Source organism: Polaromonas sp. YR568, assembly GCF_943369675.1.
In the GTDB taxonomy this organism is placed as follows: Bacteria; Pseudomonadota; Gammaproteobacteria; order Burkholderiales; family Burkholderiaceae_C; genus Polaromonas.
Map to the genome: position 1 here is coordinate 1 of NZ_CALROB020000021.1, position 56,084 is coordinate 56,084.

Annotated in this window: 50 protein-coding genes, 1 other RNA gene and 1 pseudogene (1 of these 52 running past the window's edge); 27 read left to right on the forward strand and 25 right to left on the reverse strand. The window is 66.3% G+C overall.

The genetic code is table 11. The features are described from left to right. The 7 genes from ACLV8F_RS12845 to ACLV8F_RS12875 form a co-directional block, all read left to right on the forward strand. Positions 1-3,413: beta strand repeat-containing protein (locus ACLV8F_RS12845; RefSeq protein ID WP_411884603.1), on the forward strand; the 3,413-nt coding region annotated here is incomplete at its 5' end. Positions 3,414-3,576: 163 nt separating this feature from the next. Continuing rightward, positions 3,577-4,611: an SPFH domain-containing protein gene (locus tag ACLV8F_RS12850; protein WP_411884604.1), complete on the forward strand. Its 1,035-nt coding sequence runs from the start codon at positions 3,577-3,579 to the stop codon at positions 4,609-4,611. Positions 4,612-4,649: 38 nt separating this feature from the next. Continuing rightward, entirely contained in the window at positions 4,650-6,167 is a 1,518-nt protein-coding gene (locus ACLV8F_RS12855; protein ID WP_411884605.1) for a DUF4178 domain-containing protein, read from the forward strand. Positions 6,168-6,221: 54 nt separating this feature from the next. Then, positions 6,222-6,443, forward strand: coding sequence for a DUF350 domain-containing protein (locus ACLV8F_RS12860; protein ID WP_411880148.1), 222 nt, complete (start codon positions 6,222-6,224; stop codon positions 6,441-6,443). A 59-nt stretch (positions 6,444-6,502) separates the two neighbouring features. Beyond that, positions 6,503-6,577: non-coding RNA, sX9 sRNA (locus ACLV8F_RS12865), on the forward strand. Between the two features lie 55 nt (positions 6,578-6,632). Next, positions 6,633-8,180 (forward strand): polyamine aminopropyltransferase, encoded by a 1,548-nt coding sequence (locus tag ACLV8F_RS12870; RefSeq protein ID WP_411884606.1) that lies wholly within the window; start codon positions 6,633-6,635, stop codon positions 8,178-8,180. A 121-nt stretch (positions 8,181-8,301) separates the two neighbouring features. Then, entirely contained in the window at positions 8,302-9,909 is a 1,608-nt protein-coding gene (locus tag ACLV8F_RS12875) for an NAD(P)-binding protein (RefSeq protein ID WP_411884607.1), read from the forward strand. Here ACLV8F_RS12875 and ACLV8F_RS12880 read toward each other — a convergent pair. The 8 genes from ACLV8F_RS12880 to speD all read right to left on the reverse strand — a co-directional run bounded on the left by ACLV8F_RS12880 (position 9,899) and on the right by speD (position 19,068). Continuing rightward, positions 9,899-11,137, reverse strand: coding sequence for an FAD-dependent oxidoreductase (locus tag ACLV8F_RS12880; protein ID WP_411884608.1), 1,239 nt, complete (start codon positions 11,135-11,137; stop codon positions 9,899-9,901). The genes ACLV8F_RS12875 and ACLV8F_RS12880 overlap by 11 nt on opposite strands. Beyond that, the gene (locus tag ACLV8F_RS12885; protein ID WP_411884609.1) at positions 11,134-12,288 is read right to left on the reverse strand and encodes an acyl-CoA dehydrogenase family protein; all 1,155 of its coding nucleotides are present in this window, start codon (positions 12,286-12,288) and stop codon (positions 11,134-11,136) included. Before ACLV8F_RS12885 ends, ACLV8F_RS12880 begins: the two co-directional genes overlap by 4 nt. Positions 12,289-12,406: 118 nt before the next feature. Further along, positions 12,407-12,961: an OsmC family protein gene (locus ACLV8F_RS12890; RefSeq protein ID WP_411884610.1), complete on the reverse strand. Its 555-nt coding sequence runs from the start codon at positions 12,959-12,961 to the stop codon at positions 12,407-12,409. A gap of 36 nt (positions 12,962-12,997) precedes the next feature. Then, positions 12,998-13,900 carry a sulfurtransferase gene (locus ACLV8F_RS12895; protein ID WP_411884611.1) on the reverse strand — a complete coding sequence of 301 codons (903 nt, stop codon included), beginning with the start codon at positions 13,898-13,900 and terminating at the stop codon, positions 12,998-13,000. Positions 13,901-14,091: 191 nt separating this feature from the next. Further along, positions 14,092-15,756, reverse strand: coding sequence for a sigma-54 interaction domain-containing protein (locus ACLV8F_RS12900; RefSeq protein ID WP_411884612.1), 1,665 nt, complete (start codon positions 15,754-15,756; stop codon positions 14,092-14,094). Between the two features lie 791 nt (positions 15,757-16,547). After that, positions 16,548-17,939 (reverse strand): aminopeptidase P N-terminal domain-containing protein, encoded by a 1,392-nt coding sequence (locus tag ACLV8F_RS12905; protein ID WP_411884613.1) that lies wholly within the window; start codon positions 17,937-17,939, stop codon positions 16,548-16,550. A gap of 23 nt (positions 17,940-17,962) precedes the next feature. Next, entirely contained in the window at positions 17,963-18,670 is a 708-nt protein-coding gene (gene murU / locus ACLV8F_RS12910) for an N-acetylmuramate alpha-1-phosphate uridylyltransferase MurU (protein WP_411884684.1), read from the reverse strand. 20 nt (positions 18,671-18,690) lie between these two features. Further along, positions 18,691-19,068, reverse strand: coding sequence for an adenosylmethionine decarboxylase (gene speD, locus ACLV8F_RS12915; RefSeq protein WP_411884614.1), 378 nt, complete (start codon positions 19,066-19,068; stop codon positions 18,691-18,693). Between the two features lie 132 nt (positions 19,069-19,200). On the opposite strand from speD, the gene tkt reads away from it, so the two are divergent. The 5 genes from tkt to dkgB all read left to right on the forward strand — a co-directional run bounded on the left by tkt (position 19,201) and on the right by dkgB (position 26,221). Continuing rightward, on the forward strand, positions 19,201-21,243 hold the full coding sequence (tkt, locus tag ACLV8F_RS12920) for a transketolase (RefSeq protein WP_411884615.1): 2,043 nt from the start codon (positions 19,201-19,203) through the stop codon (positions 21,241-21,243). A gap of 54 nt (positions 21,244-21,297) precedes the next feature. Beyond that, a complete protein-coding gene (gap, locus tag ACLV8F_RS12925) occupies positions 21,298-22,296 on the forward strand; it encodes a type I glyceraldehyde-3-phosphate dehydrogenase (RefSeq protein ID WP_411884616.1) in 999 nt (332 codons plus the stop codon). Positions 22,297-22,440: 144 nt separating this feature from the next. Continuing rightward, positions 22,441-23,757 carry a type II toxin-antitoxin system HipA family toxin YjjJ gene (gene yjjJ / locus ACLV8F_RS12930; protein ID WP_411884617.1) on the forward strand — a complete coding sequence of 439 codons (1,317 nt, stop codon included), beginning with the start codon at positions 22,441-22,443 and terminating at the stop codon, positions 23,755-23,757. A 169-nt stretch (positions 23,758-23,926) separates the two neighbouring features. Then, on the forward strand, positions 23,927-25,204 hold the full coding sequence (locus ACLV8F_RS12935) for an adenylate/guanylate cyclase domain-containing protein (RefSeq protein ID WP_411884618.1): 1,278 nt from the start codon (positions 23,927-23,929) through the stop codon (positions 25,202-25,204). A gap of 201 nt (positions 25,205-25,405) precedes the next feature. Next, entirely contained in the window at positions 25,406-26,221 is an 816-nt protein-coding gene (gene dkgB, locus ACLV8F_RS12940; protein ID WP_411884619.1) for a 2,5-didehydrogluconate reductase DkgB, read from the forward strand. A 12-nt stretch (positions 26,222-26,233) separates the two neighbouring features. Here the strand turns inward: dkgB and ACLV8F_RS12945 are convergent, their stop codons facing one another. The 9 genes from ACLV8F_RS12945 to ACLV8F_RS12985 all read right to left on the reverse strand — a co-directional run bounded on the left by ACLV8F_RS12945 (position 26,234) and on the right by ACLV8F_RS12985 (position 32,261). Beyond that, positions 26,234-26,680, reverse strand: a complete 447-nt coding sequence (locus ACLV8F_RS12945; RefSeq protein WP_411884620.1) for a hypothetical protein — start codon at positions 26,678-26,680, stop codon at positions 26,234-26,236. Between the two features lie 182 nt (positions 26,681-26,862). Continuing rightward, a complete protein-coding gene (locus ACLV8F_RS12950) occupies positions 26,863-27,930 on the reverse strand; it encodes a pirin family protein (RefSeq protein ID WP_411884621.1) in 1,068 nt (355 codons plus the stop codon). A gap of 96 nt (positions 27,931-28,026) precedes the next feature. Further along, positions 28,027-28,788, reverse strand: coding sequence for an ABC transporter permease (locus ACLV8F_RS12955; protein ID WP_411884622.1), 762 nt, complete (start codon positions 28,786-28,788; stop codon positions 28,027-28,029). Beyond that, positions 28,785-29,756 carry an ABC transporter ATP-binding protein gene (locus ACLV8F_RS12960; RefSeq protein WP_411884623.1) on the reverse strand — a complete coding sequence of 324 codons (972 nt, stop codon included), beginning with the start codon at positions 29,754-29,756 and terminating at the stop codon, positions 28,785-28,787. The genes ACLV8F_RS12955 and ACLV8F_RS12960 overlap by 4 nt, the downstream gene beginning before the upstream one ends. Before the next feature lie 160 nt (positions 29,757-29,916). Further along, positions 29,917-30,546, reverse strand: a complete 630-nt coding sequence (locus ACLV8F_RS12965; RefSeq protein ID WP_411884624.1) for a glutathione S-transferase family protein — start codon at positions 30,544-30,546, stop codon at positions 29,917-29,919. Between the two features lie 25 nt (positions 30,547-30,571). After that, entirely contained in the window at positions 30,572-30,919 is a 348-nt protein-coding gene (locus ACLV8F_RS12970; protein WP_411884625.1) for a YciI family protein, read from the reverse strand. Between the two features lie 11 nt (positions 30,920-30,930). Next, positions 30,931-31,362 (reverse strand): VOC family protein, encoded by a 432-nt coding sequence (locus tag ACLV8F_RS12975; protein ID WP_411884626.1) that lies wholly within the window; start codon positions 31,360-31,362, stop codon positions 30,931-30,933. Positions 31,363-31,401: 39 nt separating this feature from the next. After that, positions 31,402-31,812 carry a nuclear transport factor 2 family protein gene (locus tag ACLV8F_RS12980; protein WP_411884627.1) on the reverse strand — a complete coding sequence of 137 codons (411 nt, stop codon included), beginning with the start codon at positions 31,810-31,812 and terminating at the stop codon, positions 31,402-31,404. Positions 31,813-31,844: 32 nt separating this feature from the next. Continuing rightward, a complete protein-coding gene (locus ACLV8F_RS12985; RefSeq protein ID WP_411884628.1) occupies positions 31,845-32,261 on the reverse strand; it encodes a VOC family protein in 417 nt (138 codons plus the stop codon). Positions 32,262-32,426: 165 nt separating this feature from the next. Here ACLV8F_RS12985 and ACLV8F_RS12990 point away from each other — a divergent pair, with 165 nt between their 5' ends. Further along, complete coding sequence (locus ACLV8F_RS12990) at positions 32,427-33,095, forward strand: TetR/AcrR family transcriptional regulator (protein WP_411884629.1); 669 nt, start codon at positions 32,427-32,429, stop codon at positions 33,093-33,095. A gap of 13 nt (positions 33,096-33,108) precedes the next feature. On the opposite strand, the gene ACLV8F_RS12995 is transcribed toward ACLV8F_RS12990, so the two are convergent. Next, positions 33,109-34,026, reverse strand: coding sequence for a LysR family transcriptional regulator (locus ACLV8F_RS12995; protein ID WP_411884630.1), 918 nt, complete (start codon positions 34,024-34,026; stop codon positions 33,109-33,111). A 111-nt stretch (positions 34,027-34,137) separates the two neighbouring features. On the opposite strand from ACLV8F_RS12995, the gene ACLV8F_RS13000 reads away from it, so the two are divergent. From ACLV8F_RS13000 to ACLV8F_RS13010, 3 genes are all read left to right on the forward strand, one after another. After that, complete coding sequence (locus tag ACLV8F_RS13000; RefSeq protein WP_411884631.1) at positions 34,138-35,346, forward strand: MFS transporter; 1,209 nt, start codon at positions 34,138-34,140, stop codon at positions 35,344-35,346. 351 nt (positions 35,347-35,697) lie between these two features. Further along, positions 35,698-36,024 carry a helix-turn-helix domain-containing protein gene (locus ACLV8F_RS13005; RefSeq protein WP_411884632.1) on the forward strand — a complete coding sequence of 109 codons (327 nt, stop codon included), beginning with the start codon at positions 35,698-35,700 and terminating at the stop codon, positions 36,022-36,024. 3 nt (positions 36,025-36,027) lie between these two features. Next, the gene (locus ACLV8F_RS13010; protein ID WP_411884633.1) at positions 36,028-37,365 is read left to right on the forward strand and encodes a type II toxin-antitoxin system HipA family toxin; all 1,338 of its coding nucleotides are present in this window, start codon (positions 36,028-36,030) and stop codon (positions 37,363-37,365) included. A gap of 115 nt (positions 37,366-37,480) precedes the next feature. On the opposite strand, the gene ACLV8F_RS13015 is transcribed toward ACLV8F_RS13010, so the two are convergent. Next, positions 37,481-38,347 (reverse strand): oxidoreductase, encoded by an 867-nt coding sequence (locus ACLV8F_RS13015; RefSeq protein ID WP_411884634.1) that lies wholly within the window; start codon positions 38,345-38,347, stop codon positions 37,481-37,483. A 133-nt stretch (positions 38,348-38,480) separates the two neighbouring features. Between ACLV8F_RS13015 and ACLV8F_RS13020 the strand changes: the two genes are divergently transcribed. Next, positions 38,481-39,455 carry a LysR family transcriptional regulator gene (locus ACLV8F_RS13020; RefSeq protein WP_411884635.1) on the forward strand — a complete coding sequence of 325 codons (975 nt, stop codon included), beginning with the start codon at positions 38,481-38,483 and terminating at the stop codon, positions 39,453-39,455. Between the two features lie 41 nt (positions 39,456-39,496). On the opposite strand, the gene ACLV8F_RS13025 is transcribed toward ACLV8F_RS13020, so the two are convergent. Further along, positions 39,497-40,495, reverse strand: coding sequence for an alpha/beta fold hydrolase (locus ACLV8F_RS13025; protein WP_411884636.1), 999 nt, complete (start codon positions 40,493-40,495; stop codon positions 39,497-39,499). A gap of 343 nt (positions 40,496-40,838) precedes the next feature. Between ACLV8F_RS13025 and ACLV8F_RS13030 the strand changes: the two genes are divergently transcribed. Continuing rightward, positions 40,839-43,310 carry a glucose/quinate/shikimate family membrane-bound PQQ-dependent dehydrogenase gene (locus ACLV8F_RS13030; protein WP_411884637.1) on the forward strand — a complete coding sequence of 824 codons (2,472 nt, stop codon included), beginning with the start codon at positions 40,839-40,841 and terminating at the stop codon, positions 43,308-43,310. A 185-nt stretch (positions 43,311-43,495) separates the two neighbouring features. Here the strand turns inward: ACLV8F_RS13030 and ACLV8F_RS13035 are convergent, their stop codons facing one another. Beyond that, positions 43,496-44,392 carry a LysR substrate-binding domain-containing protein gene (locus ACLV8F_RS13035; protein ID WP_411884638.1) on the reverse strand — a complete coding sequence of 299 codons (897 nt, stop codon included), beginning with the start codon at positions 44,390-44,392 and terminating at the stop codon, positions 43,496-43,498. A 170-nt stretch (positions 44,393-44,562) separates the two neighbouring features. On the opposite strand from ACLV8F_RS13035, the gene ACLV8F_RS13040 reads away from it, so the two are divergent. The 5 genes and pseudogenes from ACLV8F_RS13040 to ACLV8F_RS13060 all read left to right on the forward strand — a co-directional run. Beyond that, a complete protein-coding gene (locus ACLV8F_RS13040; RefSeq protein WP_411884639.1) occupies positions 44,563-45,330 on the forward strand; it encodes a glucose 1-dehydrogenase in 768 nt (255 codons plus the stop codon). Between the two features lie 144 nt (positions 45,331-45,474). After that, the gene (locus ACLV8F_RS13045) at positions 45,475-46,374 is read left to right on the forward strand and encodes an SDR family oxidoreductase (protein WP_411884640.1); all 900 of its coding nucleotides are present in this window, start codon (positions 45,475-45,477) and stop codon (positions 46,372-46,374) included. 231 nt (positions 46,375-46,605) lie between these two features. Next, on the forward strand, positions 46,606-47,604 hold the full coding sequence (locus tag ACLV8F_RS13050) for a trypsin-like peptidase domain-containing protein (RefSeq protein ID WP_411884641.1): 999 nt from the start codon (positions 46,606-46,608) through the stop codon (positions 47,602-47,604). A gap of 132 nt (positions 47,605-47,736) precedes the next feature. Beyond that, a complete protein-coding gene (locus tag ACLV8F_RS13055) occupies positions 47,737-48,069 on the forward strand; it encodes a helix-turn-helix transcriptional regulator (RefSeq protein ID WP_411884642.1) in 333 nt (110 codons plus the stop codon). A 14-nt stretch (positions 48,070-48,083) separates the two neighbouring features. Then, positions 48,084-48,254, forward strand: a pseudogene (locus ACLV8F_RS13060) (carboxymuconolactone decarboxylase); the annotation flags it as partial. Here ACLV8F_RS13060 and ACLV8F_RS13065 read toward each other — a convergent pair. Next, entirely contained in the window at positions 48,251-49,180 is a 930-nt protein-coding gene (locus ACLV8F_RS13065) for a LysR family transcriptional regulator (protein WP_411884643.1), read from the reverse strand. The pseudogene ACLV8F_RS13060 and the gene ACLV8F_RS13065 sit on opposite strands and share 4 nt — an antisense overlap. A 143-nt stretch (positions 49,181-49,323) precedes the next feature. Here ACLV8F_RS13065 and ACLV8F_RS13070 point away from each other — a divergent pair, with 143 nt between their 5' ends. Together ACLV8F_RS13070 and ACLV8F_RS13075 are read left to right on the forward strand one after the other, a co-directional pair. Continuing rightward, entirely contained in the window at positions 49,324-50,331 is a 1,008-nt protein-coding gene (locus tag ACLV8F_RS13070; protein ID WP_411884644.1) for an aldo/keto reductase, read from the forward strand. A 171-nt stretch (positions 50,332-50,502) separates the two neighbouring features. Further along, positions 50,503-51,636 (forward strand): Fic family protein, encoded by a 1,134-nt coding sequence (locus ACLV8F_RS13075; protein ID WP_411884645.1) that lies wholly within the window; start codon positions 50,503-50,505, stop codon positions 51,634-51,636. Positions 51,637-51,762: 126 nt separating this feature from the next. On the opposite strand, the gene ACLV8F_RS13080 is transcribed toward ACLV8F_RS13075, so the two are convergent. Next, positions 51,763-52,329 carry a DUF1439 domain-containing protein gene (locus tag ACLV8F_RS13080; protein WP_411884646.1) on the reverse strand — a complete coding sequence of 189 codons (567 nt, stop codon included), beginning with the start codon at positions 52,327-52,329 and terminating at the stop codon, positions 51,763-51,765. A 121-nt stretch (positions 52,330-52,450) separates the two neighbouring features. Then, positions 52,451-53,428, reverse strand: a complete 978-nt coding sequence (locus tag ACLV8F_RS13085; protein WP_411884647.1) for a GlxA family transcriptional regulator — start codon at positions 53,426-53,428, stop codon at positions 52,451-52,453. Positions 53,429-53,561: 133 nt separating this feature from the next. Between ACLV8F_RS13085 and ACLV8F_RS13090 the strand changes: the two genes are divergently transcribed. After that, positions 53,562-54,560: an SLAC1 anion channel family protein gene (locus tag ACLV8F_RS13090; protein WP_411884648.1), complete on the forward strand. Its 999-nt coding sequence runs from the start codon at positions 53,562-53,564 to the stop codon at positions 54,558-54,560. Between the two features lie 13 nt (positions 54,561-54,573). Here ACLV8F_RS13090 and ACLV8F_RS13095 read toward each other — a convergent pair whose 3' ends face one another. Then, on the reverse strand, positions 54,574-55,755 hold the full coding sequence (locus ACLV8F_RS13095) for an NAD(P)/FAD-dependent oxidoreductase (RefSeq protein WP_411884649.1): 1,182 nt from the start codon (positions 55,753-55,755) through the stop codon (positions 54,574-54,576). Between the two features lie 203 nt (positions 55,756-55,958). Between ACLV8F_RS13095 and ACLV8F_RS13100 the strand changes: the two genes are divergently transcribed. Then, positions 55,959-56,084: the start of a hypothetical protein gene (locus ACLV8F_RS13100; protein ID WP_411884650.1), read on the forward strand. 363 nt of this gene lie beyond the right edge of the window; 126 of the gene's 489 nt are visible here — the first part of the coding sequence; its start codon is at positions 55,959-55,961; its stop codon lies off the right edge, out of view.

Below are 56,084 nucleotides of genomic sequence, written 5' to 3' on the forward strand. Positions count from 1 at the left end.
CCGTGGCGTCCGCGTTCGGCACCGGCGCGATCACGCTGGGCGACAGCAGCGGCAGCGCCAACGCGACGCTCAACGGCGGCGGCGCCGTGACGCACACCAACGCTATCAACGTGGCCGCGGGCAACACCGGCGTGGCCAGCATCACCTCCGGCGTGAACAGCACCTTTACCGGCGCGGTCACACTCAACAACCATGACCTGGTGGTCGCCGCGTCGGCCAACACCCTCACGCTGAGCGGCGGCGTCACCGGCACGGGCAACCTGTCCCTCAACAACAACGGTGCAACGGCCGGCGGCGTGACCCTTTCAGGCACCCCGACCACCGTGAACAACATTGGCACCATCACCAACAGCGGCACCGGCACCGGCGCGGCGGTGATCAGCAAGGTGATAGGCGCCAACGTCACCGGCGTGGTGCAAAACAGCGCCACCTCGCAGCTGACGCTGTCGGGCGCGAACACCTATGCCGGCGGAACGACCATCAAGGCCGGCACGGTGTCGGGCACCAACGCCGCGGCGTTCGGCACGGGCACGATCACGCTGGGCGACAGCAGCGGCAGCGCCAACACCACGCTCAACGGCGGCGTTGCCGCGACGTATGCCAATGCCATCAGCGTGGCGGCAGGAAATACCGGCGTGGCCGGCATCACCTCCAGCGCCAACAGCGTTTTTAGCGGCGCCGTCACCCTCAACAACCATGACCTGAAGCTGACCCGCGCCGGCACGAGCCTCACCCTGAGCGGCGGCGTCACCGGAACGGGCAACCTCTCACTCAACAACAACAGCACCACGGTCAGCGGCCTGACCCTGTCGGGCGCCGCCGTGAACAACAGCGGCACGATCACCAACAGCGGCACCGGAACGGGCGCGACCCTGATCAGCGCGGCGGTGGGCTCCAACGTCACGGCCATCACCGAAAACAGCACGACGTCGGCACTGAACGTGACCGGCGCGCTCACCGTCAACGGTGCGGGAACCACCCTGACCAACAGCAACGCCGGCGGTACCGCGGTACTCGCTGTTTCCGGCGGCGTGAACGGCACCGGTAACCTGGTGCTCAACAACAACAGCGTGGTCGCCAACGGCGTCACGCTGTCGGGCACGACGGTCAACAACACCGGCACCGTGACCAACAGCGGAACGGGCGCGGGCGGCAGCACCATCAGCAAGGTGATAGGCACCAGCGTCACGGGCGTCGTGCAGAACAGCGCCACGTCGCAATTGACACTGTCGGGCGCGAACACCTTCACCGGCGGAACCACCATCAAGGCCGGCACGGTGTCGGGCACCGCGGCAACTGCCTTCGGCACGGGCGCGATCACGCTGGGCGACAGCAGCGGCAGCGCCAATGCCACACTCAGCGGCGGTTCCACGCATACCAACGCGATCAACGTGGCCGCGGGCAACACCGGCGTGGCCAGCATCACTTCCAGCGCGAACAGCACCTTCAGCGGCGCGGTCACCCTCAACAGCCACGACTTGCGGGTTGCGCCGGCTGCCAGCAACCTCACCTTGAGCGGCGCGGTGACCGGTACCGGGAACCTGGCGCTCAACACCACGGGCGCCGGGACCATCACGCTGTCGGGCGCCGGAGCGGTGAACAACACCGGCACCGTAAGCAACAGCGGAACGGGCGCGGGCGGCAGCACCATCAGCAAGGTCATCGGCGCCAATGTGACGGGGGTCGCGCAGAACAGCGCCACCTCGCAGCTCACGCTGTCGGGCATGAACACCTACACGGGCGCCACCTCCGTCAACGCCGGCACGCTGAAGCTAGGCGCCGCCAACACGATAGGCGCCGCATCTGCCGTCAACGTCCTGGCCGGCGCCACGCTGGACCTCAACAGCTTCAGCGACACCGTCGCCTCGGTGTCGAGCGCGGGCCTGGTTGCCTTCGGCACAGGCAACACGCTGACCACCAGCGGCGCGCAGACCTATACAGGCCAGGTGACCGGAAACAACGTCACGCTGGCCAGCAGCGGCGGCGGCGCCATCACGGCCAGCAACGCGTCGAACAACTTCGCCGGCAACCTTTCCATCTCGACGTCCGGCGCGGCCAGCGTCGTCAACGCCGGTGCCCTGGCGCTCGGCACGGTGTCGGCAAGCAGCCTGACCGCGCGGGCGCTGGCAGGCAACCTCGTGCTCAACGGCAACATCAACGCAAGCGGCAGCGGCGACGCCATCGTGCTGACGACCAGCGGCAACTTCATCAACAACGCGGGCGCCGGGGCACTGTCAACGCCGTCCGGGCGCTGGCTGGTCTATTCAAGCAGTCCCGTCTCGGATGTCAAAGGCGGGCTGGTTGCAGCGTTCAAGCAGTACAACGCGACATATGGCAGCGCCCTCCTGGGCACAGGCAATGGCTTTGTCCATTCCGTGGCGCCGACCATTACCGCCGGGCTCATCGGCACGGTGGCCAAGGTTTATGACGGGAATACGAACGCCACATTGTCCGCCGCTAACTACAGCACCTCCGGCTGGATCGATGGGGACAACATCGTCCTTAATAACCCGGCCGCCGGCAGCTACGACAACAAGAACGCCGGCACAGGCAAGACGGTCAGCGTATCCGGCGTCACCGCCACCGCCTCCAACGGCGCCACCACGGTGTACGGTTACCAGGTGTCTGGCGGCGGCACCGTCGCCGGCAACATCGGCACCGTCACGCAACGCGCCCTCACGGTCAGTGCCACCGGAACCAACAAGGTCTACGACGGCAACACCAATGCCGGTGTCACGCTGGCCGACAACCGCCTGGTGGGTGACGTGCTCACCGCCAGCAACACGGCCGCGAATTTTGCCGACAAGAACGCCGGCACCGGCAAGACGGTCAACGTGGGCGGCATAGGCATCACCGGCGCCGACGCCGGCAACTACAGCGTCAACACCGCCACCACCACCACGGCCAATATCACGCCGGCCACCATCGCCAATGTCAGCGGCATCACCGCCGCCGACAAGATGCAGGACGGCACCACGGCCGCCACGCTGGCCTCAGGCGGCGCGGCGTTTGCGGGCCGCATAGGCGCGGACGTGTTGACGGTAGGCGGCGCGACCGGCAACTTCGACACGCCGGGCGTCGGCAAGGGCAAGGCCGTCGGCATCAGCGGCATCACGCTGTCCGGCGCGGACGCCGGCAACTACGTGCTGCTGAACAACACGGCCGCCGCCAGGGCCAGCATCACGGCGGCGCCGGCCAATATGGCCGAGCGTACCGGCGACAGCCGTATCGCCGCCGGCACGGCGCTGCCCGTGCTGGATCCTGAAGAGGTGCGCGAACGTGCCTTCCGCCGCGCGGCCGGCGTGCAGCGCACGCAGGCGCAACCCGGTGCGGCGGATGCGCCCCCCTTCAGCGTGGCGGGCTTTCCCGCTGCACCCGGCGCGCCCGGCGCGCCCGGCGCCACTGCGCCCTGAGCCGCCCGGCGCAGGCGCTGCGGGCAGGCCGGGGCCGATACGGGCCGCTTGACCGGTATTCGCCTGGGTCCTGTCTGTTTTTGCGGACAGGGCCTTCACCGGTCCGGGCGCCATTTCCGGCGGGTATCATGTGGCCGACAACTCACATCAAAGGGAGCGCGCCATGGCATTAATGGACTTCATCAAGAAACAGTTCATCGACATCATCCAGTGGACCGAGGCCGATGAGGGCACACTGGCCTGGCGTTTCCCGATGGCCGACATGGAGATCCAGTACGGCGCCTCGCTCACCGTGCGCGAGTCGCAGATGGCGGTCTTCGTCAACGAGGGCAAGGTCGCCGACGTGTTCGGCCCCGGCATGTACAAGCTGACCACGCAGACGATCCCGGTCCTGACCTACCTCAAGAACTGGGACAAGCTGTTTGAATCGCCCTTCAAGAGCGACGTCTATTTCTTCAGCACGCGCCAGCAGATCGACCAGAAGTGGGGCACGCCCCAGCCCATCACCATCCGCGACAAGGACTTCGGCGCCGTTCGCCTGCGCGCCTTCGGCAACTACAACTTCCGCGTCGCCGACCCCAAGCTCTTCCACACTGAAATTTCCGGCACGCGCGAGCGCTACACCACGGACGAGCTCGACGGCCAGCTGCGCGGCCTGGTGCTGCAGAACATCTCCAACGCCATCGCCTCCAGCGACATCGCCTTCCTGGACCTGGCCGCCAACCAGCTGGCCTTCGCGCAGGCGCTGGTGGCGCAGCTCACGCCGGAGTTCGCGAAGATTGGCCTGAAGCTCGAAGGCATGACGGTGCAGAACGTCTCGCTGCCCGAAGAACTGCAAAAAATCCTCGACCAGAAAATCGGCATGGGCATGGTCGGCAACGACATGGGCAAGTTCATGCAGTACCAGACGGCGCAGGCGATTCCCAAATTCGCCGAAGGCGCGGGCGGTGGCGGCGGCATTGCCGGCGACGCCATGGGCCTGGGCGCCGGTGTCGCGCTGGGCCAGGTGCTGGCGCAAAACCTGCAGCAAGGCCTGCAGGGCAACCCGGCCCAGGCCGCCGCCGCGGCGGCTGCCACCGTGAAGCCCGACGACGTCATGGCCACGCTCGAAAAATTGGGCGAACTCAAGGCCAAGGGCATCCTCACGCAGGAAGAGTTCGACGCCAAGAAGGCCGAGCTGCTCAAGAAACTCGTTTGATGCCGGTTCCGCCGCGCATCGTTCACTGACCGCCCATCTTGGCATCCGAGCCCCAGCAACGCGCCTACCGCGCGCCGTGTCCCGGCTGCGGCGCGCCCGTTGAATTTCGCAGCGCGCAGTCCACGCACGCGGTCTGCGCGTATTGCCAGAGCACGGTCGTGCGCGACGGCGACACGCTGTCGCGCATCGGCAAGATGGCCGAGCTGTTCAACGATTTCAGCCCGCTGCAGCTGCAGGCCTCGGGCGTCTGGCAAGGCCGCAAGTTCACGCTGGTCGGCCGGCTGCAATACCAGTACGCGCAGGGCACCTGGACCGAGTGGTACGCCGTGCTGGACGACGGCAAGACCGCCTTCCTGGCCGAAGACAACGGCGCCTATGTGTTCGGCCTGCCCACCAGCTTGCAGCGGGCCGTGCCGCCGGCCGAAAATTTTCGCGTGGGCGCCACCACCGCCATCAACGCCAAGCCTTTCAGCGTGGCGTCCAACGAGCGTGTCTCGCTGCTGTCGGCCCAGGGCGAGCTGCCGCGCCTGCCGGCGCTGGGCGCGCCTTTTGCGATGGTGGAGCTGCGCAGCGCCGACGGCGAGGTGCTCAGCATCGACTACGGCGCGGAGGCCGGCGGCGGCGCGCCCGCGCTGTCGCTGGGGCGGGCCGTGCTGCTGGAAGACCTCAAGCTCAGCGGCCTGAAGGACGAATCCGCCAAGAACGAAATCGGCAGGCAGTTCAGCTGCCCCAACTGCGGCGCGCCGGTCGAGGTCACGCTGGCCGGCAGCAAAAGCATCACCTGCCGTTCCTGCAACAGCATCATCGACCTCACGCAGGGCACGGGCGCCGCGCTCAAACACGCCATCCAGGACGAGCCCGTCAGCCCGCTGATCGCGCTGGGCAGCACGGGCCAGCTGTCGGGCGCGCAGTGGCAGGTGGTGGGCTTCCAGCACCGCATGGGCTACGAGCCCGACGATCCCGATGAGCACTTCGGCTGGGATGAGTACCTGCTCTTCAACCAGAAGCGCGGGTTTAGCTTCCTGGTCGATGCCGAAGACGGCTGGAGCATGGTCAAGCCCGTCACCGGCGCGCCCATCTTCAAGCCCGGCGAAAAAAGCGCCGTTTACCTCAAGACGAACTACCCGCTGCAAAGCAGTTACCGCGCCGAAACCAGTTATGTGGCCGGCGAGTTCTACTGGCAGGTCCAGCGCGGGCAAAAAACGTTCAACCGCGACTTCGCCAGCGGCAGCGCCCTGCTGTCGCAGGAAGAAGCGCCGAACGAGATCACCTGGTCCAGCGGCAGCAAGCTGGACGGCGAACTCGTCGCCAAGGCTTTCAAGCTCGACGGCAAGAAAGAACTGTTCAAGCGCGAAGACGCCAAACCGCTGAGCAGTTCGGCCGGCATGGGTTGCGGCACCATCATCGTGGTGGTGCTGCTGGTCCTGCTGTTTCTTTTCATGATCGGCCGCTGCTCAAGCTGCGACCCGAAGATCGAAAATTGTTCCTCGTCCAGCAGCTCGCGCAGTTCGGGCGGCTCGTTCGGAGGTTTTTCCGGCGGGGGCGGCCACAAGTGAACGCGGCCTCTTCTGGTTTCTATTCAACCTGGCAGACTTTTTCTGGAGACCATCATGGGACTTGAATGGCTTAAACCCGCCGCATTCCTCGGCTCAATACTGTTCGCGCTGATCGGCGTGATCATCTTCTGGCTGAGTTTTGTCATCATCGACAAGATGACGCCTTACGACCTGTGGCAGGAGATCGTCGAGAAGCAGAATATGGCGCTGGCGGTTGTCGTAGCCGCGATGGCGTTGGGCATCTGCGTGATAGTAGCCGCCGCCATCCACGGGTAGGTCCTTTCGGGGCTACTGCGCGGACCGGGGGCGGCGTTGGTCCGGTGCTCCGAATCCTCACGTACCTGAAGTACGTTCCGGTTCGTCCGCTCCGTCCGCCTTGCCCGCGGCCCGCTCGCTACGCCCTGGGCGCCGTCGTTTTGACTGGCTCGCTTCGCATCGCGTTTTACTTTCACCTTCGGTTTCGTTTTGAACACTGAGTCATCTATTCCCCCCACCCCGCGCCCTCTTGAGGTCGCGCTGCTGGCCAGCGTCTTTGTCGTGGCGGCCTGCGGGCTGGTGTATGAGCTCGCGGCGGGGGCGCTGGCGTCTTACCTGCTCGGTGATTCGGTGCTGCAGTTCTCGACCATCATCGGCAGCTACCTGTTTGCCATGGGCATAGGCTCCTGGCTGTCGCGGTTTTTCGAACGGCAGTTGCCGGCGCATTTTTTGCGGATTGAATTGATGGTGGCGCTGGTGGGCGGCGCCTTGCCGGCCGTGCTGTTCCTGGCGAATGCCTATGTGCCCGGTGCCTTCCGTTTTTTGCTGTACGCCATGGTGCTGCTGGTGGGCACGCTGGTGGGACTGGAGATTCCGCTGGTGATGCGCATCCTGCGGCGCAACGTGGCGCTCAAGGAGCTGGTCTCGCAGGTGCTGACCTTCGACTACCTGGGCGCGCTGGCGGTGTCGCTGGCGTTTCCGCTGGTGCTGGTGCCGCAGCTGGGGTTGATACGCACCGGCCTGCTGTTCGGCCTCATGAACGCGGCCGTCGCGGTATGGGCTTTGTGGCTGTTCCGGCATGAACTGCGGCACCTGAAGGCGCATGCCGTCGCCTGTTTTGGGGTTCTTGCCGCGCTGGGCGCCGGCTTTGCGGGCGCCAACCAGATCACGACGCTGGCCGAAGACCACTTCTACCAGGACCGTGTGGTCTTCACCGCCACCACGCCCTACCAGCGCATCGTGGTGACCAACGGCCGCGGCGGCCACCGGCTGTTCCTCAACGGCAACCTGCAGTTCGCCGAGCGCGACGAATACCGTTACCACGAAGCGCTGGTGCACCCGGTGATGAGCGCGCACGGCGCGCCGAAAAAAATCGCCGTGCTGGGCGGCGGCGACGGCATGGCGGTGCGTGAAATCCTCAAGTACCCCAGCGTCGAAAGCGTCACGCTGGTCGAACTGGACCCGGCCATGACAAACCTGTTCAGCCAGCAGCCGGACCTCAAACGCCTCAACGGCGACGCGCTGCTGTCGCCCAAGGTGCATGTGGTGAATGCCGACGCCTTCCAGTGGCTGGACAAAAGCGTGGATGTTTTCGACGTCATCGTTGTCGACTTCCCCGACCCGACCAACTTTTCCATCGGCAAGCTCTACACCAACTCGTTTTATGCGCTGCTGGACCGGCACCTGTCGGCCAGCGGTTACGCGGTGATCCAGACCACCTCGCCGCTGGTGGCGCGCCGCAGTTTCTGGACCGTGGTCAGCACGCTGGAGGCCGTGGGCCTGAAAGCCGCGCCCTACCACGCCAACGTGCCCAGCTTCGGCGAATGGGGCTTTGTGGTCGCCAGCCGCAGGCCCTTCAGCCCGACAACGCAAACAGGCAGCCTGCCGCCCGGCTTGCGCTTCCTGGATGCGCAAACCCTGCCGCTGCTGTTTGATTTCCCGCTCGACATGGCGCGCGTGCCGGCGCCCGTCAACCGGCTCTCCAACCAGGAGCTGGTGCACAGCTACGAGCAGGAGTGGGGCAAGGTGCTGCGTTGAAGCGGCGTTCAGGTCTTTACTCCCTCTCCCTCCGGGAGAGGGTGGGGGTGAGGGCTAGCGGCGTCACCATCGCCGGCAGCCCCCATCCCAGCCTTCCCCCAGTGGGGGAAGGAGCAAGACCATGAAGCGGCGCGATTTTCTGGCGGTGTCCGCGTTGCCGTTGCTGGGCTGCAAGGAGACCCGGCACATCGAAGGCGGCTTTATCGGCGTGAGCCATGAACGCGGCCACACCTTGCGTCCATCGGCCAAAGGCGAAACCCGCGCCTGGCCCGCCCCTTCCGTCACGCGGCGCACCCGCGTGCTGATCGCGGGCGGCGGTGTCGCCGGCCTGGCGGCGGCCCGCGCGCTGCGCCTGCGCGGCATGGACGATTTTGCGATGCTGGAGCTCGAAGACAGCGCCGGCGGCAACAGCCGCGCGGGCGCGGTCGGCGGCCTGCCTTGCCCGCTGGGCGCGCATTACCTGCCGGTGCCTGGAGACAGCGCGCGCGACGTGCAGGATTTGCTTGAAGAACTGTCGCTGCGCCGGCGTGTGGCCGGCCGCTGGGAATACGACGAGCGCCACCTGTGCCATAGCCCGCAGGAGCGCTTGTTCATCCATGGCCAATGGCAGGAAGGCCTGCTGCCCCTGCAGGACATGGACGTTGCGCTGTTGGCCGACTACCAGCGTTTTGCCCGCCTCGTGCAGCAGGCCTCGGCCGCCGCGCCTTTTTCCATTCCGCTTTCGGGCAGTGCACCGGCGCCGCACCGCGCGCTGGACGGCCTGACCTTTGCCGCCTGGCTGGACCGGCAGGAACTCACGCGCGCGCCGCTGCGCTGGTACCTCGACTACTGCTGCCGCGACGATTACGGCGCGGGCCTGGACACCGTCTCGGCCTGGGCCGGCATTCACTACTTCGCCAGCCGCCACGGCTTCCAGGCGCCGGGTGAGCCGCCTTCGGCCGACCGCGACGGCGGCGTGCTCACCTGGCCCGAAGGCAACGGCTGGCTGACGCGTCAGCTGGCCGCGCCGCTGGGCGAACGCCTGCATACCGGCCGCGTCGTGGTCCGCGTCGCCGCGGGCCGCCACGGCGTGGAAGTCGACGCCTTCAACGCGGCCACGCAGTCCGTGGAGCGCTGGCAGGCCGATCACTGCATCCTCGCCCTGCCGCTGTTCGTCGCCGCGCGTGTGGTGGAAAGCCCGCCCCCCGCGCTGCGCGAAGCCGCCGGCCAGCTGCGCTACGCGCCCTGGCTGGTCGCCAACCTGCACATTGATTCAGCCCTGCACGACAGGCCCGGCGCCGCGCCCAGCTGGGACAACGTGATCTACGGCGACGGCGCGGGGCTGGGTTATGTCGACGCGACGCACCAGAGCTTGCAGGCCGTGCCCGGTGCGACCGTGCTCACCTACTACCGCGCCTTCGGCATCGAAGCGGCCGGGCGCAAGGCCTTGTATGAGCAAGCCTGGACGCATTGGCGCGACAGCGTGCTGGCCGAACTCTCGGTGCCGCACCCCGACCTGCCCGGCAAGGTCACGCGCATGGAGGTCATGCGCTATGGCCATGCGATGAGCACGCCGGTGCCCGGCATCCGAAGCAGCGCGGCCCTGCAGGCGCTGCAAAAACCGTTGCCGGCGCCGTGGCAGCGGCTGCATTTCGCGCACGGCGATCTGTCGGGCTATTCGGTGTTTGAAGAGGCCTTTACCCACGGCCATTCACGCGCCGCGCGGCTGGCCGTGGCGCTCACAGCGTAAACGGCAAGGAGCCGGTCTTGATCCGCAACGGAACGCGCACCTGTTCATAGGGCTGGTCCGCCCGGCCGAGAATGCTGGCGGCCAGCGTCTGTGCCTGCCGCGCAATCGGCTCGATAAACCGGCTGACCTGCCCATCGACCGAGATGCAGTCGCCGAGCGCGTGTATGCCCTCGACGCTGGTGGCAAGGGATTGCGGCTGCACCGCGATGCCGTTGTTCCACGCCAGGCCGGCGCTCAGCGCGAGCCGGTTCGGTGTCTGCAGCCCGGCCGCGACGATGATGTGGTCGACGCGGAACACCTGGCCGCAGGCGGTGGTGATGCGTTTGAGCGTTCCCTCCTCCTTGTCGATGGCGACACTTTCGACCTGCACGCCGCCGGCAAAAGCCAGCGGCAAGCCGGCCCAGGCCTGGAGCAACTGGCCCGACTGTTCTTCGTCCAGGCATGAGGCGAGCGGCCGCTGCGCCACATCGAGCAAGGTGACCTGGTGGCCGGCCAGCGCGAGGTCGTTGGCGAGTTCGCAGCCGATCAGGCCCGCGCCGACGATCGCAATGCGGCGCGGCTGCCCTTCGCCCAGCGCCGCGCGAAAGGCGGTATAGGCCGACAGGTGGTTGATGTGCCAGCACAGCGCCGGCGGCAACTGCGGCAGGCGGCGTGCCTCGGCGCCATGCGCGAGCACCAGGTGGCGGTAGCGCAGCGCGCCGCGGTTCGTGCGCAGCTGGCGCGACTGCGGCAGGATGCGCAGGGCCTGGGTCTGCGCCAGCAGCCGCACGCCGAGCCGGCGCGCTGCGGCCGCGCCGCTTTCGCGGGCCAGGCCGGCCGGCGCCATCCGCCGCGCCATTGCGACCGACAGCATGGGCTTGTCGTAAACGTCGCCGCTGCAGCTTGTGACCAGCGTGATCGGCATCGCCGGGTCGCGCGCGCGCAGGCTTTGCGCCATCTGCCAGCCGGCGCGGCCGGCGCCGACGATGACGGTGCCGGCATCGCGGCGTGCCGATGAGGGTCGGGCCGAAGCGCCGCGCCGCGCGTCGCGCAGCGGCGCTTCTTCCATCACATAGGGTTCGAAGTCGGCCTTGCTCACGCCGCACAGCGGGCAGGCCCAGTCCTCGGGGATGTCGGCAAAGCGCGTGCCGGCAGCCAGGCCGCTGTCGGCGTCGCCTTTTTCCTCGTCATAGACCAGGCCGCAAGCCTTGCAAATGAAAAGATTCCACGCGGCGACCGGCATGCTCATTGCGGCTGCTCCTGGGCCGACAGGCGCGCAATCTCCTTGCGCAGGTGCTTGAGGGCCGGCGTGACGATGGCGACGAAGTGCGATTCGCGCACCCGGCGCTGCACGTCCGAGGTCATCAGGTAGCCGCGCGCGCCCTGGTGCAGCAAGGCCGACTGCGCGGCGCGCAGCGCGAGTTCGGAGGCATGCGCGCGCGCATCGAGCACGTCGACCAGGAACTCGCGTTCGGCGCCGAAGGGTGTCAGGGCCAGGCCCATGATGCGCGCCGTCAGGTCGTCGAGCTCCGCCTGGAGTTCGTCCGGCCGGTCTTCCAGGAATTCATTGACGTGGCCGAGCTGCCGCTCCACCTTCCACATCGAGTCGATCGCGCCTTGCGCCACGCCCAGGCCCATGCCGGTCTGCAGCAGGATGAAGGCGGCGCGTATGCGGCCTATGAAGGGCCGTACCGGGTCGGCGACCAGGTCCTGCTCGCCGACGAAATAATCGGTCAGCCGCACCGCCCAGGTGTTGGTGCCTTCCATCGCCGAAAACGACGGGCAGTTGCGCAGCTCCACGCCGGGCGCGTCGCAGTGCACGATGAACATGATTTCGCCGGCGGCCGCTTCCACGTCGGCCACCGCGCCGAAGTAGTGGTCGGGCCCGAGGTTGCTGACCCAGGGCAGCGTGCCGCTGACGCAATAGCCGCCCGCCACCTTGCGCGCATGCAGCAGCAAGGTCTCGATGCCGGCGAATGTTTTCATCGGGTTGGACATGCCGGTGGCGCCCAGCGTCTGGCCCTGGTTGTGCAGGGCCAGGCGCTCGCCCGTCAGCGCGGGGTTGCCGGATTGCTCCATGTACACACCGCACACCGCATGGCACCACACCATGAAACCGGTGGCGCCGCAGACGCGCGACACCTCGGTCATGGCGCGTATCGCCAGGCCGTAGTCCGCGGGCCTGGCCCCGTCGGCGATGTGCGCCTGCAGCGCGCCCAGCTCGCCCAGGCGCTGCAGGATGGACTTGGGGTAAATGCCGCGGCGGTCTATGTCGTCCGCCAGCTCGGCCAGCGGGCCGTCGGCCAGCGCGCGCACGGCGGCGACCAGTGCTTCTCCCGTGAGGGTGTCGCCGGTTTCCGCGATGGCGGGTGATGCCGCGGTGCGTTCAAGAACTTCCATTACAACTCCCGGTTTTTCTCCGACCGTTCGCCCTGAGCGTGTCGAAGGGTGCCGCAGTTCGGCAGGGCTTCGACAGGCTCAGCCCGAACGGCGGCCAATCATTGATTCACTGCCGGTTTCAGGCCAATGCGATGTCGAAGGGGATCGGGTTGCGCATGCTGTTGGCCACCGGTGAATAAAAGTTGGCGTGCTGCACGATCTCGTCCAGCACCTCGCGGCTGGCATCGCCCTCGATCAGCACTTTCACGCGAATGGCCTGGAAGCCCATGTCTTTGGCTTCCTTCATCGCGCCGCCGGCGCCCCAGGCGGCCGGGTTGCCGATGTCGCCTTCCAGGAAAATCTCCAGCTTCGAAAGCTTCACCTGCTTCCAGGTCGCCACCGCCGTGATACCGACGGCCAGGCAACCGCCCAGGCCCGACAGCACGATCTCGCCGGGCGCCGGCGCGGTGTTCTCGCCGAACAGGTGCAGCGGCTCGTCCACCACGACGCCTTCATGGTCGCCCACGTAGCTCAGGCTGCGGTACATGCCCTGCAGCACGGTGTGGACCTTGTTGGTGCCGCGCGAGGCGGGGTTGGCCCGCCCCTTGGCGGCAAAGGCGGCTAGGCCTTCGCTGTCTATGGGTTTCAGGTAGGCCTTGACGGTGGCGGGTGCGGATTCGGTGGCTACGGACATGGGGTTTCCTCGATAAAAAACAAAGACGGTGAAAGATCAGGCGGCCAGCGCCAGCGCGGGCATCTTCGCCTTCAGGACGGGTGCGCCGGTTTCAATCGGCAGCGCGTCGTCGCGCGACCATTCGTTCCACGAGCCGAAGTACATGCGCACGTCGCTGAAGCCCGCCTGCTTGAGCGCCAGGAAGCTGTTGGAGGCGCGCGCGCCCTTGAAGCAATACAGGTAGACGGTGTCGTCGGGGGCGATGCCGGCCGTCGCGCATTCGGCCTGCACCTCGAGCGGCGACTTGAAGACCGGGCCCTGCGCCGACGGCTTCATGAAGCGGTACCACTCAATCCATTTGGCACCCGGCAGGCGGCCCTTGCGCGGCGCGAAGTCCTTGCCGTAGGGCGATGAGCTTTCGCCGGTCCACTCGTCGATGTCGCGCACGTCGAGCAGCACGGCGTCCGTGCCCAGCGCGGCCGCCACGTCGTCCTTGGTCAGCATCACGTCGGCCATCGCCAGGTTCGCGGGGAAGGATGCGGCCGCGGGAGCGGCGGCCGTGGTGCTGACGGGCAGGCCCTTGGCCGTCCAGGCGGAGAAGCCGCCGTTGAGCACCTTGATCTTGGGGTAGCCCAGCCAGGTCAGCAGGTAATAGCCGCGGCAGGACTGGCCGTAGCCGCTGTTGAGCGCGTCCTCGTAAAACACGGCCGTCTCGGCGCCCGACAGGCCCACGGCGCCGAAGTGCTCGGCAAAGGTGGACTTCAGCGCGCTCAGGCCTTCGGCGGTGGACGTGGCGAGGAAGGTGAAGATCTCGCGCATGTTGACGGCGCCGGGCAGGTGGCCGGCGGCATAGGTGTCGGCATCGCGGGTGTCGATGATCACGACGGGCTCGGCGCCCATCATGGCGGAGAGTTGTTCGGGGGAAACGAGAACGCTGTCGATGGCGGAAGGTGTCGTCATGGCAATCTCCAGAAAGGGCACGGCACATGCCGTTCTTCTGTCATTGCAACGCGCGTGCCATGCCGCGCCATGAAGGAAGTAAAAACAGGAATCCGGAAGATGGAGCCGCTGAATGGGGCTTGACTGCTGCTTATTTGATAGCAAGCGTGGTTTTCAAGCGGCCGTCCGACAGCCTGCGACTGACACAATGTCTACAAATTGTCGCCATTGTGTAGGGCGATTTTTTTAAGCCGGTAGCTGAACTGCCGCACCGTCAGGCCCAGCGACTGCGCGGCCCGCGACTGGTTGCCGCCGTGGGCCAGCAGCGCCTGCCGGAGCTGCTCCGCCGGGTGCGATTGGGCCGCCTGGTAGTCGCGAACCAGGGGTGGGCCCGGCGCGTGCGCCGGCGCCGCTTCGGCGGCAGGCGCAGCGGCGTCCTCGCCCGGGAGAAAGCGCGCCATCTCGCCGCCCGACACCATGGCGCTGTCCGTCAGCAACACCAGCCGTTCTATCGTGTTGCCCAGTTCGCGGATGTTGCCGGGCCAGGGGTGCTGCTCCAGCCGCTGCAGCGCGGCCGGCGACAGGTTCACGTTGCGCTGGTTGGCCTGGTTGGTGCGGCTCAGGAAATGCAGGGCCAGCGCGCGTATGTCCTGCGCGCGCTCGCGCAGCGACGGCAGGCGTATCGGTATCACGTTGAGCCGGTAAAACAGGTCGCGCCGGAAGCCGCCGCGCTGCACGTCCTGCGCCAGGTCGCGGTTGGTGGCGGCCACCACGCGCACGGCCACCTTGATCTCGCGCTTGCCGCCCAGCCGCACGATGGTGCCCTCCTGCAGCGCGCGCAGCAGCTTGGCCTGCATCGCCAGCGGCATCTCGCCGATTTCGTCGAGGAAGATCGTGCCTTTGTCGGCCTGCTCGAACCAGCCCGCGCGCGCCGTTTGCGCGCCGGTGAAAGCGCCGCGCTCGTAGCCGAACAGCTCGGATTCAAACAGCGTGTCGGGAATCGCCGCGCAGTTGACCTTGATGAAAGGCTGGTCGCGCCGCTGGCTCGAGAGGTGCACCGCGCGCGCGAACAACTCCTTGCCGGTACCCGACTCGCCCAGCAGCAGCACGCTGGCCGTGGCTTCGGACACGCGCTCCAGCTCGCCCAGCGCCTGCAGCAGCGCCGGCGAGGTGCCGATGATGCCGTAGCGCGCCGCGGCAGTTTCCAGCGCGCGCGTGAGCAACTGGTTTCTGGCCTGCAGCGCCCGGGTTTTTTCGGCCACCAGCGCCTGCAGCTGCAGCAGCTGGCCGGCCAGCGTGGCCAGGATTTTCAGCACCGCGACGTCGTCGTTGAGCTGCCTGTCACGGCTGCGGATGCGGTGGCAGGCCAGCACGCCTATCACTTCGCGGTTTACTTCGATCGGCAGCGCAATAAAGGCGACCACCTCCTGCGGCAGCTGCGCCCGCGCCACGGAGCGCGCCAGGAACTGCGGCTCGGCGTCGATATCCTGCACGATGATGGGCTGCGCCGTCGCCAGCACCCGCCCGGTGATACCCTCGCCCGGGCCGTAACGGCCCCGCGCCATCTCGGCCTGGGTCAGGCCGTAGGCATAACGGATGGCGGACGCCGGCGCCGCGGCGCCCGCCGGCCGGTCGGCGGGCTTGCGCTCGGCCAGGCCCTCCAGCGCGATGTCCCCGACAAAGTCCGCCAGCACGATGCGCCCCCGGTTCAGGCCCAGCAGCTCCGACATCAGGTGCAGCATCTCCCGCATCACCACCTCGGGCGCCAGGCTTTTGCCCACCAGGCGCATGACCTCGCTCATGAGCAGCAGTTCCTGCGCGCGCCACGGCGGATCGGGGAAAGGTTTGCCCGCTGGGCGGGAGGTCGGGGAGGCCATGCTTGCAGGGTAGCAATAAACCGGCCAAGGGGTGGGGGGCCGGGTCTTGCGCCGGCGGGCGCGCTCCTCTCCTGTTCTCTTTGCTGAGGGCGGTTGGCCGGGGGTTGCCCGGCGGCAACTCACTTTTCTTTTGCTTCGCCAAAAGCAAAGTAAGCAAAAGAAAAGGCGACCCTGGTTGCTGCGTCCCTTCGCTTCGCTGCGGGCAGCCTGCGGTGCTCGGTCCAGCTGGGGTCAAAAACAACTCGCCTGCGGCTCAAACAAGTTTTTGCCCTGATCCGTCTGGCCCTCCGCTCCTCGGCGCATCCACAAGGGGTGGAAGCGGGGAGAAGAAATACCAAACAGCCGAAGAGAGAACCCCGAATACTGAAACCACAAGGACACGCCATGGCGTGTCCTTGTTTGTATTGGTCTTGGTTTCTTTGTCTTCTGTCCCCGCTCCCGATCCCGATTGCCCCTTGTGGATGCGCCGAGGAGCGCAGAGCCAAGCGGATCAGGGCTGGCGTTGTCTGAGCGGAGCGCAGCGTAGCGAGTTTAGCCAGACCCCGCTTGGCTCGAGCACCGCAGGTTGCCCCGGAGCGAAGCGCAGGGGACGCAGGAACCAGGGTCGCCTTTTCTTTGGTGACTTTGGTGTTCGCGTAACTTCGCTGCGCGAAGTGAGCGAACCCCGCGCGCACAGCGCGCCTTTTGGCGAACAAAAGAAAACCCGCTTTGCGGGTTTCGCCAAAGTTACTGGCCGCCGGGCCACTCCCGGCCAGCAGCACTCAGCAGAGGAGGCCGCCGGCGGGCCAGCCTCAACCCGCCATCAAACGCTCAATCTCATCCCCATCAACGGGCACACCCCGCGTCATCAACTCACACCCCTTCGCCGTCACCAAAGCATCATCCTCAATCCGGATGCCGATGTTCCAGAACTCCTTGGGCACGTTCTTGCCGGGCCGCACATAAATGCCGGGCTCTATCGTCAGCACCATGCCGGGCCGCAGGATGCGCGAAGGCTTGCGCATGATGGGCTGGCCCATGGCGTCCTTGTCGGGGCGGGGCTTGCTGCCGGGTTCGCTGTAGTCGCCGCAGTCGTGCACGTCCATGCCCATCCAGTGGCTGGTGCGGTGCATGTAGAACTGGCGGTAGGCGCCGGACTCGAGCACGTCGTCGACCTTGCCGTGTTTGGCCTTGGGCAGCAGGCCGGTGTCGAGCATGCCTTGCGCCAGCACGCGCAGGGCGGCCTCGTGCGGGTCGTTGAAGCGCTTGCCGGGTTTGGTCGCCTTCACCGCGGCGTATTGGGACTCGGTCACGATGTCGTACAGCCGGCGCTGGGCCGGCGTGAATTTGCCATCCGCCGGGAAGGTGCGCGTGATGTCGCTGGCATAGCCGTCCAGCTCACAGCCGGCGTCTATCAGGCACAGCTCGCCGGCTTTCAGTTCGGCGTCGCCGGCGCGGTAATGCAGCACGCAGGCATTGGCGCCGGCGGCCACGATGCTGGTGTAGGCCGGGAATTGCGAACCGTGGCGGCGGAACTCGTGCAGCAGTTCGGCCTCCAGGTGGTATTCGCGCAGGCCGCCCTTGACCGGGTTGCGCAGCATCGCGGCGGAGGTTTGCATCGCGCGCACGTGCGCGCCGGCGGAAATTTTTCCCGCGCGACGCAGGATGGCGATCTCGTGGCTGTCCTTGAAGAGGCGCATCTCGTCGAGCACGCAGCACAGGTCGTGCCGGCTTTGCGGGCATTCGTCGCCCAGGCGCACGCGGGCGCGCACTTTGTCCAGCCAGCCGTCCACGCGGGCGTCCAGGCCCTCATGCGTGGCAAACGGGAACCACACCGACTTCTGGTTGGCCAGCAGGGCCGGCATACGCGCGTCCAGCGCCTCGGTGCTGAAGGCGGCATCCACGCCCAGTTGCGCCGGCGCGGCCTTGGGGCCCAGGCGTATGCCGTCCCAGATCTCGCGTTCCAGGTCCTTGGGGCGGCAGAACAGCGTGGTCTTGCCGCTGGCGTCTATCGCCAGCCAGCTTTCGGGTTCGTCAAAGCCCGTCAGGTAATAGAAATAGCTGTCGTGCCGGTAGGGAAAGTCGCTGTCGCGGTTGCGCGGGTATTCGCGCGCGGTGGGCAGCAGGGCAATGCCGCCGCCGGCGGCTTTCAGCGCGCGGGCCACGGCGGCACGGCGTTTCTGGTAAATCGTGGTGGTGCTCATGGTGGGCGGCGCTTTTTCGCTTGTTAATTGGTGGTGGTGGACTGGTTCAACTCGTCCAGCCGGGCCGGCGTGCCCACGTCGGTCCAGGGCCCGGTGTACAGCTCGGCGCTGACCCGGCCATTGTCCATGGCGGCGCGCAACAGCGGCGCCAGTGGGGCCTTCACGCCTTCGGGGTTGCCGAAGGCCATTCCGTCGAAAAACTCGCGGCGGTACAGGCCTATGGTGCTGTAGGTGAATTTGGGTTGCGCACTGTCCTTGGGCAGGTTGAGCGCCAGGCCGTCCGGCCCCAGGCCAAAGTCGCCGTGGGGGTTGTGCGCCGGGTTGGGCACCAGCCAGAGGTGTGCCAGCTTGCCGCCGGCGATGAAGCGATTCACGGCGGCCTGGGTGAATTCAAAACCCGGCACAAACACGTCGCCTGCCAATACCCAGAACACCTCGCCCAGCAGCGGTAACGCGCGCGCGATGCCACCGGCGGTTTCCAGCGCACCGCCGAAATCGACGCCTTCGTGTGAATAGGCAATCGACAGCGGCGTGCGGCTTTGTTGCCGGAAGTGGTTTTCCACCTGCTCGCCGAGCCAGGCGGTGTTGATGACGAGCTCGTTAAATCCGCCGCGCGTCAGCGCCTCGGCATGCCAATCAATGAGGGGTTTGCCGCGCACCGCCAGCATCGGTTTGGGCGTGCTGTCGGTCAGTGGCCGCATGCGCTCGCCGCGGCCGGCGGCCATGACCATGGCTTTGGTGGCGGGCTCGCTCACTGCGTGTCCCCCCGCTCCAGCGAGCGCTGCTCGGTCCATTCGGGGTTGAAGCGCCGTACCAGCGCATCCATCAGGCCGCGCGCCCGGGCCGAGTGGTCGGCGCCGAAGTTGCAGACGTAAACATCCAGTGTCACGGCCTTTTGCTCGGGCCAGGTGTGGATGCACACATGCGATTCGGCCAGCAGCACCGTGGCCGTGATGCCGCCCGGGCCGTGCACCGTGTCGGGAAAGGTGTGGAACAGCTGGTTGACGGCCTGCAGGCCGGCCGACCGCACGGTCTCGACGCACCAGCCGCCCAGGCGGGCGGCGTCGGTGAGCCAGGCGGGATCGCAGCGGCATTTGTAAAGGTCGGCGGTCAGGTGTAGGCCTTGCATCCCCCGACTTTAGACGATGCGCGGTCCCGATCCGGCCGTAACCCGGTTCCATATCCCGCCAAATTCCCGGGCCGGGGCCAGACGGTAAAATACCGGGTTACCCCTGATCTTTCCCCCTCCGGAGCAGCCTACATGGCAAACACGCAAATGATGGCGAATGCGATACGCGCACTCGCAATGGACGCCGTTCAACAAGCCAACTCCGGACATCCCGGCGCCCCCATGGGCATGGCCGACATGGCGGTCGCCCTCTGGGGCAGCCACCTCAAGCACAGCCCGCACAACCCCAACTGGTTCGACCGCGACCGTTTTGTGCTCTCCAACGGCCACGGCTCCATGCTGATTTACGCCGTGCTGCACCTGACCGGCTACAAGTTGCCGATCGGCGAACTGAAAAACTTCCGCCAGCTGCACAGCAAGACCCCCGGCCATCCCGAATACGGCTACACCCCCGGCGTTGAAACCACCACCGGCCCGCTGGGCCAGGGCCTGACCAATGCCGTCGGCATGGCGCTGGCTGAAAAGCTGCTCGCCAAGGAATTCAACCGCGAAGGCCACACCGTCGTCGACCACAACACCTATGTCTTCATGGGCGACGGCTGCCTGATGGAAGGCATCAGCCACGAGGCCGCGGCCCTGGCCGGCGCCTGGAAGCTCAACAAGCTGGTCGCGCTGTATGACGACAACGGCATCTCCATCGACGGCCAGGTCGCGCCCTGGTTCATCGACAACACCGCCGTGCGTTTTGCCGCCTACGGCTGGAACGTGCTGGGCCCCATCGACGGCCACGACGCCGAGCTGGTCTCGCAGGCCATCGAAGGCGCGAAAAAGTCCAACGACAAGCCCACGCTGATCATCTGCAAGACGCACATCGGCAAAGGCTCGCCGAATCGCGCCAACACCGCCAAGGCCCACGGCGAGCCGCTGGGCGCCGAGGAAATCAAGCTCACGCGCGAGGCCCTGAACTGGCCCTACGCGCCGTTTGAGGTGCCGAAAGAAACCTACGACGCCTGGGACGCCAAGGCCAAGGGCCTGGCCGCTGAAGCCGCCTGGGACGCAAAATTCGCCGCCTACAAGGCCGCCCACCCCGAACTCGCTGCCGAACTGAGCCGCCGCATGAAGGGCGAGCTGCCCAAGTCCTTCGCGCAACTGGCCGTCGACACCGTCATCGGCGCGCACACCAAGGCAGAGACTGTCGCTTCGCGCAAGGCCTCGCAGCTTGCGCTCGAAGCCTTCACCGCCGGCCTGCCCGAGCTGCTGGGCGGCTCGGCCGATTTGACCGGCTCCAACCTGACCAACACCAAGTCCACGCCCAGCCTGCGTTTTGACATGAACGGCGAAGTCGTGCTGACGGCCAACGCCGAGGGCGTGAGCTCCATAGGCCGCCACATCAACTACGGCGTGCGTGAATTCGGCATGGCCGCCATCATGAACGGCATCGCGCTGCACGGTGGTTACATCCCTTACGGCGGCACCTTCCTGACCTTCAGCGACTACAGCCGCAACGCCATCCGCATGGCCGCGCTGATGAAGCTGCGCGTGGTGCACGTCTTCACCCACGACTCCATCGGCCTCGGTGAAGACGGCCCGACGCACCAGTCCATCGAGCACGCCGCCAGCCTGCGCCTGATCCCCAACCTGGACGTCTGGCGTCCGGGCGACACGGCTGAAACGGCCGTCGCCTGGGCCGTGGCCCTGGAAAACAAGAACAAGCCGACGGCGCTGCTCTTGAGCCGCCAGAACCTGCCTTACTCGCCGAAGAATGACCTCGGCAACATCAGCCGCGGCGCCTATGTGCTGGCCGAGCCGGCGGAAGTGGGCCTCAACAAGAAAGCCCAGGCCGTCATCATCGCCACCGGCTCCGAAGTGCAGCTGGCGCTCAAGGCGCAGGAACTGCTGGCCGCCCACAAGATCGCCGTGCGTGTGGTCTCCATGCCCAGCACCACCACCTTCGACAAACAGAAGACCGCCTACAAGTCCGAAGTGCTGCCCGAAGGCATCCCCCGCATCGCGGTGGAAATGGGCGTGACCGATGGCTGGTGGAAATACGGCTGCGCGGCCGTCGTCGGCATCGACAGCTACGGCGAGTCGGCCCCGGCGCCGGTGCTGTTCAAACATTTCGGCTTCACGGCCGAGAACGTCGCCGACACCGTGCGCAAGGTGTTGCGCAAATAAGCGCGGCACGGCCCGACCGGTTCAACCAATTTCAACTTCCAGGAGCAACAGCAGATGACTATCAAACTTGGCATTAATGGTTTTGGCCGCATCGGCCGCAACGTGTTCCGCTCGGCGATCAAGAGCTTCGGCGACATCGAAATCGTCGGCATCAACGACCTGCTCGAGCCCGACTACCTGGCCTACATGCTGAAGTACGACTCGGTGCACGGCCGCTTCGAAGGCGAGGTGTCCGTCGAGGGCAACACCCTCATCGTCAACGGCAAGAAGATTCGGCTGACGCAGGAACGCGACCCCGCCAACCTCAAGTGGGGCGACATCGGCGCCACCGTGGTGCTGGAGTCCACCGGCCTCTTCCTCGACAAAGCCTCCGGCGAGAAGCACCTGGCCGCCGGCGCCAAAAAAGTCATCTTCTCGGCGCCGTCCAAAGATGACACCCCGATGTTCGTCTTCGGCGTCAACGACAAGACCTACAAGGGCGAGGCCATCATCTCCAACGCCAGCTGCACCACCAACTGCCTGGCGCCCATCGCCAAGGTGCTGAACGACAAGTGGGGCATCAAGCGCGGCCTGATGACCACCGTGCACGCCGCCACCGCCACGCAGAAAACCGTGGACGGCCCGAGCAACAAGGACTGGCGCGGCGGCCGCGGCATCCTGGAAAACATCATTCCTTCCAGCACCGGCGCGGCCAAGGCCGTGGGCGTGGTGATCCCCGAGCTCAACAAGAAGCTGACCGGCATGTCCTTCCGCGTGCCGACCTCCGACGTGTCGGTGGTCGACCTGACCTGCGAACTCAACAAGGAAGCCACGCTGAAAGAAATCTGCGCCGAGATGAAGGCGCAAAGCGAAGGCGCGCTCAAGGGCATCCTGGGCTACACCGAAGACAAGGTGGTCGCCACCGACTTCCGCGGCGAGACCTGCACCAGCGTGTTTGACGCCGACGCCAGCATCGCGCTGGACGGCACCTTCATCAAGGTGGTGGCCTGGTACGACAACGAATGGGGCTACTCCAACAAGTGCCTGGAAATGGTGCGGGTCGTTTCGAAGTAATTCACCGCAGTTCCCATCCAAAAAAGCGCCTCCGGGCGCTTTTTTTATGTCCCGTATCTATTCATGCGAATTTCAGATTTTTGGAGTTTTCCCTATAATTGGATTAAAAATATCTATTCAGATATTCATTCATAAATTCATTCAATGGCCACTCGCTCCAACACCGTCGACCTGGTCCTCAGTGCGCTGCGCTCGCAAGGCGGCGTCGCCACCAGCGCTGAACTGCAGGTCCAACTCGGCCTGAGCCAGCCCACGGTTTCGCGCGCGCTGGCGCCCTTGGTCGCGTCGGGGGAGGTGCGCATCCTGGGCGCCGCGCGATCCAGGCGCTATTTGCTGCCGCGTCCCGTCGAAGGCGTGGGCCGCGAGGTGCCCATCATGCGTGTCGATACGGCTGGCGTCGTCACGCCTTTGGGCCGTATGCTGCCCTTGCCGGGCGGGCGCTTCTGGGTGGATGAAGTCGATGGCCTGAGCAAGCTGCATGACGACCTGCCCTGGTTCTTGAACGACATGCGGCCGCAGGGATTCATGGGACGCACGTTTGCGGCAGCCCATCCCGAGCTGCAACTGGCGGCCGACCCGCGCCGCTGGAGCGCCGACGACGCCTTGAAGGCGATGGCGGTGTATGGCGACGACCTGCCGGGCAACCTCATTGTGGGTGAGCAGGCTTTTGAGCGGTATCACGGCCTGGCGCAACGCGCCTCGCGTGTCGATTCATGGCGCGACTATCCCGCCCTGGCGGAGGCCGCCATGCAGGGCAGCCTGCCGGGCTCTTCCGCCGGCGGCGAGCAGCCCAAGTTCTGCACCATCAGCGGCGAGCGCCATGTGCTGGTGAAGTTTTCACCCGCCGGAGACTCGCCGGCCAGCCAGCGTTCGCGCGACCTGCTGGTGTGCGAGCATTTGGCCCTGCAGGCTCTGGGGCAGGCCGGCCATCCGGCGGCTGCGACGCAGATCTTTCTGGCTGGCGGCCGTATCTTCCTGGAGTCCGAGCGCTTTGACCGCACGGCCAGGGGCCGTGTCGGCATGGTGTCGCTGGAAGTTTATGACTCTGAATATGTGGGCAAAGTCGACAACTGGGCCGCGACGGCCAATCGCATGGCCGAGAGCCGCCTGCTGACGCCGGCCGACGCCGCGCAGTTGCGCTTCCTGGAGGCTTTTGGCCTCCTCATCGCCAACACCGATCGCCATTACGGCAACATCTCCCTGCTGCTCAAGGACGATGACTGGTTCCTGTCGCCGACCTATGACATGCTGCCCATGCTGTATGCGCCCATCAATGGCGAGGTGGTCGAGCAGGACTTCGCCAGGCGTCCCTTGCAACCCACCACCGCCACGCTGGGCGAATGGGCGCAGGCCAAAGACCTGGCCATGGCATTCTGGGGTATCGCCGCGGCGCACGCCCTGATCTCCGAAGGCTTCAAGGCCATTGCCGCCAAAAACCTGCAGACCCTGCAAGCGCTTTAAGTCGGCTGCTGGCCGCAGCCTCCATCCGGAAGCGCCTCCGGGCGCTTTTTTTTCGGCTGTCGCACATCAAAAGACCGCAGGCGGTCAATGTTCATTGACCCACAGCCGGCCGGCCCGTATGGTCGCCCGATGCCGCGCCCATGCCGCGCGGCGCAAGGGGAGGAACATCATGGCGCTGCAGCCGTTTCGGGAGTGGCTCGTCCAGAAAAGCTGGGCGCACGGGGTCTACTACAGCAAGGCGGTGGCCTGCCTTTTGCCGCCGGCCGCGCTTGCCGCGGACGCGCCGTATTTCAACGTCGCACCGCAGGACTGGCCGCCGGGCTTCGCCGGCCTGCTGGCCTGGCAGCTCACGGCGGAGCTGTTTTTCATTGCCGTCGCGCTGGCGGACCGCTGGCTGCCGCGGCTCAGGCGCAGCGAGGCGGCGCTCAATGCGGCCTGCGCGGGCGCAATGGTGCTGGCCACCTGGGTCGGCGCGGTCCACGGCCGGATGTGGGGCGACCTGGCCATCTATGCCGCCGGCGCGACCTTTGTCGCGGCCGTCATGTGCACGCCCAGCCCGGTGCGCCGGCCGCTGTATCTACTGAGTTTTGGGGTGCTGGGCCTGGCCGCCGGCCTGCGCGCGAGCGAGGGCACGGAGCTGCTGGCCGCGCTGGTCAACCCGTTTTGTGTGGTGGTGCTGTGCATCGAACTCGACAAATTCATGTATGCGCGCAATGCCGAGCTTTATGCCGAAATGCAGCGCGCGGAGAGCGAACGCGCGCGCGCCGACAAAGTGCTGTACAACGTGCTGCCGGCCTCCATCGCCGATGAGCTCAAGCGCGAGGACCGGGTCAACGCGGTGAAGTTCGACAACATGGGTGTGCTGTTCGCCGACATCGCCGGCTTCACGAGCTTTTCGCGCGCCCTGCCGCCCGACGCGCTGGTCCTGGTGCTGAACCAGATCTTCTCGGCCTTCGACGCCCTGGTCGAACAATACGGCCTGGAAAAGATCAAGACCATAGGCGACGCCTACATGGTCGTCGCACACCACCGACTCGACGCGCTGGGCCAGCTGGCGCTCGACATGGGCGATGCCATGCGGCGCTACAACAGCGGCAACGGCACGGCGCTGGCCATGCGCATCGGCATCCACGCCGGGCCCGCGGTGGCGGGGGTGATCGGCGTCAAGCGCTTCCTGTACGACGTCTGGGGCGACACCGTCAACGTGGCCAGCCGCATGGAGTCCAGCGGCGAGCCCGGCGCCGTCCACGTCAGCGAAGCGGTGTACCTGCAGACGCGCCAGCATTTCTCTTTTGCCGCGCGCGAGCCCATCCACATCAAGGGGCGGGGCCGCATGTCCACTTACTGGCTGCTGGGGCGCGCGGGCGCAGACGCGGCTCAGGCCGGCCGCCCCGCCATGAAGCCCGGGAAAGCCGTGATGCGCGAGGACAGCGCGGTGTCGCGGTAGCCGGCTACGTTGATCGCCCGGTGCACTTCCGCCGGACAGGCGGTGCTTGCATTCGGTGCTCCGGCCCTTACCTGTTAGAGCGGTCGCCTCGACGCCCGTGAGGGCTTTGCGCCGCGCGCGGCGGGCAATAGCCCGGTCGTTGCACACTGACGCCTCTCATCCCCGGTTTCACCCCTTCACACAAGAAAAAAGGACATCACCATGAGCACCCCGACCAGCATCCCCGCCTTCGGCGTCGGCACTTTTCGCCTCAAGGACCAGGTCGTCATCGACTCCGTCAAGAACGCGCTGGCCCTCGGCTACCGCACCATAGACACCGCGCAGATCTACGGCAACGAGGCCCAGGTCGGCCAGGCCATCGCCGAGAGCGGCGTGCCGCGCAGCGAGCTGTTCATCACCACCAAGATCTGGACCGACAACTTCGCGGCCGACAAGGTGATCCCCAGCCTCAAGGAAAGCCTGCGCAAGCTGGGCACCGACCGCGTTGACCTCACGCTGATCCACTGGCCGGCGCCCAAGCAACCCGTGCCGCTGGTCGACACCCTGGGCGCGCTGATGGAGGCCAAGGCCCTGGGCCTCACGCGCAAGATCGGCGTGTCCAACTTCAACATCGACTACCTCACGCGCGCCGTCGAGGCCGTGGGCGCGGCCAACATCGCCACCAACCAGATCGAGCTGAGCCCTTACCTGCAGAACCGCAAGATCGTCGATTTCGCGCGCAGCCAGGGCATCCACATCACCTCCTACATGACACTGGCCTACGGCAAGGTGCTGCAGGACCCGGTGCTGCTGGAGATCGCCGCGCGCCACCAGGCCACCACCGCGCAGGTCGCGCTGGCCTGGGCGATGCAGCTCGGTTATGCGGTGATCCCGTCGTCGACGAAACGCGCCAACCTGGAAAGCAACCTGAAGGCGCAAACGCTGCGCCTCACGGAAGCCGACATGGCCGCCATCGCCGCGCTGGAGCGCAACGACCGCCTGGTCGACCCGGACAGCCTGGCGCCCAAGTGGGATTGAGCGTTTAAGGGTTTAAGCGCGAAGGAGTTCGGCCGGCAAGGCCTGGCCGGGCCGTTCGTCGTCCCAGGCCATCGCGCTCATCTTCCAGCCTTCGGGCGTCTTGATGAACTGCGTCGAGATCACGCCGCGCGCTTCGAAGTCCTTGCCGTTCTGGGTGCCGGCTTTGCCATAGGCGCTGTAGCGGTGCGCGATGTTGCCGAAGATGTGTGTGGTCTCCGACAGCTCCCATTCCTTGAAGCGTGTCAGCGCGCCGCTGTCCACCAGCGCCTGGCGCGGTGCGATGAATTCGGCGACGGTCGATATCTCGGGCGTGGACGCCGTGTTCTTGATCAGCAGGCCGGCGGCAATGAACAGGCCGTGGATGTTTTGGTAGGGCGGCGTCGCGCCGGGCTCGAAGGACACGGCCTCGAAAAAAGCCGCGGCCAGCGCGTCGAGTTCGTGTTTGCTGTCTATCGTCATCATGCGTCCTTGATGGATGTACTCGCTCTTACTCCCTCCCCTGCTGGGGGAGGGCGGGGGTGGGGGCCAGCGGCTTTCAAAAAATCCCCAGCGAAACTTCAAGCGCCGCCAGCCCCCATCCCCCTTCGACAAGCTCAGGACAGGCCAAGCTTCCCCCAGCGGGGGAAGGAGAAACCCGGTCCTTAGTCCTGCTTCTCCCCGGAGGAAAAATGCCCGCCCGGATAACGCGCAAAACGCGCCGGCTCGCGGCCGTGCACGGGCGCGTCGTCCGCGAAGGACCAGCCGCCGAACTGCGTGCGCTGGTAGTCGGCCAGGGTTTGCGCGATCTCGGCCTGGGTGTTCATCACAAACGGGCCGTACTGCACCACCGGCTCGCCGATGGGCTTGCCCTGCAGCAGCAGAAACTCCGCTTCCTCGCCGCCGGTATTGACCAGTTCCACGGCCGCACCGGCCCGCAGCGTGATGGCCGCATGGCCCGTAACGGGCTGGCCGGCCACGGTGATCGACGTGCCCTTGAAAAAATACAGCTGGCGCTGCGTGCCGCTGCCCGTTGCGGCGGGCAGTGTGTAATGCGCGCCCGGCGTCATGCGAATGGTCCAGATCGCCACGTTGGCTTCGGCCTGCGCGGCCCACGAATCTGGCGGCGGCGCCAGCGGGGCTGCCCCAGCATCGCCAAGGCGCCCGGCGATGATGGCGACCTCGGTGGTGCCGCCCGCGTCGTCCGTCACCACCCGGCGCGGGATGTCCTGCGACCAGAACATGGTGAAGTGCGGGGCGGCCATCTTGCCGGCGGCCGGCAGGTTCAGCCAGATCTGGAACAGCTCCAGCGGGTTGGGCTTGGCCGTGTCCAGCAGCGGGAACATCTCGGAATGCACCACGCCCTGGCCGGCGGTGAGCCACTGCACGTCGCCGCGGCCGAAGCGCGCCGTCGCGCCCAGTGAATCGGAATGGTCGATCAGGCCTTTGCGCACGATGGTCACCGTTTCAAAGCCGCGGTGCGGGTGCGCCGGAAAACCCGGCACCGTGCTGCCGTGGTACATGTTCCAGCCGTCCTTGCGCGCGAAGTCCTGGCCGATGTTGCGCCCGGCCAGCGAGGCGTCGGGCCCCATCTGCGCATTGGCTTTGGGGTAGGCGTCGTCGTGGTAGACGCAGAACAGGAAGGGGTCCAGCGTCGCCCAGGGAAAGCCGAGCGGCTTGACCTGAAGGACGGCGGGATTCGTGGCGGAACTGGCGGCGAGGTCGGCAGGCATGAAGAGGCCTTTCTGGCGTGAAACGTTCAAACAACACAGATGCGCCTGAACGCGGCGCTTTCAAGCTGCGGCGCCCGCGCCGTCCTCAGGCCGTCTTCAGGCCTTGAGCTTCCAGCCCGTGCGGAAGATCCACCACACCGCGCCCAGGCACAGCGCCAGGAAGGCCAGGATGGCCGCCACGCTGACGCCCACGTTGACATCGGCCACACCGTAGAAGCTCCAGCGGAAGCCGCTGATCAGGTAGACCACCGGGTTGAACAGGGCGATCTTTTGCCACAGCGGCGGCAGCATGTTGATGGAATAAAACGCGCCGCCCAGGAAGGTCAGCGGCGTCACCACCATCATCGGCACGACCTGCAGCTTCTGGAAGTTGTCGGCCCACAGCCCGATGATGAAACCGAAGAGGCTGAAGGTCAGCGCCGTCAGCAGCAGGAAGCACAGCATCCAGAAAGGGTGGGCAATGCTGTAAGGCACGAAGAGGCGCGCCGTCGCCAGGATCAAGAGGCCCAGCAACACGGACTTGCTCGCCGCCGCGCCCACATACCCCATCACCACTTCCATGGACGACACCGGCGAGGACAGCAGTTCGTAAATCGTTCCCGACCATTTCGGCATGTAGATGCCGAAGGCGGCGTTGGAGATGCTTTCGTTGAGCAGCGACAGCATCACCAGGCCGGGGATGATGAAAGCGCCGTAACCGATGCCGTCGATGTCGCCCATGCGCGAGCCGATGGCCGCGCCGAACACCACGAAGTACAGCGAGGTCGAGATCACCGGCGAGGCGATGGATTGCATCAGCGTGCGGAAAGTGCGCGCCATTTCAAAGCGGTAGATCGCGCGGACGGCGTGCCAGTTCATGCGGCCTCCTTCGTGGGGGTGGTGGCGGGTGTGGCGGGAGTGCCGGCATGCACCAGGCTCACGAAGATGTCTTCAAGCGAACTCTCGCTCGAGTGCAGGTCCTTGAAGTCGATGCCGAGTTCGGCCAGTTGTTTGAGCAAGGCGGCGATGCCGGTCTCCTCGGTCTGCGTGTCGAAGGTGTAGACCAGGGTGTGGCCCTCCTTGGCCAGCTCCAGCGGCAGCCCCGCCAGCGCCGGCGGAATGCTGTGCAGCGGCGTTTGCAATTGCAGGCTCAGTTGTTTCTTGCCCAGCTTGCGCATCAGCACCGTCTTGTCTTCCACCAGAATCAGCTCGCCCTTGTTGATCACGCCTATGCGGTCGGCCATTTCCTCGGCTTCCTCGATGTAGTGCGTGGTCAGGATGATGGTGACGCCGCTGCCCTGCAGGTCCCGCACCATTTGCCACATGCCCTTGCGCAGCTCGACGTCGACGCCCGCGCTGGGTTCATCGAGGAACAGGATGGCGGGTTCGTGCGACAGCGCCTTGGCAATCAGCACCCGGCGCTTCATGCCGCCCGACAGCGTCATGATCTTGCTGTCCTTCTTGTCCCACAGCGAAAGGTCGCGCAGCACTTTCTCGATGTAGGCCGGGTTGGGCGGCTTGCCGAACAGGCCCCGGCTGAAGGTCACGGTGGACCACACGGTTTCGAAGGCATCGGTCGACAGCTCCTGCGGCACCAGGCCTATCTTGGCGCGGGCCGCGCGGTAGTCGCGCACGGTGTCGTGCCCGTCGGCGGTCACCGTGCCCGAACTCGGGTTGACGATGCCGCAGACGATGCTGATCAAGGTGGTCTTGCCCGCGCCGTTGGGGCCGAGCAGCGCGAATATCTCGCCGCGCCGGATGTCCAGGTCGACTGACTTGAGCGCCTGAAAGCCCGAGGCGTAGGTTTTGCTGAGTTGCTGGATGGAAATGATGGGATTGGCTTGCACGCGGCATCCTGGTGTGAAGTGGGCGCCCGAAGAAGAGGCCCGAATCATTCTATCGAGCGCGGGTGAAAAGCCGGGGACAAAGGGCTTTCAGGGTTTTGTCGCCCTTTCCTCTCGCGGTAGCGGCCGGTTCATGGAACGCAGCCTCTATCCCGGCGGCGGCTTACGCGGCCCCGGCGGCCTGCAATGTGGGAAAGGGCTCGCGCCAGGCCGGCAATTCATTGAGCTGCGCATGCCAGCGCCGGATTTCGGGAAAGGCCTGCAGCGGCAGCCCGGTCTGGCCGGCATAGGGCAGCGTGATCGCCACCGCGAAATCGGCCACGCTGAGCCCATCACCCAGCAGGTAGCGCCGCCCTGTCAGGTGGCCTTCCAGCACGCCGGCGTAACGCTCGAAGTCCGGTGTCACCCGGGCAATCTCGACCGGGTCGGCCTCGCGCCGCAGGAAGCGCGGCTTGATGACGTGCTCGAAATAAAAAGTGCTGGCGGGCGGCGCGAACTCGGTGGCGTCCCACATCAGCCAGCGCATCACCTCGATGCGGCGCTCGTCCCGCGGCCAGAGGTCCGAGCCGGCTTTTTCCGCCAGGTGGCACATGATGGCGTTGGACTCCCACAGCACCAGGCCGCCATCGACCAGCACCGGCACCTTGGCGTTCGGGTTCATCGCGCGGTATTGCGGCGTGCGGTGCTCGCCCTTGGCCAGATCGACCCAGATGAACTCCACAGGCGAGTTCAGGTGACGTGCCAAGGCGCAGACTTTTCGCGGGTTCAGCGTGTCCGAGTAATACAGCTTCATGTCTTGCCTCTCGATTCTTGGGTCCTTATGCCGCCATGCGCGGCAAGTCCGACCACACCGGACGCACTTCAATCGTCGCCGCGCGGGCCATCGGGTGGCTGGCCGCCACGTCAATGGCTTCGTGGGGGCTTGCGCATTCAATCAGCCCGTAGGCGGCCATTTTTTCGCGGCTCTGTGAAAAAGGTCCCTTGCCCACAAGCCGTTTGCCGCCGCGCACCCGCACCGTTGTCGCTTCGGCGGGCGGGCGCAGCGGGTTGCCGTGCTTGAGGATGCCGCGTCCTTCCATGTCGCGGACCCAGGCGCCTATCTCGGCGACCAGCGCCGGCGTGGGCGCGAACGCCGCGTCGTGGCAGATGATCAGCAGGTACTGCATGGGGTGCCGCCTCAAGGCATGGGCAGCGGCTTGATCACCATCCACGACACGCCGAAGCGGTCGGCCACCATGCCGAAGGACGAGGCGTAAAAGGTTTTCGTCAGGGGCATTTCCACCTTGCCGCCGTCGGCCAGCGCGTCGAAGAGGCGTTTGGCCTCGGCGTCGCTGGCGGCGGTGAGCGACAGCGAAAAGCCCTTGAACTCCGGCTTGCCGCCGCCCATGCCGTCCGAAGCCATCACGTCCGTCTCGCCGATCTTGAAGCTGGCGTGCATGATGTTCTCGGGGGGAATCGGGGCGCCGCCGGGGCCGCAACCGTCGCCCATGGGTTCGGGGTTGTCCTTGAAGCGCATCATCATCGTGACTTCGGCGCCCAGCGCCTTGCGGTAGAAATTGATGGCTTCTTCGCAGCGGCCGTTGAAAAAGAGGTAAGACTGGACCAGCATGGGGAACTCCTTGGGTTGAAAAAAGTTGGGATGGGAAGGTCAGCGCGGAAACAATGCGGCGGTGGCGGGCCAGGCGGCCCGTCGCGCGGCAAGAGCTGGAACAGGCGTTGCCGGCCGCGTGTCGCGGCCGAAGTAGACCTGTACTTCCATGAGCTTGCCGCCTTCAAAACGCCACCATTCGGTGTTGCGGAATTTTTTGCCCGTGGTGCTCTCGGCCTCGTAGCGTACGAAAGCTTCGCCGCCCTGGTCAAAAACCTTTTCCACCGTGAAGCGGCGCAGCGTGCGGCTGTTGGGCCAGCAGCGCGCGAAGTAGGCGGCGCGGTTGATGCGGTCGTCGAGCGGGCTGCTGAAAGTGAAGCGCTCGTCCAGCAGGTCCTCAAGGACTTGCCGGTCCCGCGTCTCGTACGCCGAAAAGTAGCGGCACACCAGCGTGGCGATGGGGCTGTTCATGGCGGCGGCTTTTCTTGCGGCGCTGGCCGGCTTCAGGCGCCTTGTTGGGCGGCGTGGGCCTCAAGGTTCATGAAGGCCAGCTCCCAGAGGTGGCCGTCCAGGTCTTCAAAGCCGTGCTGGTACATAAAGCCCAGGTCCTGCGCCGGGCGGGGGGTGGTGGCGCCGGCGGCCACGGCCTTGCGCACCATCTCGTCGATGTCCTGGCTGCTGTCCGCCGACAGGCAGATCAACACCTCGGTGCTCTTGCGCGCGTCGCTGACCGGCTTGGGCGTAAAGGTCTTGAAGTAATCCTCCACCAGCAACATCACAAAATTTTCCTCGCTCACGATCATGCAGGTGGCGTTCTCGTCGGTGAACTGCGGGTTGAACTTGAAGCCCAGCGCAGTGAAAAACTTCACCGACTTGCCCAGGTCTTTCACGGGCAGGTTCACGAACATCTTGGTCGTCATCGGTCTCTCCTTGAGGGATTCAATTGAATGAGCGGGGGATTTCAGGCCCCTGTCGCAGGCCTTTCAGGAGGCTTGTGCGGTGGGGCAATCAGCAGTATTGTGTACACCGTCCACAAAAGAATAACAAAGACAATGGACGCTGTCCACATAAATACGTAACAAGCCATGTCCAGCGTGCCTCCGTCCCCGCCACCCCGCAGCACTTACCGCCACGGGGACCTGCGGCGCGCCCTGCTGGAAGCCGGCGTAGAGCTGGCCCGCGCGGGCGGGCCCGAGGCCGTGGTGCTGCGCGAAGCCACGCGCCGCGCGGGCGTGGCGCCGAATGCCGCCTACCGCCACTTCGACAACCGCCAGGCGCTGCTCTATGCCGTGCGCTCCGCCGCGCTGGCGGCCGTGGCGCGCGCCATGGAGGCCGAACTGGCCGCATTGCCGCAGGATTTGCCGCCGGCCGAATTCGCCCGCGCCAATGTGCGCGCGGTGGGTGCCGGCTATTTGCGCTTCGCGCAGGCTGAAACAGGACTTTTCCGCACGGCCTTCGGCCCCTCCGACGACATGCAGCAAAGAACCCAGGGCGCGCCGGGCGACCCGGAGCGCAAGGGCCAAAGCGGGCTGGACCCGTTTGAGCTGCTGGGCGCCGCGCTCGACAAGATGGTGACGGCCGGCGTGCTGCCGCCCGAGCGCCGGCCCGGCGCCGAGTTCCTCGCCTGGTCGGCGGTGCATGGCCTGGCCATGCTGGTCATCGCCGGCCCGCTGGGCCCGCTCATAGGCCCGCAGATGCAGCAGATCGGCCAGCACCTGCTGGACATGGTCGAGAAGGGGCTGAGCGGCAAGTAGCGCTCATATATATCTAGCGCGGCGCCAGCCCCATGCCGGTGGGCAGGCCCTCATGCAGCGCCTCCACAAAGCGGCGCAGCTTGGCCGGGTAAAAACTCGAATAGGGATAGATCAGCCAGACCGGCAGCGGCGCCGCGCACCACTGGGGCGCCAGGTGCAGCAGCCGGCCCTGCGCCACATCGTCGCCCACCAGCCAGGTCGAGGCAATGCTGGCGCCCAGGCCCAGCAGCGTGGCATTGCGCAGCGCAAACAGGCTGTCGGTGCCCAGCCGCGGCTTGATGGGAAAGCGCTGCTCCTCGCCTTCGTGGTGGACCAGCGTCACCTCGTTGCGGTAGAAGGTCTGCAGCGCCAGCCAGGGCAGCGCCTGCAATTCGGCCGGCTGCAGCGGCAGCGGCCTGCCCTGCATCAGCGAAGGCGCGGCCACCACGATGCGCCGGATCTCGGCGATCTTCACGGCCACCAGCGAAGCGTCTTCCACCACACCCACGTGCACCGCGCAGTCGATGCCGTGGGCGATGAAATCCGGCGTGCCGTCGTGCAGCAGCCATTCGACCGAGACGCGTTCATGGCGCTTCAGGTAGTCGATCAGCGGCCCGACCAGCCGCTGCTGGCCCAGCGCGTGCGGCACCACCACGCGCAGCGTGCCTTCGGGCACTTCCTGGGTGCCGCGCAGCTCGGCTTCAAAGGCGTCCCAATTGCCCAGCAACTCCTTGGCCCCGGCAAAACAGCGCTCGCCGTCTTCAGTGAGCTTCATCGCATGGGTGGAGCGCTGCAGCAGCTTCAGGCCCAGCGAGCGCTCCAGCGCCTGCAGGCGCCGGCTCACCGTGGGCTGCGTGGCGTTCATCTGTGCGGCGGCGGCCGACAGGCTGCCCGCCTCCACGATGCGGACAAAGGTCTGCATCAGCTCGATCCGGTCCGGGGCGGTTTTCATGGGCGTCTTTCGGTATGCGCTTGGCGTATGACCATTGTGCCCAATAGCCGCCTTCCCGGCGCAAAATCCAGCCTGCATACTCACATCCTGCCTCAAACACGGATTTATGCCATGACTTCTACTACCAATACGCATGACCACGCCCCGCCCGGCCTGCCCTTTTCCCTGATCCTCCTGCTCGCCACCGGCGCCGGCCTGTCGGTCGCCGCGCTCTATTACGCCCAGCCCATGCTGGCCCTGCTGGCCACCGAGTTCAAGGCCACACCGGCCGCCATCGGCCTGGTGCCCACGCTGACCATGCTCGGCTACGCGCTCGGGATCGGCCTGCTCGCGCCGCTGGGCGACCGCTATGACCGCCGCAGCATCATCCTCGGCAAGGCCGTCGCCTTGGTGCTGGCGTTGCTGGTTGCCGCCGCCGCCCCCTCGGTCACGGTGCTCGCGCTGGCCGGCATTGCCATCGGCTTGTCCGCCACGCTGGCACAAGACATCGTGCCGGCCGCCGCCACACTCGCGCCCGAAGCCCGGCGCGGCAAAACCGTGGGCACGGTGATGACCGGCCTGCTGCTGGGCATCCTGCTGTCGCGTGTGGTGGCCGGCGTGGTGGCCGACCAGTTCGGCTGGCGCAGCATGTTTGTGGCCGCGGCCATCAGCATCGCGCTGCTGGGCGTGGCCGTGTGGCGGCGCCTGCCGCGTTTTGTGCCGACCACGCAGCTGCCTTACCTGGCGCTGCTGGGTTCGCTCGCCACGCTGTGGAAGCAACACGGCGCGCTGCGCCGCGCGGCCATCGCGCAAGGCCTGATCAGCATCGGCTTCAGTGCCTTCTGGTGCACGCTGGCCATCATGCTGCACGGCGAGCCCTTCAAGCTGGGCAGCACCGCGGCCGGCGCCTTCGGCCTGGCCGGCGCCGCCGGCGCACTGGCCGCGCCGCTGGCCGGCCGCATCGCCGACAGCCGCGGCCCCGAGATCGTCACGCGCCTGGGCGCCGCGCTCGTTGCCGCTGCTTTCATCGCCATGGCTTTAGGCCCCGACCAGTTGTGGCTCATCGTCGTCGGCGCCGTGGTTTTCGACCTGGGCGCGCAGGCCACGCTGATCGCGCACCAGACCATCGTCTACAGCATAGAGCCGGCCGCTCGCAGCCGCCTCAACGCCGTGCTCTTTATCGGTATGTTCACCGGCATGGCCAGCGGCGCCTGGCTGGGCAGCGTGGTGCTGGCGCAGTACGGCTGGCAGGGTGTGTGTGCGATGTCCGCGGTGACCGGTGCGGCCGCGCTGGCGGTGCGCATGTGGCCCGCCAAAAAATACGCGGCCTGCGCGGCCTGATCACTGAAGTTAAAGCGCCGGCGCAAAAAGCCCCGTCATGAGACGAGGCGGTGAAGTCTTGAGTAAACCGTCTTGTTTTCAATCTGCGTAAATCTGCGTCATCTGCGGATAAAGAGATTCATCCGCAGATGACTCAGATGACGCAGACTTCCGCAGATAAAAGACAATGAAGCGGCTTGAAGCTACCTGCATATTTATCCTAAATCGGATAGTTAAGTTGGATAAACGATACAATTATCCATTTTTGGATATATATCCTAGTATTCAATAGCGCTTAGGGATTAATCATTAATATCCATTAGTGAATTTTTATGGCGCTAATATCTCCTAAATATCCTAAAATGAAACCTTATGAGTCAAGGGCCCATCACTGAAGAGCTAATGGTCGAACTGGGTGAGCAGCTGCGCGCCCAGCGCCTGCGCATCAACCTCACCCTGGACGATGTGGCCAGGAAGACCGGGCTGTCCATCAATGCGGTGCGGCGGCTGGAAAGCGGTGAGGGTTCGACGCTTGCATCCTTTGTGTCTGTTTTGAAGGCCCTTAATAGAGCAAGCTGGCTCCAAACGCTTCAGCCTCCTGTGACGATCAACCCCCTGGATATGCTCAAACAGCGCGAGCCCCGCAAACGCGCTTTCAAAACCCGCGCGCCTTTGAAGTCCCTCCAGGCTAAGGAATAGCCCGTGGCAACGAAAACGCGAACCAGGCCGGCAAGCCATAAAGCAGTCGATGTCGTGGAGGTCTCGGCATGGGGCAAGCGCGTGGGCGCCGTGGCCCGGGAGCCGACGAAAAACTACTACGCCTTCCAATACGATCCCGCCTGGATTCGCGGCGGCATTGAGCTGGCCCCTGTCGCGATGCCCTTGAAGCAGGCGGACGAGCCTTTTCTTTTTACCGACCTGCCGCAAGCCACCTTCAAGCGCCTGCCCGCCCTGCTTGCCGACGCCCTGCCCGACGACTTCGGCAACGCGCTCATCGATGCGTGGATGGCCGAGCGGGGCATCGGCAAGGAAGAGGTGACGGCTCTGGACCGTCTGGCCTACATGGGAAAGCGCGGCATGGGCGCGCTCACCTTCGGCCCCATGCGCGGGCCCGCCCCCTCGAAATCCACGGCCGTCGAAATGGGCACATTGGTCGACGCCGCGCGCAAGGCTGTGCAGGGAGATTTCGACGGCGACGATCATGCCAAAACAGCGCTCAAACAGATCATCCAGGTCGGCACCTCCGCCGGTGGCGCGCGGGCCAAGGCCACCATCGCATGGAACCCGGCAACCCAGGAAGTTCGCACCGGGCAGTTCGAGATCCCCGAAGGGTTTGATGCCTGGCTGCTCAAGTTCGACGGCATGGGCACCGACAGCCAGCTGGGCCCGTCCAGAAGCTACGGGCGCATCGAATACGCGTACCACCTGATGGCCGTTGCCGCGGGCGTTGACATGTCGGAGTGCCGCTTGCTGCGCGAAAACGGCCGGGCCCACTTCATGACCAGGCGCTTTGACCGGACGGGCAACGGCCGGCACCACATGCAGACGCTGTGCGCGATCTCCCACCTCGACTACAAGCAGGTGGGCACACACAGCTACAACCAGCTGTTGCAGGCCGCGCAGTCCCTGGGGCTGGGCCGCGCGGCGATGGCGCAAATCCTGCGGCGCATGGTCCTGAATGTGCTGGGCGTCAACAACGACGACCACACGAAGAATTTTTCCTTCCTGCTGCGTGAGGGCGGGCGGTGGGAACTGGCGCCCGCCTACGACATCACGCATGCCTACCGGGCGGACAGCGAATGGGTCGCGCGGCACCAGATGGCCATCAACGGAAAGTTCGACAACATCACCCGTGCCGACGTGCGGGAGGTGGCTGAGCGATTCGACCTTCTGGCGGAAATGCCGGATGCGATCGCCCGGGTGAGCGACGCCGTCGCGAGGTGGAGATCCTTTGCCCTCGATGCCGAAGTCGATCCTGGCGAGGCCGGCGGCATTGAAAGCGACATGGCTGGGCGGGCGAAGATTTTCGCCAACCGTTGAGGCCTGCATCAATCACGGCCAATCCAGGCACCGTTCGCCCTGAGCTTGTCGAAGGGCTTCGACAGGCTCAGCCCGAACGGTGTGGGGTCTTAAGTCCGTGGCGACACAAGACGGCTCAGGCCGCCAGCGCTTCCTTCGGGAAATCCGTCGAAGCGGCCAGCGCCTTCCAGCCCTTGAGTTCGCTTTCCACAAAGGTGTGCTTGTCGGCAATCACCTGCAGCGTGTCGCTGCCCAGCGGCAGGCGCAGCGGCGGCGTGGCGGAGTCCACCAGCGCCAGCATGGCCTGCGCCAGGCGCAGCGGGTCGCCCGGCTGGTTGTGGTTGATCTGCACGGCGGCCGCGCGCACCCGGCCGGCGCTGGCGGCGTAGTCGTCCAGGATGCGCGGCGACACCGACAGCGAGTTGCCGTCCAGGAAGTCGGTGCGGAAGTAGCCCGGCTCCACCACCGTCACATGGATGCCCAGCGGCGCGAGTTCGCCGTGCAGCGCTTCGGTGAGGCCCTCTACTGCGAACTTGGTCGAGCAGTACACGCCAAAGCCCGGGCCCGACTGGTAGCCGCCCAGCGACGAAATGTTGACCACATGGCCGCTGCGGCGCGCGCGCATGGCGGGCAGCACGGCGCGCGTCACGTTCAACAGGCCGAACACATTGGTTTCATACAGGCGCCGCACCTCGTCGGCCGTGGCTTCTTCCACCGCGCCCAGCAGGCCGTAGCCCGCGTTGTTGACCAGCACGTCGATGCGGCCGAAGCGCGCCAGCGCGGCCTGCACCGCCGTGGCGGCCTGGGCCTCGTCCGTCACGTCCAGCGGCAGGGCCAGCAGCGCGTCGCCGGCGGGGAAACGCTTCTGCACCGAAGCCGCGTCGCGCGAGGTCGCCACCACCGCGTCGCCCTGCGCCAGCGCCGCCTCGGCGATGCGCGCGCCTATGCCGCGTGCCGCGCCGGTGATCATCCAGACACGTTTGAAATCCGTCTTTGCATTCATGGTCAAGTCCTTCAAAAAAATGTTGCTGAGGAGGGCAATGTAGGATTTCGATTGAACGTTGAATAGCTGGCAGTCACTGGCTTCATAATCAAGTAAATCGTGACAATCCCGCGACTGCCCCAAGGAGAACCCCATGGCCCTCAACGAACTGCGCGCCGTCGCCACCTTCGTCAAGGCGGCCGAACTCGGCAGCCTGCGCCAGGCCGCCGCCGCCCAGGCCATCACGCCGCAGGCCGCCAGCCAGGCGCTGGTGCAGCTGGAGCGCCACCTCGGTGTGCGCCTGTTCCACCGCACCACACGCAGCCTGAGCCTGACCGAAGAGGGCGTGCAGTTCCTGGAAGCCGCGCAGCCGGGCCTGGCCACGCTGCAGCGTGCCCTGCACGGCGCGCGCCGCGGCCGTGAAGAGATCGCCGGGCCGCTGCGCATCGTGGCGGCGCGCTCCATCATGCTGGAGGTGCTGTGGCCCGTGCTGGAAGAGTATTGCCGCCGCTACCCGCAGGTAGAGCCCGACATCCACATGGACGACCGCGTCGGCAACTGGGTCGAGGACCGCGTTGACGTCGGCTTTCGCGCCGGCCCGCCGCCCGAGGGCGGCGTCATCTCGCGGCGCCTGCTGCCGCTGCAGCTCATCGTCTGCGCCTCGCCCGCTTACATCGCGCAGCACGGCGCGCCGAAAACGATTGACGAACTCGCCCACCACCGCTGCAGCGGTTTTCGCCACGCCGGCACCGGCAAGGCCATGCCCTGGGAGTTCAAGGTCGGCGAAGAAGTCGTGGGCCGTCCCATCGCTTCGTCTTTCCTCACCAACGACGTGGACCTCGAAGCCCGCGCCGTCGTCGCCGGCCAGGCCGTGGGCCAGCTGATAGGCGTGACCGCCGCGCCGCTGGTGCGCGCCGGCCTGCTGGTGCCGCTGCTGACACAACACGTCACCGAGCACCTGGGCCTGCACGTCTATTACGGCAGCCGCAACGCGCAACCGGCGCGGGCCCGCGCCTTTATCGACCTGGCCGTCGAGCGCCTGGTGGGCAACACGCGGTTCTTCCTGGAGCCGCACGAACTCAAGCTCGCAAAACCCAAAGCCAGGCGAACGCGGCCGGCGGCAAAATAAAAAGCCGCGCAGTGCGCGGCCTTGGCTTCAAGCGGTTCAGTTCAGCCCAGGAACTGCAACAGCTCAGGAATCACCTGGTCGGGCGCCTCTTCCATCAGCCAGTGGCCCGATCCCTTGACGACCACGCCCTTGACGTCGTTGGCCACCAGCTTGCCCTGGTCGATCAGGAAGGTGCCGCCGGCTTTTTCGCCCGACAGCACCAGCATGGGCATGGTGAGTTTGGTGGCGCCCAGCGCGGCGAAGTCGGCCGCGTCTTTTTCGAAATTCTTGAAGTACTCAAAGCCCGCGCGCATGCCGCCCTCCTGCGCATAGGCCGCGGCGTAGATGCGCCTGTCGGCTTCGGGCAGCGAGTGTTTGGCGTCGGCCGCGAAGTCGTTCCAGAAGTGTTCGAAGTAGGTGCGTTCGCGGCCCTTGACGAGTGCCAGCGGCGTCTTGCCGTGGAAATGGAAATGCCACAGGTCGCGCAGCAGCCACACATGGGTCCAGTCGCCGATGCCGGGCAGGAAGGCGTCCATCAGCACCACGCGGCTGGTTTCGGTGGGGAATTGCGCGGCGTAGGCATAGGCCACCATCAGGCCGATGTCGTGGCCCACGATGGCGACGCTGTTGATGCCCAGCGACTTCACGAGTTCGTGGATGTCGACGGCCATGTTTTTCTTGTCGTAGCCGCCTTCAGGCTTGGCCGATCCGCCGGCGCCGCGCAGGTCGGGAACGATGACCGTGTGGGTCTTGGCCAGCAGCGGCATCAGCGGGTTCCACATATGGCTGGTTTCCGCATAGCCGTGCAGCAGCACCACGGCCGGGCCCTTGCCGCCCACGCGGTAGTGGATGGTCGTGCCGTTCACGTTGGCATTGCGCGCAGTGAAGCCGGGCACCCGGCCTTCGTTGCCGACGGGCGCGGCGGCCAGGGCCGGCGTGGCGGCGGCCAGCAAGCCGGCGGTGGCGGCGCCCAGGGTGGCGGCGCTGGCAAGCAGGCTGCGGCGGCTGGCCAATGGGCCGGAAGGCAGATTGGAAAAAGAATCGGTAGAAGCGGTGGTCATGGCGGTTTTCCTCGTTGGTTTAAATGAAAGGTGAAGAAGAGCCTCCAATGTAGGTTTCAGCTTCTGTCTGGAGAAGACCGTTTGGCTGGTTTAGTCATTCAGCTTTTGTGAACAATGTGCCCACCCGCAACCCATGCTGCGGGTGCACCAGCGGTTCGCGGTGACCTGGTTTCGGCTCGCCGCTCCTACAGCCATCTCAGCCGCAGGCTGACGCCCGACGCGTTTGGCGCGGGCTAGATTGGCTGCTCAGCCGCCGCGTTTTTCCAACTTTTCCAACTTTTCCAATTCTTCCTGCGGGCCTTTGTGGCTGAACCGCATTCATCGAAGCACACAAAGAACAAAAATGCCGACCAACACCGCTCCCCCAGTCCCGCCCCCGCCCAACCCGGTCAACCCTCTCAAACGACGCGCGGCCTGGGCCGCGGGCCTGGTGCTGCTCGTGCTCGGTGTGCCCTTGCTGCTGGCGGGCTTCTGGCTCGTGGTGCTGGGCGGGTCTTCCTATTACCTGCTGGCGGGCCTCGGCTTTGGGCTGGCGGGCGTGTTGCTGATGCGCCGCAGCCCCGGCGGGCTGTGGATCTTCGCGCTGCTGGTTGCCGGCACGCTGGCCTGGGCGCTGTGGGAGGCCGGGCTGGACTGGTGGCCGCTGGCCGCGCGCGGCGGCGTGGTGTTTGTCATAGGCCTGTTCCTGATGACGCCCTGGGTCGCGCGCACCTGGCCCATTGATTCCCCCGGCCACGAGGGCACTTGGGGTGCGCGCGGCGGCCGCTGGGCGCTGGGCTCGGTGCTGGGTGTGTTCCTGATCGCGGCGGTTATTTCCGGCTTTCATGACGACAACCGCCTGGTCGGCCTGCAACCTTTGCCGCCCATGGGCGCCGCGGCCGCGGCGCCGGGTGACGGCGTGCCGCCCGATGAATGGCATGCCTACGGCCGCACCGGCCAGGGCCAGCGCTATTCACCGCTGGCGCAGATCACGCCCGCCAACGTCAAGGGCCTGGACGTGGCCTGGGAATACCGCACCGGCGACATGCGCGGCCGCCCCGGCGACCCGCAGGAAACCACTTTCGAAGTGACGCCGCTGAAAATCGGCAACCGCCTGTTCTTCTGCACGCCGCACCAGTCGGTGATCGCGCTGGACGCCACCACCGGCGCTGAAATCTGGCGCTTCAATCCCGAGATCCAGGGCCAGCTCGCGCTGCAGCACCTGACCTGCCGCGGCCTGTCCTACCAGCCGCCGGCCACCACGCCGCCGCCAGCGCCCACGGCCGACGGGATCTGCCCGGCCAAGCTCTTCATGCCCACGGCCGACGGCCGCGTCATCGCGCTCAGCCCCGACACCGGCAAACCCTGCGCGGCCTTCGGCGGCGGCAAGGGGCAGATAGACCTCTGGGCCGGCATGCCCAACCTGAAGCCCGGCGCCTACTACTCGACCTCGCCCGTGGTGGTCACCTCGCGGCTCATCATCGTGGGCGGCACCGTGCTCGACAACGTCTCCACCAAAGAGCAGTCGGGCGTCATTCGCGCGTTCGACGTCAACACCGGCGGGCTTGTCTGGGCCTGGGATTCCGGGCGGCCCGACAGCAGCGCGCCGCTCGCGCCCGGCCAGGTCTACACGCCCAACTCGCCCAACAGCTGGTCGATCTCCAGCGTCGACGAGGCGCTGGGCATGGTCTACGTGCCCCTGGGCAACCAGCCGCCCGACCAGTGGGGCGGCAACCGCAGCCCCGCGGTGGAAACCTACTCGTCCTCCGTCGTCGCGCTGGATCTCGCCACCGGCAAGGTGCGCTGGAACTTCCAGACGGTGCACCACGACCTCTGGGACTACGACGTGCCGGCCCAGCCCAGCCTGCTGGACCTCAACATAGGCGGCAACAAGGTGCCCGCACTCGTGCAGCCCACCAAGCAGGGCGAGATTTTTGTGCTCGATCGCCGCACCGGCACGCCGATATTGCCCGTCACCGAAGTCGCCGCGCCGCAAGGCGCCGCGCAGGGCGACCGCAGCGCGCCCACGCAGCCCAAATCGGCGCTGTCCTTCAACCCGCCGCCGCTGACCGGCCGCGACATGTGGGGCGCCACCATGTTCGACCAGCTGTATTGCCGCATCGCCTTTCACCGCCTGCGCTATGAAGGCCGCTTCACGCCGCCGTCCACCCAGGGCACGCTGGTCTACCCCGGCAACTTCGGCGTCTTCAACTGGGGCGGCGTGGCCGTCGACCCGGTGCGGCAGATGGCCTTCACCACGCCGACCTACCTGGCTTTTGTCTCCAAACTCGTGCCCCGTCCCGACGACACGGCCTTGATGGTGCAGGGCAAGCAGCGGCCCGAAGGCAGCCTGCCGTCGCTCAATGAAAATTTCGGCGCGCCCTTTGCCGTCAAGCTCAGTGCCTTTTTGTCGCCGCTGGGCATTCCCTGCCAGGCGCCGCCCTGGGGCTATGTGGCCGGCGCGGACCTGACCACCGGCACCATCGCCTGGCAGCACAAAAACGGCACCGTGCGCGACCTCTCGCCCGTGCCCCTGCCTTTCCGCATGGGCGTGCCCAGCCTGGGCGGCCCGCTCGCCACGGCAGGTGGCGTGGCCTTCCTCTCGGGCACGCTGGACAACTATGTGCGCGCCTATGACCTCAACAACGGCGACGAACTCTGGAAGGCACGCCTGCCCGCGGGCGGCCAGGCCACGCCCATGAGTTATGCCGTGGCGGACGGACGGCAGTTTGTGGTCGTGGTGGCCGGCGGGCATGGATCGCTGGGCACGAAGGCCGGTGACTATGTGCGGGCTTACGCCTTGCCCTTGGCCGGCGGCAGCCGGCCGGCTCCATAGACCACTCCGCACCGCCGTTCGCCAAATTCGCGCGGCGGAAGATCCAGCGCCGGCGGCCCCCCTCCCTGCCTTCCCCCAGCGGGGGAAGGAGCAAGACCTGCCAGACCTTTGGAGGGAACTCTCCCCGATTCAGTCCCCTCACCCTCTGGGAGAGGGCTAGGGTGAGGGCCAGCGGCGGTCGTGGGCTATCGAGCGTGACTCATCACATCGGCCACCCAGTCCACAAACACGCGCACCCGCGGCGACAGCTGCCGGTGGTGCGGGTACAGCACCGACACCGGCATGGGCGCGGGCTTGAATTGCGCCAGCACTTCCACCAGCGTGCCCGCCTCCAGCTGCGCGGCCAGGTGGTAGCGCGGCACCTGGATAAAACCCAGGTGCGCGGCGCAGCAGACCTTGTAGGCGTCGGCATCTGTCACCGACACCGAGCCCTTGAGCTGCACCTGGCGCGACGCGCCGTCCACGATGAAGTCAAAAGGCAGCGCCTTGCCGGTGCGGCTGGATAAAAAATTCACCGCGCGGTGGCCGCGCAGCGCCTCCACCGTGTCGGGCATGCCGTGTTTGGCCAGGTACTCGCGGCTGGCGCAGGTCACCTGTTCCAGCAAGGCCACGCGCCGCCCCACCATGCTGGACTCGGCCAGCTCGCCTACGCGCAGCACGCAGTCCACGCCCTCGCGCACCAGGTCCACCAGCCGGTCGCCCATGCCGATTTCCAGTTCGATGTCCGGGTAGCGCTCAAAGAACTGCCCAATCACCGGCAGCAAAAAATGCTTGGCCAGCGTGCCGTGCAAATCCACGCGCAGCTTGCCGCGCGGTTTGCTGCCCACGTTCACAAAGGCCGACTCGGCCTCTTCCAGGTCCGTCAAGAGGCGCAGGCAACGTTCGTAATACGCCGAGCCGTCCTGCGTGGGGCTCACATGCCGCGTCGTGCGCTGCAGCAGCCGCACGCCCAGGCGTTTTTCAAGCTGCTGCACGGCGTGCGTCACGGTGGCGCGCGGCAGGTGCAGGTCGTCGGCCGCTTTCGTGAAACTGCCTAACTCCACGATTCGCGTGAACAGCTGCATCGAGTGAAACCTATCCATTTGCTTGCCGCTTCATTGTTGGTGTGAATTGAACAGTGATGGCAAGTTTAGGATATTTATCGCATGCCGGTTGAATAGAACAATAGCGTCACTGGCCCACCCAATCGCTCCAACAAACAAAGCGCCGCGGGCAGTCAGAGCAAACCCACCTATCAGCACAGGAGTTCCAGATGACCGCTTCCGCATCCACTCCATCCAACCCGGTTACCCGGGTCGCCATCGTCACCGGCGCCTCGCGCGGCATAGGCGCGGCCGTCGCCCGGCGCCTCGCGCAAGAGGGCTACGCCGTCGTCGTCAACTACGCCGGCCAGGCCGCCGAAGCCCAGGCCGTGGTGCAGTCCATCACCGCCAACGGCGGCAAAGCCATTGCCGTGCAGGCCGACGTGGCCAGTTCCGCCGCCGTCAAGGCGTTGTTCGACGACAGCATCAAAGCCTTCGGCCGCGTCGACGTGCTCATCAACAACGCCGGCATCATGCCGCCCAGCCTGCCCGCGCTGGCCGACACCGACGACGAGACCTTCGACCGCCTGTTCGCCGTCAATGTCAAAGGCACCTTCAACACCCTGCGCGAAGCCGCCGCGCGCCTGCAGCAGGGCGGGCGCATCGTCAACTTCTCGACCAGCGTGATCGGCCTGGCACTGCCCGGCTACGCGGTGTACGGCGCCACCAAGAGCGCGGTCGAAACCTTCACCCACATCATGGCCAAGGAGCTGCGCGGCAAGAACATCCGCGTCAACGCCATCGCCCCCGGCCCCACGGCCACCGCGCTCTTCCTCAACGGCAAGACGCCGGAGACGGTGGAGCGCATGGCCAGGATGGCGCCGCTGGAACGGCTGGGCACGCCCGAGGACATCGCGAGCGCTGTCGCATTCCTGGTTAGCGAGAACTCGGGCTGGGTGAACGGCCAGACCCTGCGTGCCAACGGAGGCCTTGTGTAACTCCCGTTCGCGTTGAGCTTGTCGAAACGCAGCAGCCTTCGACAAGCTCAGGCCGAACGGAGTCAATGCGGCCTCTTTCAGTTCATCACTTTCCACTTACCGGTCATCACCAAACCATCGTCATTTATTCGAAAGCCACACACCATGAAATCCGTCATCCTCGTCACCGGCGCTGCCACCGGCATCGGCCACCTCAGCGCCCGCTCCCTCGCCCAGGCCGGCCACACCGTCTATGCCAGCATGCGCGACATCGAAGGCCGCAACGCGCCCAAGGTGCGTGAGCTGCGCGACTGGAGTTTTGCCAAGGGCCTGGACCTGCGCGCCGTCGAACTCGACGTGCTGTCTCAGCCCTCGGCCGACGCCGCCGTCGCCCACATCCTGGCCGAGCAGGGCCGGCTTGACGTCGTCGTGCACAACGCCGGCCACCTCGTGGTCGGCCCCGCCGAGGCCTACACGCCTGAAGAAATCATCAAGGTGCTGGACACCAACTTCCTGGGCACCCAGCGCGTCAACCGCGCTGCGCTGCCGGCCATGCGCCAAGCCGAAGCCGGCCTTCTGCTGTGGGTCAGCAGCAGCACGGTGCGCGGCGGCTTTCCGCCTTTCCTCGGGCCCTATGCGGCCGCCAAGGCCGCCATGGATTCGATGGCCGTCACCATGTCGTATGAGCTCGCGCGCTTCGGCATCGAGACCTCCATCGTCGTGCCCGGCGCCTTCACCAAAGGCACGGACCACTTCCCCAGCGCCGGCAAACCGGCTGACGCGGCCCTCGCCGCCGCCTATGCGCGCTACGACGGCGTGATGGACCACGTCGGCGAACGCCTGTCTGCCCTGAGCCCGGACTATGCCGACCCGCAGGCCGTGGCCGACGACATCACCCGCATCGTCGGCCTGCCCGCCGGCACGCGGCCCTTCCGCTCGGTGACCGACTTCATCGACGACGGCGCCGGCGAAGTCACCGTGGTGGCCGAGCGCGTGCGCGAAGAGTTTGCCCAGCGCATTGGCATCGCCGACATGCTCAAGCCGGTGGTGCGACGCGTGGCTTGAGAGGTGGCTCTTACTCCTTCTCCCCCCTGGGAGAAGGTGGGGATGAGGGTGGCGGCACTTGATGTCTGAGCCGCATGTGCGTGTGGCGCTGCCGGCCCTCACCCCCACCCTCTCCCAGGGGGAGAGGGAGTAAATTCACTGCCGGCCGCAGGGACGCGTTGAGCGGTCTGGCCGCACTTCTCGGCGCGCCAGCCTACACCCGCCGGCGCCGGCGCGGCCTTAGAGTGGGACATGACACAGCTTCTGCGCCGGCCCGCCCATCTATTGCATGCCGCAATGGCGCTCACGGCGGCGTGCGGCGCGGCCCCGGCGCTGGCCCTGGATGCTGAAGAGATTTTCGAGCGCGCCGCGCCCGCCGTGTGGACGGTCAAGTCCGACCTCGGCAACGGCCAATTCTCCGTCGGCAGCGCCGTCGCAATCGCGCCCAACCTGCTGGTCACCGCCTGCCATGTGGTCGGCAAGGCCATCACCGTGCAGCTCGTGCAGCGCCAGCGCGAAGTAAAGGTCATACGCATCCTGCGCGACCCCGTGCCCGAGCATGACCTGTGCGTGCTGCAAACCGAAGCCGCCGCGGCGCTCGCCACCGTCGCCATCGCACCCATGGACAGCGTGCGCGTAGGCGCCCGGGCCTATGCCATCGGCAGCCCCCACGGGCTGGAACTCACGCTCTCTGAAGGCCTCGTGTCGGCGCTGCGCGCCAACGCCACCAGCACGCTGCCCACCATCCAGACCTCGGCCTCCATCTCCTCGGGCTCCAGCGGCGGCGGCCTGTTCGATGCGCAGGCGCGCCTCATGGGCGTGACCATCAACGTCTCGCCCGGCGGCCAGAACCTGGGCTTTGCCTACCCCGCGCAACTGGTCATGGGCTTGCCCCAGCGCATGGACGCCGAACTCGCGCAGTGGCACGCGGGCCTGAAGAAGCTCGGCCTGCTGATGGGCGCCAACGGCGAACCCCTGCTCTCTGGCCATGCCGAACTCGGCAACGAAGCCGCGTTGCCGGTGATAGGCGGCGGAAGCGACCCCGCCGCCCTGCAGATGGCCTACAAACAGTTTTTGCTGCAGTCGCTGCCGCGCGCGTTCATGATCACCGGCGACGGCCACTTCGGCACCGTCACCAGCCTGGCCGGGCTCAACGAGCAGCTCGCCGGCTGCGCGCAAAAGAAGATCACCTGCGCGGTCTACGCCGTCAACAGCACGGTGGTCTGGGGCCAGCAGCAGCCGGGGCGTTGAACCCCCTGGCTATTGCGACCTGGAGTCGCATGGCCCACCGGCAGGCGGATCGCTTGCATGCGCCTCACAAAAGTATGAAAATACAGATAATTTTCTGCAATAAGTCTGTAATTTAGTACTTTATTAATTTTTGTGGCCCGCAAAGATCCCCTCTCCGAACCCCTGGAAGTGACGCAATTCGTCACTGAAGTGGGTCAGCGCATCCGCCTGATGCGGCGCGCCCGGCACCTGACCCAGGCAGACCTTGCCATGCGGGCGGATGTGAGCCGTCTTACCGTGATCGCCGTGGAGGCGGGGGCTTTGTCCACACGTTTCTCGGACATCGCGCGCCTGCTCTGGGCGCTGGACGACCAAAGCCTGCAGGCGGCGCTGGCCAGCGCCGCGCAAGACGCGGCCTACCAGGAGGCTGCGCGGGGTTTCGTATTGGGTGGCAAGGCACGGCGTGAAGTTCGCGCTGGTCGGTGAGTGCACCAGTCCGCCAAGCTCCAGCAGCGCATGTGCAAGCCGTCCGCCAGGCCGGCTTTAACGACGAACAGGTGATGGAGATCCACGCCCACGTGGCGCTGAGCCTCTTCACCAATTACGTCAACGTGGCGTTTGACGTGCCGGTCGATTTCCCGGCTGTCAGGCTGTGCCGCGCGGCTGCCTAAGGGCCAAGGCCGTCCCCCGCCGCGAACTCCGCGGCGAACACCTCCGCCACCCAGTCGGCAAAGGCGCGCACCTTGGCCGTCAGGTGGCGGTTGCGCGGGTAGAGCACCACCATGGGCAGCGCGTCCACCGTCCAGTCGGGCAGCACGCGCACCAAGGCGCCGCTTTCTAGCAGCGCGCAGGTGCGGCGCGTCAGCGGCTGCTGCGCCAGGCCCAGGCCGGCCAGCACCGCGCCCAGGTGGCTGTCGGCGTCGTTGCAGCTGACCCAGTGCGGGCGGTGCACCTGCCGCGCTTCGCCGCCTTTGGCGAAGTCAAACGGAAACACCCGGCCGGTCTTGGCCGAGTGGAAATTCACGAAGCGGTGTTGCTCCAGGTCTTCCAGCGTTTGTGGCGTGCCGTGCTGCGCCAGGTAGGAGGGCGCGGCGCAGGTCACCACCTTGAGCCGCCCCAGCGGCCGCGCCACCAGCGTCTCGTCGTGCACCAGGCCGCCGCGCAGCACGCAGTCCACACCCTCGGCCACCAGGTCTACCGGCCTGTCGGTGCTGCCCAGTTCCAGCACGATGTCGGGGTAGCGTTTGAAAAATTGCGGCAGCTCCGGTGAGATCACATGCCGGCCCACGGCCGCCGGCACGTCCACCCGCAGCCGCCCGGCCGGCGTGGCCACCGCGCGGCGCAGCGTGCCTTCGAGTTCGCCCATGTCCTGCACCATGGCCAGCGCGCGCTGGTGGTACAGCGCGCCGTCGTCCGTCAGGCTCAGCCGGCGTGTCGTGCGGTTCAGCAGGCGCACGCCCAGGTGGGCTTCCAGCTCCTGCACCAGCGTGGTCACGCGCGCCTTGGGCAGGTGCAGGGCCGTGGCCGCCGCGGTAAAGCTGCCCAGCTCCACCACGCGGTTAAACACTTCCATCGCTTTGTAGCGGTCAACGCTCATGGCTATGCCTTTTCGCCTTTTTTGTTCTTGAAATCGGTAACAGTTATTTTGAGATATGGCAGTTTATTCTTTTAATCGAAACCAATACAGTCCTTCTACCCGCCCACCCATGCACTGACTCCAATTTCACCGAAAGGCTCCCCATGACCACCATCCTCTCTTCCACCCGCCTGGGCTTTCGCGGCCCGCAGTCCGTCTCGGCCATTGGCCTGGGCGCCATGGGCATGTCCGGCATGTACGGCGCCAGCGATGAGGCGCAAAGCATCGCGACGATCCACGCCGCGCTGGACGCCGGCGTCAACCTCATCGACACCGGCGACTTCTACGGCATGGGCCACAACGAAATGTTGATAGGCCGAGCCCTTAAAGGCCGGCGCGACGATGCGCTGATCTCCGTCAAGTTCGGCGCGCTGCGCGACCCCAGCGCCGGCTGGATTGGCATGGACGGCCGGCCCGCCGCCGTCAAGAACTTCCTGGCCCACAGCCTGCAGCGCCTGGGCACCGACCACATCGACATCTACCGCATCGCGCGGCTGGACCCCAACGTGCCGATCGAAGACACCATAGGCGCCATCGCCGACATGGTGAAGGCTGGTTTTGTGCGCCACATCGGGCTCAGCGAAGTCGGCGCCGACACCATCAAAAAAGCCCACGCCGTGCACCCGATCACCGACCTGCAGATCGAATACTCGCTGCTCAGCCGCGGCCCCGAGGCCGAGATCTTTCCCGTGCTCAAGCAACTGGGCATAGGCATCACGGCTTACGGCGTGCTCTCACGCGGACTGCTGTCGGGCTCCAAACCCACGGGCCCCGGTGATTACCGCGCCCACCTGCCGCGCTTTACCGGCGACAACGCCGCCAAAAACCAGCAGCTCGTTGATGTGCTGCAGCAACTCGCCGCCGGCCTGGGCGCCACCGCCTCGCAAGTGGCGATCGCCTGGGTGCTGGCACGCGGCAAAGCGCTGGGCGTGGACATGGTGGCGCTGGTCGGCTCGCGCACGCTCAAGCAGCTTGATGAATCGCTGGGTGCCTTGAAGCTCACGCTGGGCAACGAGGACCTCAAGCGTATCGAGGCTGCGTTGCCTGCGGATGCCGTGGCTGGCACGCGGTATGCGGCTGAGCAGATGGCGCATCTGGACAGCGAGAAATAAAAGGCGAAAAGCGGCAAAGCGCGATACGGCTCAAAAAATGAGCCGTATTGGGCGAAATGCAGCTCAAAGCGGCTTTTGTGCACCCTTTCCGATTCCGCTTTACGGGTGCATGCGGTGATTAGCGGGTCTATTCACCGCATAATTTGCGGTGAATAAGGGCATAATCACCGCATGCACCCCGATTTGCCGCCCCTTTACCTCTGGCAACAGCCAGACTGGCCGAAATGGCGCTTCGACGCAGCCGCGCTGGCCGCGCCGCTGGCGCAGGTGCACCAGGCGCAAGGCCATTTGATGGGGCGCATGGCTGAACTCAGGCTGGCGCAGCGTGAGCAGGCCACTTTGCAGGTGCTGACGCAGGAAGTCATCAAAACCAGCGAAATAGAAGGCGAGCGCCTGGGGTTGCAGGCCGTGCGCTCTTCCATCGCGCGCCGTCTCGGCATGGACATAGGCGCGCTGGCGCCGGCCGACCGGCACGTGGACGGCGTGGTCGACATGGTGCTGGACGCCACCAGCCGTTTTGACCAGCCCCTGACGGCGCAGCGGCTGTTTGGCTGGCATGCGGCTTTGTTTCCTGTCGGCTACAGCGGCATGGTGCGTATCCGCACCGGCGCATGGCGCGACGATGCCCATGGCCCCATGCAGGTGGTTTCAGGATCAGCGCGCAGGGAAGTCGTGCACTACGAAGCCCCGCCCGCCCGTGTACTGGAGGCCGAGACCGCCGCCTTTTTGAAATGGTTCAATACCGACGCACCTGGTGACGCCCTCATCAAGGCCGGCCTGGCGCATTTGTGGCTGGTGACGCTGCACCCTTTCGATGACGGCAACGGCCGCATCTCGCGCGCCGTGGGCGACATGGCCCTGGCGCGGGCGGAAGGCACCTCCCAGCGTTTCTACAGCCTCAGCGCGCAGATCCAGCGCGAACGCAAAGACTATTACGACCAGCTCGAAGCCACACAAAAAGGCACGCTGGACATCACGCCCTGGCTGGCCTGGTTCCTGGGCTGCCTGCTACGCGCGGTGCAAGGCGCGGACGGCCTGCTGGCCAGCGTGCTGGGCAAGGCCCAGTTCTGGCAACGCTGGGCCGGCACACCCATGAACGAGCGGCAAATCAAGGTCGTCAACCGCCTGCTTGACGGCTTTGACGGCAAGCTCACCACCGCCAAGTGGGCGGCGCTGGCAAAGTGTTCCACCGACACGGCGCTGCGCGACATCACCGACCTGCTGGAGCGCGGCGTGCTGCGCAAGCTTGAAGGCGGCGGGCGAAGCACGGGGTATGAACTGAACGCGCCTGCTCTTCCGGTTTAGCTCCCTCCCCCGCTGGGGGAGGGCTGGGGTGGGGGCCAACCTGCCTTCGAACATGCGCGGCGGAATATCAGGCGCCGACGGCCCCCATCCCTGCCTTCCCCCAGCGGGGGAAGGAGTAAAACCCTTTCACTGCGCCTGCTTGTTCACAAACCCGATCACCAGCCCCTTGTCCGTCACCGTCAACGCGCCCGGCTCCAAGCCCATGGTGTCGGCCAGCGCCAGGTCTTGCGGGCGCAGGCGGTGCACCACCACTTCGAGCAGCGCCTGTTGCGCCAGTGAATTGCCATAAGCCTCGATCAGCGCCGACGGTCCGGGCGGCAAACCCGCCAGGCGCAGGCTGTTGAAGTGCAACTGGTGCGCGCGTATCGACTTGTCGCCGGCCTCATAACGCAGCGCGAAGTCCACGTCAAAACTGCCCGGGTAGCGTTGCCCCAGCGCAAGGCCGCCCGCGTCCACCGCCATGGTCGCGCCCAGCCGGTTCACCTCGGGCATCAGGCGCAGCACCGGCGCCTGCAAGCTCAGGTCGACCAGGCCGCCCAGCGGGTAATTCATCGGGAAGCGTTGCGCCACCGCCTGCTGCAATTGCGCCAATGAGACGGTGTAATTGGGTTGGGCGCGCGCAGGGGCCGTCACCAGCCCGGCCGCTGCCAGCAGCCCGCATGCGCCGAGATGGAACACAAGCCTGCGCTGCATCAGCGGACTCGCGAAGTCATGGGGTTTAAAAATCTCATGCCATCACCTTAAACCCTGCAACAGCCGCCGCCTGTCTGGCACGTCCGATGCCCGCGTAGGCCATGATGCCGCCTGCCAGACACTAACCCGCGCGCTGCCCCGCAAACCGCCTGCGGTAATCCTTGGGGCTCACGCCCAGCCGCCGCGCGAAGGCGCGCCGAAAGCCGTCCACATTCGCATACCCCAGCGAATCGGCCAGCTTCTTGATCGGCACCTCCGAGGCCTCCACCTGCCGCCGCGCTTCGTCGATGCGCGCTGCCTCTACAAAGGCCGCGGGCGTCAGCCCGGTGGCGGCGCGGAACACCCGCGCGAAGTTGCGCTCGCTCATCGCCGCGCGCTCGCACAGCGCCGGCACCGACAGGTCCGCGCCCAGGTGCGCCAGCACATAGTCCTGGATCTCCCGCACCACCGACTTGTCGGCCGTCTGCGCCGCCAGGTGCGCGCTGAACTGCGACTGCCCGCCCGGGCGCTTTAAAAACATCACCATCTTGCGCGCCACCTTCAGCGCGATGTCGCGCCCGTGGTCTTCCTCCACCAGGTGCAGCGCCAGGTCCATGCCCGCCGTCACGCCGGCCGAGGTGTAGGTGCCGCCGTCCTTCACGTAGATGGCATCGGCCTCCACCCGCAACGCCGGGAAACACGCGGCCAGCCGCTCCGTCGAATTCCAGTGCGTCGCCACGCGCTTGCCGTCCAGCAGGCCCGCCTCCGCCAGCAAAAACGCGCCCGTGCAGACAGAGCCCAGCCGCCGCACCAAGCCCGCCTGCCGCAGCAGCCAGGCGCTGGTCTCGGCCCGGCCCACCAGTTCCGCGGGCTCCGGGCTGCCGGCCACCAGCAGCGTGTCTATGCGGCCGCGCTGCGTCTGAAGGGTCGCGTCCACCACCATGCGCATGCCGTTGCTGCCCTTGATCTCGCCGGCCTGCGTGCCCACCAGCTGCAGCCGGTAGGCGCGCGGGTTGCCCAGCTGCACCCCCGCTTCCGCAAAAACGTCGGCCGGCCCGATCACGTCCAGCAGCTGGACGCGCGGCACGGCAAGGATGGCAACAAGGCGGGTGGCGGACACGGAGGCCTCTTTGGCTGGATTGGCTGCTTTTGCGGGATTGAACCCAGGCCAGCATAGCCGAAAATAACCTACACGACAAATTCAGCCAACCTTCTCTCTTCCATTTCGCTCTTCCAGAGACCCAAAGGCGTTCATGAACACGACCACAGCCCCCACCGCCGCCCCGGTTTTCGCCTCGGGCCACTATTCCATACGCCAGCTGCCCATCAACCTCTACGGCGCCGTCATGGGCCTGGCTGGGCTGGCGCTCGCCTGGCGGGCCGCCGTGCCGGCCTTTGGCGCGCCCGCCGCCATTGGCGCGGCGACAGGCTTCTTCGCGCTGGCCGTGTTCCTTGCGCACTCGGCCGGCTACCTCGCCAAGCTCGCGCGGCACCCCGACGCCGTGCGCCGCGAATTCACCGACCCCGTCTCCGGCAACTTTTTCGGCCAGTTCGCCATCTCCCTGCTGCTGCTGTCCGCGGTGCTCACGCCTTACGGCCACGCCTTCGCCCAAGGCTTGTGGACGGCCGGCGTGGCCGTGACCCTGGCGCTCAGCCTGTTGGTCGGCAGCCGCCTGCTGCACGGCAAGCTCGCCCCCGCCCACATGCTGCCCGTGTGGATCATCCCCGGCGTCGGTGTACTCGACATCGGCGTCACCGGCGGCCACATGCCCATGGCCTGGGCCGGTGAAATCAACCTGGCCGCCGTCGCCATAGGCGCCATGGTCGCGCTGGTGCTGTGGACGCTCATCATCCACCGCCTGGCCCACGGCGAGCCGCTGCCCATGGGCATGCGCCCTTCGCTGATGATCCTGATGGCGCCCTTTGCCGTCGGCTTCCTCGCCTGGGTGAATGTGTTCGGCCAGGTCGACCACTTCGCCGGTGCACTGTTTTACTTCGGCCTGTTTGTTTTCGTCGTGGTCGCGCCCAAGGTCTTCCGCCGCGACGTGCCCTTCTCGCCCGGCTGGTGGGCCGTCAGCTTTCCCATGGCCGCGCTGGCCAACGCCGCCATCGTCTATGCCGAGGCGCGCGGCGGCGCGCTGTTGCATGGGATTGCCGGTGTACTGCTGATCGGGCTGACCTTGGCGCTGGCCGTGCTCACGGTGCGCACGCTGCACTGGGTGTTCAGCGGCAGGCTGTTTGCCACCGCGTAAACCAGATCAGGTTCTAGATCACGTTCTTCTCGATCAAGGCCTCGCCCCGCACCAGCCGCTGCGCCGCCAGCGGCGACAGGTCCAGGCTGGTGTAGGCCCCGTCGCAGATCCACTCCGCGATGCCGCGCCCCACGGCCGGCGACTGCTGCAGGCCGTGGCCGCTGAAGCCATTGGCCAGCAGCAGCTTGGGCAACAAGGGGTGCGGCCCCAGCAGCGCATTCTGGTCGTGCGTGTTGTATTCGTAATAACCGGCCCAGGCCCGCTGCAAACGCAGCGCCTCAAAGCCCGGCACCCGGTGCGCCAGTGCCAGCCAGGCTTTGTCGAAGAGTTCGTGGTCCACGTCCAGCGGCGCATCGTTGTCATCACTGCCCCCAGGCGGCAGGCCGCAAATCCAGATCTCGCCCTCGGGCCTGAACCACAGGCCGCTGGTGTCTATCACCAGCGGGCAAGCCGGCGTCTTTGCCGGGCTCGCAAACGCATACACACAGCGCCTGCGCCCATACACCGGCAAGTCCAGCCCCGTGCCCGCCAGCAGCGGCCGCGCCCAGGCGCCCGCCGCATTCACCGCCCAGTCGCAGGGCAAAGATGCGCCGCCCTGCAGCGTCACCGCGTTCACGCGGCCCGCGCCGTGCGCAAAGCCCGTGACCTCCGCCTTCACATACTTCACACCCAGGCTGCGCGCCTTCTGCTTGAAGGCCATCAGCAAACCATAACCGTCAAACCAGCCCTCGCCCTGCAAGCCCAATGAGCCCAGCGCAAGGTCGTCCACATTCAGCCAGGGAAAGCGCTGCCGCAATTCATCGGGCGCGAGCAGCGCCACGTCCACGTCCATCGCGCGTTGCGTCGCGTGGTTTTCGCGCAGCGTGGCCTCACCCGCTTCGCTGGCCAGGTACAGATAGCCGCGCTCCGTCAACCCGATGTCCGGCACGTCGCCGTCCACCGCCAGGTGTTGTTTGATGTTGCGAAGAAACTCAATGCCGAACTGCGACACCGCGATGTTCACCGGCTGCGAGAACTGCTGGCGTATCGAACTCGCCGACAGCGCCGACGAAGCCTGCGCATAGGTCGGGTCGCGCTCCACCACCGTGACCTCGCCCGCAAAGCGCGGATGGCTTGCAAGAAAGTAGGCAATCGCGCTGCCCATCACGCCACCGCCCGCGATGACGACTCGTTGTGAAGGTGTTGTGTGGTTCATGGGGATCGGTGTTGTCCTGCAAGCCGCTTGCGCCACATCCTACATAACTCACCCATTTGTCGCCGCACAGCGACAAAACAGGTAAACCGCAAGGCCTCAAGTGCAACCATGTGTGTGTTGGGTCAACAGCATGCGATGCATGCCGTTGAACATGGGCTACTTGATATCAACGATTCAACCTTCCCATTCCAAAGGACTCTCTCATGAACAAACTGCTCGCTACCCTGATCGCCACCCTGTTCGTCGGCGTCGCATCCGCACAAACCCCCGCTCCCGTTGCTCCAGCGACGCCTGCTGTCGTCAAGGCTGAAGCCAAGGCCGACAAAGCC

Excerpts from the sequence above, each read along its gene's own strand:
- ACLV8F_RS12935 (WP_411884618.1), top strand. The coding sequence starts at position 23,927 with ATGGCGCTGCAGCCGTTTCGGGAGTGGCTCGTCCAGAAAAGCTGGGCG.
- ACLV8F_RS12895 (WP_411884611.1), bottom strand. The coding sequence starts at position 13,900 with ATGACGACACCTTCCGCCATCGACAGCGTTCTCGTTTCCCCCGAACAA.
- ACLV8F_RS12955 (WP_411884622.1), bottom strand. The coding sequence starts at position 28,788 with ATGAACTGGCACGCCGTCCGCGCGATCTACCGCTTTGAAATGGCGCGC.
- ACLV8F_RS13005 (WP_411884632.1), top strand. The coding sequence starts at position 35,698 with ATGAGTCAAGGGCCCATCACTGAAGAGCTAATGGTCGAACTGGGTGAG.
- dkgB (WP_411884619.1), top strand. The coding sequence starts at position 25,406 with ATGAGCACCCCGACCAGCATCCCCGCCTTCGGCGTCGGCACTTTTCGC.
- ACLV8F_RS12975 (WP_411884626.1), bottom strand. The coding sequence starts at position 31,362 with ATGCTGGTCCAGTCTTACCTCTTTTTCAACGGCCGCTGCGAAGAAGCC.
- ACLV8F_RS13000 (WP_411884631.1), top strand. The coding sequence starts at position 34,138 with ATGACTTCTACTACCAATACGCATGACCACGCCCCGCCCGGCCTGCCC.
- ACLV8F_RS12905 (WP_411884613.1), bottom strand. The coding sequence starts at position 17,939 with ATGAGCACCACCACGATTTACCAGAAACGCCGTGCCGCCGTGGCCCGC.
- ACLV8F_RS12985 (WP_411884628.1), bottom strand. The coding sequence starts at position 32,261 with ATGACGACCAAGATGTTCGTGAACCTGCCCGTGAAAGACCTGGGCAAG.
- ACLV8F_RS12890 (WP_411884610.1), bottom strand. The coding sequence starts at position 12,961 with ATGTCCGTAGCCACCGAATCCGCACCCGCCACCGTCAAGGCCTACCTG.
- tkt (WP_411884615.1), top strand. The coding sequence starts at position 19,201 with ATGGCAAACACGCAAATGATGGCGAATGCGATACGCGCACTCGCAATG.
- ACLV8F_RS12850 (WP_411884604.1), top strand. The coding sequence starts at position 3,577 with ATGGCATTAATGGACTTCATCAAGAAACAGTTCATCGACATCATCCAG.
- murU (WP_411884684.1), bottom strand. The coding sequence starts at position 18,670 with ATGGTCATGGCCGCCGGCCGCGGCGAGCGCATGCGGCCACTGACCGAC.
- ACLV8F_RS13075 (WP_411884645.1), top strand. The coding sequence starts at position 50,503 with ATGCACCCCGATTTGCCGCCCCTTTACCTCTGGCAACAGCCAGACTGG.
- ACLV8F_RS13015 (WP_411884634.1), bottom strand. The coding sequence starts at position 38,347 with ATGAATGCAAAGACGGATTTCAAACGTGTCTGGATGATCACCGGCGCG.
- ACLV8F_RS13095 (WP_411884649.1), bottom strand. The coding sequence starts at position 55,755 with ATGAACCACACAACACCTTCACAACGAGTCGTCATCGCGGGCGGTGGC.
- ACLV8F_RS13030 (WP_411884637.1), top strand. The coding sequence starts at position 40,839 with ATGCCGACCAACACCGCTCCCCCAGTCCCGCCCCCGCCCAACCCGGTC.
- ACLV8F_RS12875 (WP_411884607.1), top strand. The coding sequence starts at position 8,302 with ATGAAGCGGCGCGATTTTCTGGCGGTGTCCGCGTTGCCGTTGCTGGGC.
- ACLV8F_RS12965 (WP_411884624.1), bottom strand. The coding sequence starts at position 30,546 with ATGAAGCTGTATTACTCGGACACGCTGAACCCGCGAAAAGTCTGCGCC.
- ACLV8F_RS12885 (WP_411884609.1), bottom strand. The coding sequence starts at position 12,288 with ATGGAAGTTCTTGAACGCACCGCGGCATCACCCGCCATCGCGGAAACC.
- ACLV8F_RS12900 (WP_411884612.1), bottom strand. The coding sequence starts at position 15,756 with ATGGCCTCCCCGACCTCCCGCCCAGCGGGCAAACCTTTCCCCGATCCG.
- ACLV8F_RS13045 (WP_411884640.1), top strand. The coding sequence starts at position 45,475 with ATGAAATCCGTCATCCTCGTCACCGGCGCTGCCACCGGCATCGGCCAC.
- ACLV8F_RS13065 (WP_411884643.1), bottom strand. The coding sequence starts at position 49,180 with ATGAGCGTTGACCGCTACAAAGCGATGGAAGTGTTTAACCGCGTGGTG.
- yjjJ (WP_411884617.1), top strand. The coding sequence starts at position 22,441 with ATGGCCACTCGCTCCAACACCGTCGACCTGGTCCTCAGTGCGCTGCGC.
- ACLV8F_RS12945 (WP_411884620.1), bottom strand. The coding sequence starts at position 26,680 with ATGACGATAGACAGCAAACACGAACTCGACGCGCTGGCCGCGGCTTTT.
- ACLV8F_RS13070 (WP_411884644.1), top strand. The coding sequence starts at position 49,324 with ATGACCACCATCCTCTCTTCCACCCGCCTGGGCTTTCGCGGCCCGCAG.
- ACLV8F_RS13020 (WP_411884635.1), top strand. The coding sequence starts at position 38,481 with ATGGCCCTCAACGAACTGCGCGCCGTCGCCACCTTCGTCAAGGCGGCC.
- ACLV8F_RS13050 (WP_411884641.1), top strand. The coding sequence starts at position 46,606 with ATGACACAGCTTCTGCGCCGGCCCGCCCATCTATTGCATGCCGCAATG.
- ACLV8F_RS12995 (WP_411884630.1), bottom strand. The coding sequence starts at position 34,026 with ATGAAAACCGCCCCGGACCGGATCGAGCTGATGCAGACCTTTGTCCGC.
- speD (WP_411884614.1), bottom strand. The coding sequence starts at position 19,068 with ATGCAAGGCCTACACCTGACCGCCGACCTTTACAAATGCCGCTGCGAT.
- ACLV8F_RS13080 (WP_411884646.1), bottom strand. The coding sequence starts at position 52,329 with ATGCAGCGCAGGCTTGTGTTCCATCTCGGCGCATGCGGGCTGCTGGCA.
- ACLV8F_RS12880 (WP_411884608.1), bottom strand. The coding sequence starts at position 11,137 with ATGAGCATGCCGGTCGCCGCGTGGAATCTTTTCATTTGCAAGGCTTGC.
- ACLV8F_RS12990 (WP_411884629.1), top strand. The coding sequence starts at position 32,427 with ATGTCCAGCGTGCCTCCGTCCCCGCCACCCCGCAGCACTTACCGCCAC.
- ACLV8F_RS13035 (WP_411884638.1), bottom strand. The coding sequence starts at position 44,392 with ATGGATAGGTTTCACTCGATGCAGCTGTTCACGCGAATCGTGGAGTTA.
- ACLV8F_RS12860 (WP_411880148.1), top strand. The coding sequence starts at position 6,222 with ATGGGACTTGAATGGCTTAAACCCGCCGCATTCCTCGGCTCAATACTG.
- ACLV8F_RS13025 (WP_411884636.1), bottom strand. The coding sequence starts at position 40,495 with ATGACCACCGCTTCTACCGATTCTTTTTCCAATCTGCCTTCCGGCCCA.
- ACLV8F_RS12980 (WP_411884627.1), bottom strand. The coding sequence starts at position 31,812 with ATGAACAGCCCCATCGCCACGCTGGTGTGCCGCTACTTTTCGGCGTAC.
- ACLV8F_RS12950 (WP_411884621.1), bottom strand. The coding sequence starts at position 27,930 with ATGCCTGCCGACCTCGCCGCCAGTTCCGCCACGAATCCCGCCGTCCTT.
- ACLV8F_RS13040 (WP_411884639.1), top strand. The coding sequence starts at position 44,563 with ATGACCGCTTCCGCATCCACTCCATCCAACCCGGTTACCCGGGTCGCC.
- ACLV8F_RS13090 (WP_411884648.1), top strand. The coding sequence starts at position 53,562 with ATGAACACGACCACAGCCCCCACCGCCGCCCCGGTTTTCGCCTCGGGC.
- ACLV8F_RS12970 (WP_411884625.1), bottom strand. The coding sequence starts at position 30,919 with ATGCAGTACCTGCTGATCATCTGCCACGACGCGGCGTTCGCGCCCACG.
- gap (WP_411884616.1), top strand. The coding sequence starts at position 21,298 with ATGACTATCAAACTTGGCATTAATGGTTTTGGCCGCATCGGCCGCAAC.